The sequence below is a fragment of the Streptomyces sp. NPDC008313 genome (assembly GCF_042956125.1).
In the GTDB taxonomy this organism is placed as follows: domain Bacteria; phylum Actinomycetota; class Actinomycetes; order Streptomycetales; family Streptomycetaceae; genus Streptomyces.
Genome location: NZ_JBIBFR010000008.1, coordinates 115,343 through 173,013 on the forward strand (window position 1 = coordinate 115,343; position 57,671 = coordinate 173,013).

The 57,671-nt window shown below is 71.2% G+C and carries 39 protein-coding genes and 3 pseudogenes (1 of these 42 cut by a window edge); 16 read left to right on the forward strand and 26 right to left on the reverse strand.

Annotated features, from left to right (window positions below; all coding sequences use genetic code 11):
• From ACFY93_RS12910 to eccD, 7 genes and pseudogenes are all read right to left on the reverse strand, one after another.
• Window positions 1-276: the 5' portion of a YbaB/EbfC family nucleoid-associated protein gene (locus tag ACFY93_RS12910; protein WP_391357026.1), read on the reverse strand. Its footprint begins 180 nt before the window's first position; only the first 276 of its 456 coding nucleotides appear in the window; it begins with the start codon at window positions 274-276; its stop codon lies off the left edge, out of view.
• A 68-nt stretch (window positions 277-344) separates the two neighbouring features.
• Window positions 345-3,668 carry an AAWKG family protein gene (locus tag ACFY93_RS12915; protein WP_391357028.1) on the reverse strand — a complete coding sequence of 1,108 codons (3,324 nt, stop codon included), beginning with the start codon at window positions 3,666-3,668 and terminating at the stop codon, window positions 345-347.
• A gap of 194 nt (window positions 3,669-3,862) precedes the next feature.
• Window positions 3,863-4,312: pseudogene (locus ACFY93_RS12920) on the reverse strand (type VII secretion system-associated protein); the annotation flags it as partial.
• A gap of 95 nt (window positions 4,313-4,407) precedes the next feature.
• A complete protein-coding gene (locus ACFY93_RS12925) occupies window positions 4,408-4,716 on the reverse strand; it encodes a WXG100 family type VII secretion target (RefSeq protein ID WP_391357031.1) in 309 nt (102 codons plus the stop codon).
• Window positions 4,717-4,798: 82 nt separating this feature from the next.
• Window positions 4,799-5,134: a hypothetical protein gene (locus ACFY93_RS12930; RefSeq protein WP_391357034.1), complete on the reverse strand. Its 336-nt coding sequence runs from the start codon at window positions 5,132-5,134 to the stop codon at window positions 4,799-4,801.
• 351 nt (window positions 5,135-5,485) lie between these two features.
• Window positions 5,486-7,078 carry a type VII secretion protein EccB gene (gene eccB, locus ACFY93_RS12935; protein WP_391357037.1) on the reverse strand — a complete coding sequence of 531 codons (1,593 nt, stop codon included), beginning with the start codon at window positions 7,076-7,078 and terminating at the stop codon, window positions 5,486-5,488.
• 37 nt (window positions 7,079-7,115) lie between these two features.
• The gene (eccD, locus tag ACFY93_RS12940; protein WP_391357039.1) at window positions 7,116-8,522 is read right to left on the reverse strand and encodes a type VII secretion integral membrane protein EccD; all 1,407 of its coding nucleotides are present in this window, start codon (window positions 8,520-8,522) and stop codon (window positions 7,116-7,118) included.
• Between the two features lie 326 nt (window positions 8,523-8,848).
• On the opposite strand from eccD, the gene eccCa reads away from it, so the two are divergent.
• Entirely contained in the window at window positions 8,849-12,916 is a 4,068-nt protein-coding gene (gene eccCa / locus ACFY93_RS12945) for a type VII secretion protein EccCa (RefSeq protein ID WP_391357041.1), read from the forward strand.
• A gap of 41 nt (window positions 12,917-12,957) precedes the next feature.
• Here the strand turns inward: eccCa and ACFY93_RS12950 are convergent, their stop codons facing one another.
• The 9 genes from ACFY93_RS12950 to ACFY93_RS12990 all read right to left on the reverse strand — a co-directional run bounded on the left by ACFY93_RS12950 (window position 12,958) and on the right by ACFY93_RS12990 (window position 26,660).
• Entirely contained in the window at window positions 12,958-14,178 is a 1,221-nt protein-coding gene (locus ACFY93_RS12950) for a S8 family serine peptidase (RefSeq protein WP_391357365.1), read from the reverse strand.
• Between the two features lie 29 nt (window positions 14,179-14,207).
• Window positions 14,208-17,525, reverse strand: coding sequence for a right-handed parallel beta-helix repeat-containing protein (locus ACFY93_RS12955; RefSeq protein WP_391357044.1), 3,318 nt, complete (start codon window positions 17,523-17,525; stop codon window positions 14,208-14,210).
• Window positions 17,526-17,701: 176 nt separating this feature from the next.
• The gene (locus ACFY93_RS12960) at window positions 17,702-18,433 is read right to left on the reverse strand and encodes a type VII secretion system-associated protein (RefSeq protein ID WP_391357047.1); all 732 of its coding nucleotides are present in this window, start codon (window positions 18,431-18,433) and stop codon (window positions 17,702-17,704) included.
• A gap of 530 nt (window positions 18,434-18,963) precedes the next feature.
• Window positions 18,964-19,623, reverse strand: coding sequence for a GNAT family N-acetyltransferase (locus ACFY93_RS12965; protein ID WP_391357050.1), 660 nt, complete (start codon window positions 19,621-19,623; stop codon window positions 18,964-18,966).
• Window positions 19,624-19,898: 275 nt separating this feature from the next.
• The gene (locus tag ACFY93_RS12970; protein WP_391357053.1) at window positions 19,899-20,714 is read right to left on the reverse strand and encodes an SDR family NAD(P)-dependent oxidoreductase; all 816 of its coding nucleotides are present in this window, start codon (window positions 20,712-20,714) and stop codon (window positions 19,899-19,901) included.
• A 170-nt stretch (window positions 20,715-20,884) separates the two neighbouring features.
• Complete coding sequence (locus ACFY93_RS12975; RefSeq protein WP_391357056.1) at window positions 20,885-22,204, reverse strand: ricin-type beta-trefoil lectin domain protein; 1,320 nt, start codon at window positions 22,202-22,204, stop codon at window positions 20,885-20,887.
• Between the two features lie 58 nt (window positions 22,205-22,262).
• On the reverse strand, window positions 22,263-24,236 hold the full coding sequence (locus ACFY93_RS12980) for a BREX system ATP-binding domain-containing protein (RefSeq protein ID WP_391357058.1): 1,974 nt from the start codon (window positions 24,234-24,236) through the stop codon (window positions 22,263-22,265).
• 1,214 nt (window positions 24,237-25,450) lie between these two features.
• Entirely contained in the window at window positions 25,451-25,840 is a 390-nt protein-coding gene (locus tag ACFY93_RS12985) for an FAD-dependent monooxygenase (RefSeq protein WP_391357061.1), read from the reverse strand.
• A 46-nt stretch (window positions 25,841-25,886) separates the two neighbouring features.
• A complete protein-coding gene (locus tag ACFY93_RS12990) occupies window positions 25,887-26,660 on the reverse strand; it encodes a WHG domain-containing protein (protein ID WP_391357064.1) in 774 nt (257 codons plus the stop codon).
• 176 nt (window positions 26,661-26,836) lie between these two features.
• On the opposite strand from ACFY93_RS12990, the gene ACFY93_RS12995 reads away from it, so the two are divergent.
• Window positions 26,837-27,568, forward strand: a complete 732-nt coding sequence (locus tag ACFY93_RS12995; protein WP_391357066.1) for a DUF2306 domain-containing protein — start codon at window positions 26,837-26,839, stop codon at window positions 27,566-27,568.
• 117 nt (window positions 27,569-27,685) lie between these two features.
• Here the strand turns inward: ACFY93_RS12995 and ACFY93_RS13000 are convergent, their stop codons facing one another.
• Window positions 27,686-28,549, reverse strand: a complete 864-nt coding sequence (locus ACFY93_RS13000; RefSeq protein ID WP_391357068.1) for a hypothetical protein — start codon at window positions 28,547-28,549, stop codon at window positions 27,686-27,688.
• Between the two features lie 218 nt (window positions 28,550-28,767).
• Window positions 28,768-31,014 (reverse strand): MMPL family transporter, encoded by a 2,247-nt coding sequence (locus tag ACFY93_RS13005; protein WP_391357070.1) that lies wholly within the window; start codon window positions 31,012-31,014, stop codon window positions 28,768-28,770.
• 176 nt (window positions 31,015-31,190) lie between these two features.
• Between ACFY93_RS13005 and ACFY93_RS13010 the strand changes: the two genes are divergently transcribed.
• The gene (locus tag ACFY93_RS13010) at window positions 31,191-31,586 is read left to right on the forward strand and encodes a VOC family protein (protein ID WP_391357073.1); all 396 of its coding nucleotides are present in this window, start codon (window positions 31,191-31,193) and stop codon (window positions 31,584-31,586) included.
• A gap of 67 nt (window positions 31,587-31,653) precedes the next feature.
• On the opposite strand, the gene ACFY93_RS13015 is transcribed toward ACFY93_RS13010, so the two are convergent.
• The gene (locus ACFY93_RS13015; RefSeq protein WP_391357075.1) at window positions 31,654-32,331 is read right to left on the reverse strand and encodes a WHG domain-containing protein; all 678 of its coding nucleotides are present in this window, start codon (window positions 32,329-32,331) and stop codon (window positions 31,654-31,656) included.
• A gap of 84 nt (window positions 32,332-32,415) precedes the next feature.
• On the opposite strand from ACFY93_RS13015, the gene ACFY93_RS13020 reads away from it, so the two are divergent.
• The 7 genes and pseudogenes from ACFY93_RS13020 (at window position 32,416) to ACFY93_RS13050 (ending at window position 45,014) form a co-directional block, all read left to right on the forward strand.
• Complete coding sequence (locus ACFY93_RS13020; RefSeq protein ID WP_391357077.1) at window positions 32,416-32,613, forward strand: 4Fe-4S domain-containing protein; 198 nt, start codon at window positions 32,416-32,418, stop codon at window positions 32,611-32,613.
• Window positions 32,610-32,858: pseudogene (locus ACFY93_RS13025) on the forward strand (FAD-dependent oxidoreductase); the annotation flags it as partial. The gene ACFY93_RS13020 and the pseudogene ACFY93_RS13025, both read left to right, overlap by 4 nt.
• A gap of 172 nt (window positions 32,859-33,030) precedes the next feature.
• Window positions 33,031-34,428, forward strand: coding sequence for an MFS transporter (locus ACFY93_RS13030; protein WP_391357079.1), 1,398 nt, complete (start codon window positions 33,031-33,033; stop codon window positions 34,426-34,428).
• Entirely contained in the window at window positions 34,425-35,645 is a 1,221-nt protein-coding gene (locus ACFY93_RS13035) for an FAD-dependent oxidoreductase (RefSeq protein ID WP_391357082.1), read from the forward strand. The genes ACFY93_RS13030 and ACFY93_RS13035 overlap by 4 nt, the downstream gene beginning before the upstream one ends.
• Window positions 35,646-36,527: 882 nt before the next feature.
• Window positions 36,528-38,840: a GDSL-type esterase/lipase family protein gene (locus tag ACFY93_RS13040; RefSeq protein ID WP_391357368.1), complete on the forward strand. Its 2,313-nt coding sequence runs from the start codon at window positions 36,528-36,530 to the stop codon at window positions 38,838-38,840.
• Window positions 38,841-39,448: 608 nt separating this feature from the next.
• Complete coding sequence (locus ACFY93_RS13045) at window positions 39,449-42,205, forward strand: SpoIIE family protein phosphatase (protein WP_391357084.1); 2,757 nt, start codon at window positions 39,449-39,451, stop codon at window positions 42,203-42,205.
• A 280-nt stretch (window positions 42,206-42,485) separates the two neighbouring features.
• Window positions 42,486-45,014 carry a phosphocholine-specific phospholipase C gene (locus ACFY93_RS13050; RefSeq protein WP_391357087.1) on the forward strand — a complete coding sequence of 843 codons (2,529 nt, stop codon included), beginning with the start codon at window positions 42,486-42,488 and terminating at the stop codon, window positions 45,012-45,014.
• 67 nt (window positions 45,015-45,081) lie between these two features.
• Here ACFY93_RS13050 and ACFY93_RS13055 read toward each other — a convergent pair whose 3' ends face one another.
• From ACFY93_RS13055 to ACFY93_RS13080, 6 genes are all read right to left on the reverse strand, one after another.
• Window positions 45,082-46,005: an alpha/beta fold hydrolase gene (locus ACFY93_RS13055; RefSeq protein WP_391357090.1), complete on the reverse strand. Its 924-nt coding sequence runs from the start codon at window positions 46,003-46,005 to the stop codon at window positions 45,082-45,084.
• 38 nt (window positions 46,006-46,043) lie between these two features.
• A complete protein-coding gene (locus ACFY93_RS13060) occupies window positions 46,044-47,357 on the reverse strand; it encodes an alpha/beta hydrolase (protein WP_391357092.1) in 1,314 nt (437 codons plus the stop codon).
• A gap of 262 nt (window positions 47,358-47,619) precedes the next feature.
• Window positions 47,620-47,958 (reverse strand): hypothetical protein, encoded by a 339-nt coding sequence (locus ACFY93_RS13065; RefSeq protein WP_391357094.1) that lies wholly within the window; start codon window positions 47,956-47,958, stop codon window positions 47,620-47,622.
• Entirely contained in the window at window positions 47,955-48,581 is a 627-nt protein-coding gene (locus ACFY93_RS13070) for a SigE family RNA polymerase sigma factor (RefSeq protein WP_391357097.1), read from the reverse strand. Before ACFY93_RS13070 ends, ACFY93_RS13065 begins: the two co-directional genes overlap by 4 nt.
• Window positions 48,582-48,896: 315 nt before the next feature.
• Window positions 48,897-49,556, reverse strand: coding sequence for a response regulator (locus ACFY93_RS13075; RefSeq protein WP_391357099.1), 660 nt, complete (start codon window positions 49,554-49,556; stop codon window positions 48,897-48,899).
• Window positions 49,544-50,773, reverse strand: coding sequence for a sensor domain-containing protein (locus ACFY93_RS13080; RefSeq protein ID WP_391357101.1), 1,230 nt, complete (start codon window positions 50,771-50,773; stop codon window positions 49,544-49,546). The genes ACFY93_RS13075 and ACFY93_RS13080 overlap by 13 nt, the downstream gene beginning before the upstream one ends.
• Before the next feature lie 247 nt (window positions 50,774-51,020).
• Between ACFY93_RS13080 and ACFY93_RS13085 the strand changes: the two genes are divergently transcribed.
• The 4 genes and pseudogenes from ACFY93_RS13085 to ACFY93_RS13100 form a co-directional block, all read left to right on the forward strand.
• Window positions 51,021-51,260: a hypothetical protein gene (locus ACFY93_RS13085; RefSeq protein WP_391357103.1), complete on the forward strand. Its 240-nt coding sequence runs from the start codon at window positions 51,021-51,023 to the stop codon at window positions 51,258-51,260.
• Window positions 51,257-52,030: an ATP-binding cassette domain-containing protein gene (locus tag ACFY93_RS13090; protein WP_391357105.1), complete on the forward strand. Its 774-nt coding sequence runs from the start codon at window positions 51,257-51,259 to the stop codon at window positions 52,028-52,030. Before ACFY93_RS13085 ends, ACFY93_RS13090 begins: the two co-directional genes overlap by 4 nt.
• Before the next feature lie 3 nt (window positions 52,031-52,033).
• Window positions 52,034-54,604 carry an FtsX-like permease family protein gene (locus tag ACFY93_RS13095; RefSeq protein ID WP_391357107.1) on the forward strand — a complete coding sequence of 857 codons (2,571 nt, stop codon included), beginning with the start codon at window positions 52,034-52,036 and terminating at the stop codon, window positions 54,602-54,604.
• Between the two features lie 186 nt (window positions 54,605-54,790).
• A pseudogene (locus tag ACFY93_RS13100) lies at window positions 54,791-55,029 on the forward strand (glycosyltransferase); the annotation flags it as partial.
• Between the two features lie 353 nt (window positions 55,030-55,382).
• Here ACFY93_RS13100 and ACFY93_RS13105 read toward each other — a convergent pair.
• The gene (locus ACFY93_RS13105; RefSeq protein WP_391357109.1) at window positions 55,383-56,078 is read right to left on the reverse strand and encodes an FCD domain-containing protein; all 696 of its coding nucleotides are present in this window, start codon (window positions 56,076-56,078) and stop codon (window positions 55,383-55,385) included.
• 235 nt (window positions 56,079-56,313) lie between these two features.
• Here ACFY93_RS13105 and ACFY93_RS13110 point away from each other — a divergent pair, with 235 nt between their 5' ends.
• Complete coding sequence (locus ACFY93_RS13110; protein ID WP_391357111.1) at window positions 56,314-56,880, forward strand: sigma-70 family RNA polymerase sigma factor; 567 nt, start codon at window positions 56,314-56,316, stop codon at window positions 56,878-56,880.
• Complete coding sequence (locus tag ACFY93_RS13115) at window positions 56,877-57,566, forward strand: hypothetical protein (RefSeq protein ID WP_391357114.1); 690 nt, start codon at window positions 56,877-56,879, stop codon at window positions 57,564-57,566. Before ACFY93_RS13110 ends, ACFY93_RS13115 begins: the two co-directional genes overlap by 4 nt.
• Window positions 57,567-57,671 lie beyond the last annotated feature (105 nt).

Genomic DNA, 57,671 nt, shown 5'->3' on the forward strand with positions numbered 1-57,671 from the left:
CTTCATGACATGGCGGTTCATCTTCACACGCGCTGCCCCCGCCGCCTCCAGGACGCTGGCGGCCAGCTCCTGAGGGGACATGTCCCGGTACTTGTTCTCAAGGAACTCGACCTTGGTCAGCTCACCCTGAGGGCCCGCGGTCGCGCGTACCGCGCGGTCGGAGGAGAGCACCGAGAACGACGTCTCCCGCAGTTCGCGTTCGACGCGTGCGACGCCCTCCCTGACGGACTCGAGTTCGGCCATGGCCTGCTTGAGACGCGCTTCCATCGACTCCATCACGTCATCCGTCCTTCTGTACCGGTCCATGGTCCCGCCATGGTCGTTCTGCCGGATCCTGGTGGAACTCACCGCCCGATGACGGCCGGGGTGCCGCCCTCCTCGGTGCCCCAGACGTCCGCGTCCTCCTCGAGATAGTCGGCGGAGCTGGTGGAGGCGCGTTCGGGCTCCGTCCCTTGCACGGGGGAGTGACCGCCCGTTGTCGACACCCGGGAGGCCGGCGCCAGGAACGTGTCGTCGTCCTCCTGCCGGTTCCACGGACTGCGACGCCGGCGGTTGCGGCGTTCGCTCTCCTCGGCCGCGTCGACGAGAACGGCACGTACCCGCTCACCATTCCCCTTCTCACCACCCGCTCCCATGCCACCCATGCCGCCCATCGGCGATCCGGGGGTACCGGGAACGCCCGGGGCGCCGGGTGTGCCGGGTGCGGACGGAGCGAACGGCTGGAGGACGTCGTCGGGGGAGCCACCCGACCCGGGCGTACCGCCGGGAGCGCCGGAGAGATCCGGCGGGGAGTAGCTCGCCCGTGACAGGCTGCCGCCGCCTGCGGTGCCGATGCCGCCCCCGCCCCCGCCGCCGAGGTCGAGTTCGGGGAAGGTCAGGTTCCGTCCGCTGGCGTCGTCGCCGGTTCGGTCCGGGCCGTCGGGCAGACCGGGGCTGTCGAACCTGTCCGGCCTGCCGGTGTCCGGAAGCGTGTTGAGGTCGCCAAGGTTCACCTTCTCCGTCCTGCCTCGCGGGTCGGTGACCTCGACTGCGCCGGTGTCCGGGTCGATGACCTGTTTGGTGCCGTCGGGGAAGGTGGTGGTCAGTTTGCCGTTCTGGTCCAGGACGGTGGTGGAGCCGTCCGGGTTGGTGACCTTGCCGCCGTGGGTGAGGTCGGTGGTCGTGGTGGTGCCGTCCGGGCGGGTGGTGGTGAGCTGTCCGGTGTCGGGGTCGAAGCTGGTACGGCTCCCGTCCGGGTACGTGGTGGTGAAGTCGCCGCCGTCGAGCACGGTGTGACCGCCCGTCGGGGTCGCGAGGCCGGGCCGTTGGCCCAGGTCGCCGATGTCGCCCGGGCTTCCGGGACCGTTCCGGCCGTTGAGGTCGCCCAGGTCGCCGAGGTGCTGTGTGGTCGTGGTGCCGTCGGGGCGCGTGGTGACCGCCTGGCCGGTGTCCGGGTCGATGACCTGTTTGGTGCCGTCGGGGAAGGTGGTGGTCAGTTTGCCGTTCTGGTCCAGGACGGTGGTGGAGCCGTCCGGGTTGGTGACCTTGCCGCCGTGGGTGAGGTCGGTGGTCGTGGTGGTGCCGTCCGGGCGGGTGGTGGTGAGCTGTCCGGTGTCGGGGTCGAAGCTGGTACGGCTCCCATCCGGGAAGCCGGTGGTGAGCCTGCCGTCGCCGAGCTGAGTGCTGCCGCCGGTCGGAGTCCTCAGGGAGCCGCCGTTGAGGCCGCCGATGCTGCCCAGGCTCTGGGTGATCGGGGGCGGGGCGCCGGGACCTTGCGGATCACTGATGCCGGGCGCGTCCGGAGCCCTGACATGGAACGCGGACTGCGGGTCCGGCAGGCCGTTGGGCAGGCTGACCTTCCGCTGAACGGATTCGTCGCCGCCGGGGCTGCCGGGGTCGTTGAGGCCGGGGATGCCGTTGGGCCAGGTGACCCTCTGCTGACCGGGTTCGCCGCCGCCGGGGACGCCCGCTCCGCCGAGGTCGGACGTGCCTCCGGGGCCGTTCAGTCCGAGGAGACTTCCCCGGTCGAGCGTGCCCGAACCGCGCGGCACACCGCCGCCACCGGGAGCGTCGTCGGGGTCGTTGAGGCCGGGGACGCCGTTGGGCCAGGTGACCCTCTGCTGACCGGGTCGGCTGCTGTCGCCGGGGTTGCCGGGACCGTTGAGGTTGGGAATGTTGCCCAGGTTGTTCAGGTCGGGGCCGTTGCCCGGTCCGTTGAGGTTGGGAATGCTGCCCAGGTTGTTCAGGTCGGGGCCGTTGCCCGGTCCGTTGAGGTTCGGGATGTTGCCCAGATTGCTCAGGTCCGGCAGCTCGGGCCACTCGGGCGGGTCCGGCCACTCGGGCGGGTCGGGCCACGGAGGAGGCTGGTTGTCACCGCCGGGCCATCCGGTCTTCCACCACGGGTCCTGACCGGGCCCACCTGGGGGGTTCCCCAGCCCGTTTCCCGGGCCCCCGGTCGACTTGGGCTCGGGCAGGTTCTCCGAGAAGTCCTTGCTCAGGTCCAGGAAGTGGTTGTTCAGGTTGGACCGCACCGTGTTCGCCGGCGTGCCCAGATACGCGTCGATGCCCTGGTACCAGACCTTGACGGCCTTGTCGCCGACCTTCCCCCAGCTCGCCATGTCGCTGAGATCGCCGTACTCCGGATGCGCGTCCGTGAAGCCCGGCTGCGGCTCGTGGGAGACCGTGTTCGGACGATCCTTGCCACGGCCGGTTTCCACCACGATGTCGGTCCTGCGGACGTTGTTCTCGTCCACCCAGCGGGCGAGCTCGTCCAGGACGTAGCGCAGTACCTGATGAGGATCGTAGTACGGGGAGTTGGCCCAGGCCAGCCAAGCCTCCAGCAACTGCTTGGCAGAGTCCTCCAGGTACGTGCGGCCCAGCGACAGAGCCCGCGAGTACACCGTGTTGCCGGTGCCGGTCGCACCACCCCCGCCGACCTTGGTGTCGAACGTCTCCACGTAACCGTCGTAGTTCTGCCGGATCTTCTTCAGCAGGTCGCGGAAGACCTCTGCCGCCGCACCCTTCCAACTCGCGTCTTCCCGGCCGAACCGGTCCTCCCAGTCCTTGACCACCACCGCCTGGTCCCTGAAGAACTTCGCGGCGAAGTCGAAGGAGTCCCCGGTGGTGGTGAAGGAACCGAGGTCCACCACATCGGCGTCGGGCACACTCAGGTCGCCGAACCGGACGTCCTGCGTGCCTCCGGCCAACAGGGCGAGGAGCGCCGCCCGCGGCCCGTTCATGTACCGGGCGAGCGGGACGGTACTCATCTCGTCCTTGTTGTAGTCCCTGAATTCGTTGCCTTCCCGGACGTTGGCGTCGCGGACGTTGTCGGATCCCGGGTCGGCGAAGACGATGTTGTTGCCGTCCTTCACCCGGCCCTCGAAGACGATCCGGGCCTGCATGATCTTGTCCGACTTGCCGCTCTTGAAGAACCAGATGTCGTAGTCTTCGCCGTCGTTCGTCAGGAAGCCGGACTCCATGGCATCGCCGAGCTTCCGCTCCTGGATGTCCATCCGGAAGAGCTTGCCGCCCTTGCTGGACCGGAGCTTGTCGAAGACGATGTTGCGGTCAGGTACCGGGTAGCCGGTGAGGTGGATGACCAGGGTGGCCCAGGGATCGCTCGACGGATCGTCGGAGTCGTCGAACTTGCCGAGATTGGCGGCGGAGTCGGGATCGTAGCGATCGGCCACCGGGCACCCTTTCTGATCGGTCCTTCAACTGTCACGTCGTCCGCCGGCCGGGGCTCCTGGACTCCCGCCGGCCGGCCGTGCGCGGAGGGGACTCAGGAGCCGTTGTCGCCCTTGCCCGAGCCACCCTTGCCCGAGCCACCCTTGTCGTCGTCGCGGTCCTGTTCGCCGCCCCCGTCGGGGTCGTCCGTCCCCGGGCCACCGCCCCCGCCGGTGAGCGCGTACACCTCACCGAGGGTCTGCAGCAGCATCTGGGCGTCGATCGCGGCCAGGTTCTTGCCCTTGGTCTTGTTGGCCTCGTCGATGGTTTCGGTGAGCGCCTGCTTCAGCTCCTTGAACAGGTTGATCTGGTCATCGAGCAACTTGTCGATGGTCGTGGCCGCCTGCTTGACGCCCTCGAGCAACGTCGGCCCCGAGACCAGAGGCTCCTTGACCATCTTGCCGAGGCGCAGCAACTGCGTGTCCGGGTCGGGGTTCTCCGGGGTGGTGTGCCCGTCGACGAGATCGCCGAGCGGACGGATGTGGGCCCCGTCGCCCTCCTCGCGGTGCTTCTTCGCGGCGAGGTACACCGGATGCACCTCCTGGTCCCGGAAGTGCTCCATCTGCTTGAGGTCGAAATGCCTGACGTCGACCTTCTCACCGGCCATGGGACGCTCTCCTGCCGCCCGGGGGCGGATGACGGTGCGGATGACGGTACGGATGTGGCCGTGGCCCGCCCCCTCGGCGCGGGCCACGGCATTCCTCAGCGGGCGCGCACACCGCCCCAGTTGTCGGCACTCCTGTGCTCGTCACGGGAGTGGTTGTTGTGGATGGTGCCCACCAGTTCGCCACTGTCGCCGAGCAGCACGGCCATGTTCTTGGTCGCCTGGTCCCACTGCGCCTGGACCTCGCGGTACATCTGCTGGTCCGCACCCTCCCACGACATGACGAGCGGCTTCAGATCGTCCTCGAGGGTGTTGAGGGCCGTGATGATCTGCCGGGTCTGGTCCGTCAACTCCTCGACGGCGTGACGGACCATGGCGTACTGCACGTCGATGATGCCTTCGGCCACGACGTCTCCTCTCGGGTGACCGGGCGCACTGGCCCGGTGGTCTCACGGGTCGGCCCTGACGAGAAGGCCGGTGGCCGCCGGGTCAGAGCAGTGCTTCGAAGACGCCCCGGCTGGTCTTGCTGTTGAGAACCTCGGTCAGGTCCTGGTTCTCCTTCGCGAGGCGGTTGGCGGACGTCACGTTCTCCTGGAGCGCGTCGATCATCCGCGAGATCTGGATCACGACCTTCTGAGCCTCGGCGTTCCAGCTGCGGAACAGTTTCAGCAGGGCCTGTCCCTCGTCGCCGCCGACGCCCGAACGCGCGGCGATCTCGGCGACGTTGTTCTGAATGCGCTCGACCTGGCTCCGGGCGGACTCCAGGGAGGAAACACCCCCCAAGCCCTTGGCATAGTCCGCTTTCCTCGCGGCGCTGTCCGCCATGTCGCGTTCCCTTCGTTCGGGCGAGTCCGTTGGCATGGTGGCCCGCCGAGAACAGAGGAGAACCGCATTCCACGCGGTGCCGGATCCCCATCGGCTGACCATAACTCTTGTACCTCAGAGAGATTGTTCAAATGTTGCTGCAGGAAGAGAACCGGCCGCCGATCGGGGCGATACGGGGGAAAATTGGGCGTACAGGGGCGATCGAGGGACCTCGGATACGTGCGGCGGACAATGTTTGTGCATTCGACTGGTTCCGCGGAGCTCCGGAGCGATTGCGGGGGCGTCGTCGAGGGTGCCGCACTCGCCCCCTCGGCAGCCCCCGCGGTCATATGCCGTCGGCTTCGAATTCAGTCAGCGTTGTTCTGGCTGTCCGTCCGAATTGCCCGCGCTCTTCGCCTTCTTCCCGGCGCCGTGTCCTCCGCTCCGCTCCGCTCCGCCGGGGGCGTCGCACCGGGGAGCCGTGACCTTGGGCTCCGTGGCGCCCGACGCGGCCGCCGGGTCGAGATCCACGCCGGTCGGCAGAGCCGCGAGCAGCGGCGCCGGAACCGAGTCGACGTCCGCGCGCTCGTACCCCAGCGCCTCCAGCGCGTCCTTGCCGACGACGCGGTACTTCACGCCGTTCTCCGCCACCAGGTAGGTGGTCTCCGCATGGGCGGCCCCGCTCGCGTGCAGCGCCCGTACCAGAGCGCCGCGCCCCGGACGTACCACCGTGGCGCCGACAGGGACGCAGGCCGGCGTCAGAGGCCGACCGGTGCCTTGCGACACCGCGACGGGCGTCAGCTCGGACAGCTGGACGAGCACCGACCCGATCCGGGCACCGCCGTCGTCACCGTCCACCCGCGCGCACAGCGCGCTGCCGCGCGGCACGGACCGGGGGGAGGGCGGCGCGTCCGGCAGCTGTGCGGATTCCGGGGAGTCCCCCTTCTTCGCCCGGTGCTCGCGCAGCGCGTCCGAGCCCAGCACACGTACTTCGGGCGAGCTGCCCTGGTAGGCATCCTTCTGAGTGGCCGGGTCGCCCAGCACCAGGGCGGCGCCGAGCCGGGTCACCGGCACCAGGCCGTCCTCGCGCAGCAGATGGAAGGTGCTGTCGCCGCCGGGCACCTCGACCTTGAACAACTGGCCGATCCGGCTGGCCTCACCGCCGAGCCGGGGACCTTCCTCGCCGCGCCCGGACACCGCGGGCGGGCGCAGGAGGGGGCCGGGGGCCAGGGCGTCGAGGAACGCCGCCGAGACCGGGACCGGCCGCTGGGAGCTGTAACCGAGGGCGTTGCGGGCGGCGGAGGCACGGTCCAGGGGAAGTCTGCTGCCCCGCCACACCAGGTACTCGGTCTTGTCCGGCCCACGGACCAGCACCGCGTGGTCACCGTCGAGATCGCTGGACTTCACCGGCACCCCGGCCACCACGGTGGTGGTCCCCGGCTCGTCCACCTCGGTATCCCCCGCGGTGCCCGAGGTGTCGGGCAGGGCTCCGCCGGGTCCCGTGACGCACACGTGCCAGGGGGAGTCGTCGAGATCGCCGGGTCCGGGAATGGTGTCCGGGGCGCTGGGGACACCGACGGGGGCACCCACTGGAACGTCCCGCAGGGACGCGGTGCGCACGTCCGCGGTCGGCAGGTCGGAGCCTGCGATCAGCCGTGCCGAAGCGTAGTTCAGCACCGGGTGCAGCACATCGTCGGTGCCGGTCCACAGATACCTGGCGCCCGTGTCGCGGTTGACCACCAGGTGCTCACCGTCGCGCCAGCTGTCGTTCCCGCCGGGGCGCAGCAGCCCGTAGACGGTGGCGCCCGCGCCCACGAGAACCGTGATCAGTACGCCGAAGACCACGCCCCGGGTGGTGCGCCCCAGCGGGCTCTCCGGGGCGTCCGGGTCGGCCGTCAGCAGGCCCGAGCTGAGCCTGCCCATCATGAAACCGTGGGCGTGGACCTGATCGCGTTTGGACTGCACGTGCCTTCCTCAACTCGTTTTCCGGGTACCGGTGTGATCAGCCGAACAGACCGCGCAGCCAGCCGAAAAGCCCTGCTGCCCAGAGGGTGAGGGGCAGCAGTGCCACGGCGAACGCGGTGTGCCCCAGCTCCGCCGCGCGGCCCCAGTACGGCAGTACACGACGACCGGGCACCGTCCAGGAGGCGATCACCAGCGCGGCGGCAACGGCCAGCAGCACGGCGAACACCACCACGCGGCCGGTGCTGTCGAGGTCCGCCGCCCAGGCGCGGGCGAGCAGCAGCAGCCCCCAGACGCCGGGTACTGCCAGGGCCAGCCGCTGCCCGATGTGCCCCAGACCACGGCTGTGCAGGAGGAGCAGCAGGCTCAGCGCGAGAGCGGTCAGCACCTCGGGCAGGTTCGGCCGCTCGGCGAGGACCGCCAGGGTGGCGGCCGCGACGACGCCGACGGCGGTGAAGAGCGCGGTGACCCAGCGTCCGGCCAACTCGGTGCGCTCGGCGACCTCGTCGCCCGCATAGGGCTCGATGCCCTCCTGGAGCTGCGCGGCGGAGGACGGCAGAGCGGGTATTCGCATCCCGGCCAGCTTGAAGGCGAACGGTGCCACCGTGCCGGAGGCCAGCGCGACCACCGCGGCCACCAGCGCTGCCGAGGCCGGCACGGTCAGGTGGGTATACCCCATCAGGGCCCCGGTGACGGCGGCCGCCACCGAGACCACGGCCGTGGCCAGGAGCGCCGGGGCGCCGACCGCGGTGGCAGCCAGCGCGAGGACCGCGCCGCCCGCGCCCGCGGCGCCCGCCGCGAGCAGCCGCGCCCCAGCCGCCCGCGCGGCGTCCGGGCCGGTCAGGTCGCCGCCGACCAGCAGCCAGCCGGACAGCGCCAGGCAGGGCGCGACCAGCAGGGCGAGCGCGGTTGCCGACAGACGGTCGCCGACCGCGCGGCTCGCCGTGCCCGCACCCGCGAGCAGCAGCAGCCCGGCCACCGCCGCGCAGGCGGCCCGGGAGGAGCCGGAGCCGGTCACCCCCGGCCGGACCACCAGGACGAGAGCGGCCACCGCGGTCACCGCCGCGGCTCCCACCAGAAACCCGCGGGCCGCCGCCGGACGCCAGGTGTGCAGTCGTCGGCCCGCGGTGTCGGCTATCCCGTCCACCAGGTCGTCGAGCCTGGCCTCGGGCAGCGCCTCGGTGTGCGGGCGCAGGTGGAGCACGGCGCCGTCGAAGAGCCCGGCGCGGGCAAGGGTGGTCTCCTCGTCGAGCGGGGCGTCGCCCAGCCGCTGGAGCACCCAGCCGGCGTGGTCGAGTCCGGCCTCCTCGGCATCCTCACCGACGTAGCGCAGCAGCGTGGGCAGGAGATCGGCGACCGGCACGTCGGCGGGCACGGCCAGATCGACGGAGACGCTCGGCGCACGTACGGTCAGGCGGCACAGTCCGGCCACCGCGCTGTCGGTCATCAGCTGAACTCTCGTCTTCCGTGGAGACTTTGTCGGGGAGGATTTCCCGGAGAGGGAACGTGCGAAGAGTACGGAACGCCCGCGCGGCCGGACAGGGGCCGTGGGGTGAAATCATGTCCGCGGGCCCGGCGACAACCTCTGCCGCGTGGACAGTTCGCGTTTCGTGAATGCACACTACTGCCTGAGCCCGCCGGTTCGTGCCGCGGACCGGACTCTTGTCCGGGACGAAGCCGGCCGACAGGAAACCGACCGACAGGCATTTCCCCCACAGGTGCGCCGGTATTCGGCGCGGGCCGGAAAGCCAGTGAAACCGGAGGTTCTGTTCCGTGAGTGTCGTGCTGTTCCGCCGGCCGGCCCGCAGACGCGGACCGGAGATGCCCGACGGGCAATTGACCCTCCAGGAGCCGCCGGTCCTGGCCGAGACGGTGCCGGACACCACGGCGGTATGGACCTACCTGCCGATGGCACTGATGTCGGTGTCGATGATGCTGCTGTTCCTGCGCCCCGGCGGCGGCAACGGTGCGTTCCTGTACATCGCGATGGGTGTCATGGCCCTCTCCGTCGGTGCCATGCTGCTGGGACAGCTCATGCGCCGCTCCGGCGAGCGCAAGCAGCGTCTGAAGGGGGAGCGCCGTGACTACCTCCGCTATCTGGCGCAGATCCGTCATCGGGTCCGGGTCTCCATCGCCGAGCAGCAGCGGGCCCTCGCCTGGCGCCACCCGGAACCCGCGTCGCTGCGCTCGGTGGCCCGCACCTCGCGGCTGTGGGAACGCCGCCCGGCCGACGAGGACTTCGGCGAAGTCCGGCTCGCGGTCGGCGAGCAGCAGCTCGCACTGACCCTGACCCCGGTCTCCACCCGTCCGGTGGAGGACCTTGAACCACTCTGCGCGCACGCCCTGCGCCGCTTCGTCCGTGCCTACTCCACCATCCCCGAGCAACCGATCGCCCTCTACCTCCGCTCCTCGGCCCAGGTATTGCTGCGTCCCGAAGAGGCACCCGGTGACGTGCCGCGCGGGGAGAACGACCGAGGCGGCGACAACGTCGGGCACGGTGAGAATTCGGCAGAAGCCACCGACGCCGTACGTGCCCTGGTCCGAGCCGTGGTCGGCCAACTCGCGGTGTTCCACGCGCCCGAAGACCTGTGGCTCGCCCTCTGTGTGAGCGACGAGCGCCGGCCCGACTGGGAGTGGGCCAAGTGGCTGCCCCACACGCTGCACCCGTACGAGGAGGACGGCGCCGGGCAGGTCCGCCGGATCATCGCCGACCTCACCGAACTGGACGACCTGCTCGGCGTCGAGTTCGCCGAGCGCCCGGGCTTCGACCCGGACGCCCGGCCGGGCCGTGACGAGCCCTTCACCGTCGTCGTCCTGGACGGTGTCACCGTCCCCGAGGGCCACCGGTGGGCGGGACAGGGCTACCGCAACGCCCTGGTGCTCGACGTCTCGGGGGCGCTGCGCTGGCGGCCCGGCCGCAACACGCTGCGGCTGACCGTCGGCCCGGACGTGGTGAGCCTGGTGCGCACCGACCGCAGTCGCAAGGAGCGCTCCGTGCCGCTGGGCCGGCCCGACCGGCTCGGCCCGCCGGGCGCGGAGTCGCTGGCCCGGCTGCTCAGCCCGCGCAGGATCAGCCTGGGCACCGACATCGCGCAGCCGCTGGACGCCGACGTGGAACTGACCACCCTGCTCGGCGTCCCCGACCTGCACCGGCATGATCCGCACGCCCTCTTCGAGGCGCACATCGGCTCCGGGCGGCTGCGGGTGCCGATCGCGGTCGGTGTGGACGGGCGCCCGGTGGAACTCGACATCAAGGAGTCCGCGCAGGGCGGCATGGGCCCGCACGGCATGCTCATCGGCGCCACCGGCTCCGGCAAGAGCGAACTGCTGCGGACCCTGGTGCTCGGCCTGGCCCTGACCAACTCCTCCGAGACCCTCAACTTCGTCCTGGTCGACTTCAAGGGCGGCGCCACCTTCCTCGGCCTGGAGGAACTCCCGCACACCTCCGCCGTCATCACCAACCTCGCCGACGAGGTCGACCTGGTGGAACGCATGCAGGACGCCCTGCACGGCGAACTCATACGACGGCAGGAGCTGTTGCGCGCGGCAGGCAACTACACCTCGGCGCTGGAGTACGAGCGGGCACGTGCCGCCGGGGCCGGCCTCACCCCGCTGCCGAGCCTTTTCGTGGTGGTCGACGAGTTCAGTGAACTCCTGGCCGCGCACCGGGAGTTCATGGACCTGTTCGTGATGATCGGCCGTCTCGGCCGCTCCCTCGGGGTGCATCTGCTGCTTGCCTCGCAGCGCCTGGACGAGGGCCGCATGCACCAGTTGGAGAGCCACCTCTCGTACCGCATCGGCCTGCGCACCTTCTCGGCGATGGAGAGCCGCGGCGTACTCGGGGTGCCGGACGCCTACGAGCTGCCGGCCCAGCCCGGCAGCGGCTACCTGAAGTCCGGCGTGGAGTCCCTGACCCGGTTCCGCGCGGCCTACTCCTCCGGCACCTACCAGCGACGCAACGGCGCGGTGGCGCAGGCCAGGGTGGCCAGTCAGGTGGTGCCGTGGACCAGCGGCTGGGTGGTGCCCCGGACGCTGGACACCACCCCGGTGCCGGAGCCGGAGACCGAGGAGAGCGGCGACGAGGAGACCCTGCTCGACGTGGCCCTCGGCCGCCTGCGCGACTCCGGTCCCGCCGCCCACCAGGTGTGGCTGCCCCCGCTGGGAGAACCGGTGCCGCTCGACGCCCTGCTGCCCGGCCTCGCCCCCGACCCCGAGCGCGGCCTCACGGCCACAGGCTGGCCCGGAACGGGCAAGCTGCGCGTGCCGGTCGGCCTGGTGGACAAACCCTTCGAGCAGCGCCGCGACCCACTGGTCGTGGACCTCTCCGGAGCCGGCGGACACGTCGCCGTCGCGGGCGGCTCGCAGAGCGGCAAGTCCACTCTCGTCCGCACTCTCATCGCCGCCCTCGCCCTCACCCACACTCCGCAGGAGATCCAGTTCTACTGCCTCGACTTCGGAGGCGGCGGCCTCGCGCAGCTGGCCGGGCTGCCGCACGTCGGTGGCGTCGCGGCGCGGCTCAGCCCGGAGCGGGTGCACCGGGCCGTCGCCGAGGTGATGACCCTGCTCGCCCACCGCGAGCAGTTCTTCGTGGACCACACCCTCGACTCCATGCAGTCCTACCGCCGCCGTCGCGCCGCGGGGGAGTTCCCCGACGAGCCCTTCGGCGACGTCTTCCTGGTGGTCGACGGCTGGTCCACGGTCCGCCAGGACTACGACGACCTGATCCCCAAGTTCAACGAGATCGCCGCCCGCGGCCTCAACTACGGCATCCACCTCATCGTCGCCACCACCCGGTGGGTGGAGCTGTCCGCCCAGGTCCGTGACCAGGCCGCCACCCGGCTGGAACTGCGGATGGGCGACCCGATGGACTCCGAGACCGACACCCGCAAGGCACGCACGGTGCCGCGCAGCGGCGGTCGCGGCATCACGGCCGACAGCAAGATGCACTTTTTGGCCGCCTTGCCCCGACTGGACGGCAGCGGGTCCCTCGACGACCTCGGCGACGGTGTCGGCGACCTGGTCACCCGGGTCGCCCGGCACTGGTCCGGCCCGGTGGCCCCGCAGGTCCGGATGCTGCCGCACCGGCTCCCGCTCGCCGAACTTCCCGCGCCCCTGCCCACCGAGGGCGGCGGCATGCGTCTGCCGCTCGGCATCGACCAGGACGCCCTGGAACCGGTCTGGCACGACTTCAGCCGCACCCCGCACCTGATCGTGGTCGGCGACACGGAGAGCGGCAAGACCAACCTGCTGCGTCGCGTCACCGCGGGCATCACCGCCCGCTACACCCCGGACGAGGCGAAGATCATCGTGGTGGACTACCGCCGTACCCTGGTGGACAGCGTCCCCGAGCAGTACCGCATCGGCCACGTGATCTCCCTGGACAACCTCAAGGAAACCGTCGAGGGCGCGGCCCGCGCGCTCAGGACCCGGGTCCCGGGCGCGGACATCGCCCCGGCCCGCATGCGCCGGTGCGACTGGTGGACCGGCCCACGGCTGTTCGTCCTGGTCGACGACTACGACATGGTCGCCAACAACACGTTCGAGAGTCCTTTCGAGCCGCTCTTCGAGTATCTGACGCTCGGCTTCGAGACCGGCCTGCACATGGTCGTGGCCCGCGGCGCCATGGGCGCCGGCCGCAGCCTCGGCGACGCGCTCCTGCGCCGCCTGGACGAGGCGAACAATCCCGCCCTCCTGCTGTCCTGCCCGCCGTCGGAGGGCCGCCTCTTCGGCGATGCCAAGCCTCTCGCCCTTCCGCCCGGGCGAGCCCTTCACATCGCCCGCCGGCGGCAGCGGCTGGTACAGACGGCGCTCATGGAGGAGCTCCAGGGACAGCAGGACTGAGGGACGCGGGCGACCCGGGCCCCCGTCCCCGGACCGTGGACCTACGCTTCTGGCTGTTCCCGCTCCGGCCCGCCCGCTTCTGCCGGACGCCATCCCCGGGCGCGGGCCGTACGAAGGACGAAAGCGGCCCAGAGGACGACGAGAACGCCGGCGCCACCCAGGAGAACGAGGAGGGTGGCGCGTGCCACCGTGCGGTCGGCCGCGGAGGTCTCCGGGACGGCCACGGGATCCGCGGCGCGTTCGGCGTCGGCGGACGCACCCGGCATACCGAGGACCGTGGTGACGGCCGCGTAAGGGTCCAGCTGCGGAATGTCGGCAGGGTAGGCGGTGGCGGTCAGCCGGCGGGCGACGGCACCGGCGGAGTCGTCGGGGTGGGCGGCACGGACCGCCGCGGCGGCCCCGGCGGCGTACGCCGTGGCCACCGGGGCTCCGTCGCCCAGGTAGTGGCCGTTGCCGCGCGGGCCGCCGGAGACGACCCCGTACGCGGGGGCGACCAGGTCGATGCCGTCCGTGCGCGGGGCGTCGTCCGGACGGCTGCCGTCGGCGAGCATGCCGGCGACCGAGAGGACGCCTGGCTCGCCCGCGGGCCAGTAGGTGCGGAAGGGCGGCTCGCCGCTCCCCCCGCGGGGCGGGTCGGGCGCCGCGGCGGCGACCACCACAGCGCCCGCCCGGCGCGCCTCGGCGACCGCACGGGTCAGCTCCGCGTCACGGTCTGACAGCGCGACGGCGACCGCGATCACACCGGCCCGGGCGTCGGTCGCCTCGCGTACCGCCGCGGTGACCAGAGCGGGGTCGGGCTCACCGAACCGGCTTGTGCCGCGCAGGGCCAGGATCCGTGCCCCCGGGGCGACCCCGGCCAGGTGCGGATGGTCTCCACCGGTTCCGGCGATCAACCCGGCCAGGAAGGTGCCGTACCCGACGCAGTCCTCGGCGGCCGCCCCCCGGGAGGTGACCCGGTCGCCGAGCCCGACGGCGCCGGGGACGACCCCGGTGCCGATCAGGGCCACGGTGACGCCGGCGCCGGTGCTGTGCGCACGGGACCGGTCCAGGTCGAGGCGCTGGCGGGACCAGTCCGGCTGCTTCGCGCGCTCGGCGGAGGCGGGGGTGCAGGCCTCCGTGCCGTCCGGATCGAGCGCGGACGGCATGCGGGGCAGTTGCTGGCCCTTGTCGCCGTCGGCCGCCACCACGGGCGTCAGGGGCTCTGTCCAAGCAGGAACGGCCGCGGACAACAGCAGAGCGGCGGCGAGGCCGGCACCGGACATCAGACGGGCGGCCTTGCGGGTGTGCCGCGTCACCGCGCCACACCCCCCGACGCGGCGGCCGCGACATCCTCCGGCAGCAGCAGACGCAGCTCGTCCAGTGTGGGCACGGACACCGAGCTGAGCCGTCGCGCCTGCCGGGTCACCATCGACTCGACCACCTGGCGGGCCAGGCGCGCGTTGCCGAAGGAACGGTCCCGGGGCAGTGAGTCGAAGTACTCCATGAGCAGCGGGCCGGTGCCGGGCCCGCACTCGTAGCCCATGGCCGTGGCCCGGCCCCGCACGATGGTGACCAGTTCGTCGGAGGAGTAGTCGGCGAAGGCGATCCGCCGCGGGAAACGGGACGACAGGCCGGGGTTGGACGCGAGGAAGCGTTCCATCTCCTCGGTGTAACCGGCGACGATGACGACGACCTCGTCGCGGTGGTCCTCCATCAGCTTCAGCAGCGTGTCCACCGCCTCCTGTCCGAAATCGGCGCCGCCGCCGCGTGGGGTGAGGGTGTAGGCCTCGTCGATGAACAGCACGCCGCCGCGTGCGCGTTCGAAGACCTCGCGGGTGAGCTGGGCGGTGTGGCCGATGTAGCGGCCGACCAGGTCGGCGCGGGCCGCCTCGATCAGCTGGCCCTGCCGGAGGATACCGAGCCGGGTGAGGATCTCCCCGTAGAGGCGGGCGACGGTGGTCTTGCCGGTGCCGGGTGGACCGGTGAACACCAGATGGTGGCTGAGCGAGGGTACCGGCAGTCCTGCCGCGGCTCGATGGCGGGCCGTGGTGATGAGATTGACCAGATCCGAGACGTCGCGCTTCACCTCGGCCAGTCCGATCATGTCGCCGAGGCGGGTCAGCGGGTCGTCGTCCGGGTCCGCGGTCCCGGCGGCCCGCTCGGCGGCGGTGTCGGAGACGTCCTCCGGCAACAGCAGCCGCAGGTCCCCCTCACCGACCTGCCGCCGGGCCGCGAGCCGGACCGCCTGCCGGTCCACCATCTCCTCGAACACCCCTCGTGCGGCCCGGCCGTTGCCGAAACCGGCGTCCCGCGGCATCGCCTCGAAGTGCGCGGCCAGGGCCGCCGCGGTGCCCTCGCCCAACTCGTACTGGTGCCGGCCGCACATGTTCTCCATGATGGCGACCAGTTCGGGCACGGAGTAGTTCTCGAACTCGACCGTCCGGGAGAAGCGGGATGCCAGGCCCGGGTTGGAACCGAGGAAGGACCGCATCTGGTCGGTGTAGCCGGCCGCGACCACCACCACGTCGTCGCGGTGGTCCTCCATCAGTTTCAGCAGGGTGTCCACCGCCTCACGGCCGAAGTCGGCGCCGCCGTTGCCGCTGTCCGCCGTGAGGGTGTACGCCTCGTCGATGAACAGCACGCCGCCGAGCGCACGCTCGAAGGTCTCGGTGGTCTTGATCGCGGTGCCGCCGACGATCTGCGCGACGAGGTCGGCACGTGAGACCTCCACCAGATGACCGCTGCGCAACGAGCCGAGCTCGGCCAGGATCTCCCCGTAGAGGCGGGCGACGGTGGTCTTGCCGGTCCCGGGCGGACCGGCGAATATCAGGTGCCGGCTCATGGGCGGAGCGGACATGCCGAGTTGTTCACGGCGCCGGGCGAGCTGGGTGAGGTTCACCAGGGTGCTGACCTGCTGCTTGACGTTCTCCAGGCCGATCAGCGCGTTGAGGGCACCGAGCGGCCCGTCCGCGCGGTCCGGTGCCGGTGAGTCCGCGGCGCCGGCGCCGGCCGGGTCGGTGTTCTCGGCACTGCCGGTGCCCCAGGCGTCCCGCTTGCCGTTGCCGGTGCTGGTCCAACCCTCCACGGCGAGCCGTTCGCCGGGCGCGGTCTGCACCAGTCCTCCGCCGCCGTTCTCCCGGGCGAGGCAGTTCACGAGGGAGACCGGCGCCGTGGACTCCACCCGGAAGCCGTCCCGGGCCCCGCCGCTGACCTCGCAGCCGCTGAGAGAGGCGAGTGCTCCCTCCTGCAGCAGGACGCCGTGGCCCTTGGCGGCGTGCACGGTGGCGCGGTTGGCGGTCAGTTCGCCGCCCGCGGTGACCAGCACGCCCTCCTCGCCGCACATCTCGACGCGGAAGTCGCGCACGGTGACGCTGCCCCCCTCCTCCACCACCAGGCCGTTGGCCGCGGTGTCGGAAACCCCGCCGCCGGCCAGGTAGAGCGTGCTGTCCGAGCCGACCCGCACCCCCGCGTCCTTCGGCCGGACGATCTCGCAGTCCTCGACGCGTCCGCGGGCCCCCTGGGTGGCCGTGATGCCGTCGCCCGAGGGCTCCACCAGCCGGGCCCGGCGCAGCAGCGGGTTGGCGCCGTCGTGTACGGCGATCGCGGGCGAGCCGCCGTTCACCTCCAGGTGGTCCAGTTCCGCCGCGGAGTCCTCCTCCAGAAGCAGCCCGGCTCCCTCGCAGCCGCGCACCGACAGACCGGTCAGTGCCGGGGAAGCGGCCCCCGCGACGCGCAGGGCCGCGCCCTGCGCGCCGTCCACCCAGCAGTCCTCGAACGTGCCGCGCGCCCGGTCGGTGACCAGCACGCCGTGACCACGGGTGCGCGAGACACGGCAGCGGCGCAGCACCGGGTCGGTGCCCTGGGCCAGAGTGATCCCGTTCACCGAGGCCCCGCTGACGCGGACATCCTCCAGCGTCGTACGGCCCGCGCTGCTCAGGTGCACACCGGTGCTGGTGTCGTGCACCACGGTGCGTGACACCGTCAGGGCGCTGTTCTGTTCCAGGGCGAGAGAGGGTTTGTCCGTGGAGGAGATGTCGCAGTCCTCGACGGTGCCGCGCGCCTCGCCGTTGGCGAGCACACCGTTGCCACGGGCGTCGCGCACCGTGCAGTCGCGGACGCGGGCCTCGCCCTGTTCCGCGAGGACCAGGGCGCTGGTGCCCAGGTGCTCGAGTGTGCAGGACTCCACGGTGGTGGGCGTGGTGGAGGTGACCACGATGCCCGCCCCCTGGGGGTTGCTGACCCGGCAGTTCCGCAGTGCGAGCGAACCGGTGCCCCCGGCCAGCAGCGCCGTCCACGCGGCGCCCACGACCTCGCAGCCGTCGAGCGCGGCCTGTCCGCGCCGCACGTCCACGGCCGGCTCCTCGGCGTCGTTGCCGCGCAGGGTCAGCTCGGACAGCATCACGGCGTCGGCGCGCAGCGTGAGCACGCTGCCCGAGCGCGGTCGTATCTCGACCGTGCCCGGCCCTTCGGCGGCGGTGAGGGTGACGCGGGTGTGGATCACCATGTTCTCCGTGTACGTCCCGGGCCGGACGCTGATGAGCGCGCCGGTACGGGCAGCCGCGAGTGCCTCACCGATCGTTCTGTAGCGGTCGCGGTCCCCCGGACCGACCGTCAGTACCTGGCGCGACACGCGCCGACCTCCTTGCCACATAGGAGACATGCGGGACGCCCTGCTCGGTCGAGGGCGGGTGTCGGTGAGCCGACGACGCCATCATGCCCTGAGGACGACGCGGCCGCCGCACCCGCCACCGCCGGACCCCCCGGACGGGGACCGGCGGCGCGAACGACCGGCTCGCGAAAGCCGGTTCAACCGTCACTCCCGTCGCCGTGCGCGCCCGTTCCTCCGGGCTGTGGCATCGACGCATCGGGCGGCGGCTCGGGCGAGAGGCCGGGAAGACCGTCCGCCGGCAGCACCAGGGGAGCCACGGCCCCGGCGTTGACCATCATCAGGGTGTCCGAACCGCTCAGTGAGCGGGCCAGCACCCGTGCCGACAGTCTGTCGTGCTGAACCGTCGGGGACATGAACTCATGTTCCGGCGAGGTGAACAGCAGCACGACGGGCGCTCCGTCCGGGCCGGCGGCCGTGAGCGGTTCGCCGTCGGGCCCGCGAACCACCGTGACGTCCGCCTCCACGAGCGCCTCGAGCACCTCGTCCACCGATCCGTATCCCGTGGCGGCCCGCTGCGCCGCTGCGTCCACCGGGTCGGTGGGTTCCGGCCAGCCGAGCACGCGGGCCGAGGGCCGGTACTCCGGGTTGGCGCGAAAGTCCCCCGCATCGCCCTCGTCGTCCGACTGCCATTCCCCCAGTACGGCCCACTGCGGCGGTGTCCCCTCCTCGGTCCACTCCGGGTCCACCACCGCGATCCAGTGCCCCGGTGCCTCACGGGCGACGGTCCGTACGGCCTCGGGTACCTGCGGGACGCCGGCGGGCCGAGTGCCGACGGGTGGTGCCAGGGCGAGGGCCGGGCCGGCGCCCCCGGGTGTCCCCGGCAGGGCGCCGGCCCCGCCTGCCTGCCGGTCACCGGGTCGTGTGTCCATCTGATCCCTTCGGTCGGTACACCATCCTGGGTGCCGGACGACCTGTCCGCGGCACCCGCGCCCATGCCCGCCACCGGTCGGGCACGTCTGTCCCGGGCCGGGCATCCCGGTTGAGCCGACAAGCCCGCCGTACGCGGATGTCCGGCGGGGGAGCGGGATCCGCGTGCCGGCCGAGCGGGCGGCCCGCGTTGACGACGTCGCCGGCCGTGCGCGGCATCCGGCGGTGCCCCGCGGGCCGTGACCGTGACGGGAAGTCACAGGGTCGGTTCACCTCCACCCGGCATCGCCCCGGACCGTTCGTGCGTCGGACCGACGAGTTGGTCACGGGGTCTACGCAGCGCCCGCCGGTCGTGTTGAAGGGCGGGAGAAGAATGTCTGCCGTTCGCGCCGGCTTTCGTGTCCGCCCGCTGCACCTTGACGCCTCCCCGCCCGGCGCGCTCCCGGACGGACACGTCCCGGCACCACCGGTCTCCCAGCTGTGCTGCATGTCCGACGCCGTCACCGCGCACCGCTCCTGAGGAGCACGCGCGTCACGTCCGCAGGCGCCGGACGGCTTCATGCAGCCCTGCGGGGAAGAGGACGTCACGGAGCCGGAGTCGGACCGGCGGGGAAGAACCGCGTGAGCCGTCCACGAGGTGCTCCAGGCGATCGGCGAGGCGTGCCGTCGCCGCGTCGGGAAGCCGGAGAACGTTGGCGGTCGCGAAGCCGGCGCTGTCGCGGCGGAGGTGTCCCGGCGCGTCGTCGGGGCCGAGCCGGATCGTCCGATCGGTGACGGCGAATCCGAGGCGATGGACGAGCAGTCCCATCCCCGCGGAATTGTCCTGATGCACGTAGCCCATGACCGGCTTGCGGTCGGAGTGGGTGACGGAGGCGATCGCGACGGTGCTCAGCAGTGTCCCGAGGCCCCGGCCGCGCAGGGCTGGGGAGAGGTGGAGGCCGCCGAACTCCCACCGGGGGACGGTGTCGAGTTCCTTGCCGTCCGGTTTGACGTAGCAGAGTCCCGCGATCTCTCCGTGACGTTCGACGGCGAGCATCTGATCTTTCTCGACGATTCGCCGGAACGCCGTCGGCGCGAGGGGCAGCATGAACTCACCGAGGTGGGCATGGTGAAACCCGAACGCGGCGTCCAGGTTGGTGCCGGTGACCGTGCCGATGATCAGATCTTCCGATGTATGTGTGGTTGGTTCCACAGACCCTTCTTCCCTACGCAGTGGATGAGTGCAGCCGCAGTCGGATCGCGGTCACCGTGGGCCGCGCACGCGGCGGCCTTTCCGGCCCGGGGATGGCGGTTCTGATCAGGGTGTCCGGAAGACGGCCGTATCGTCCGACGCGGCCGACGGCATCCCACCGCCGGCCGGCTCCTCCACGGGTTCGTGCTCGATCGTCGTCTCGGAAACAGTCCGCCGCGGGCACGCGGTCCCGAGCCACCACCCCCGGCCGGCGTGACCGGCGGCGTGCGCGGACGCTACTGATCGAGGTCCAGCAACTTCACGCTGGCTTCCCAGAGTTCGGTGGCGATGGGCTGGGTCTTGACGGCCCGCATCCTGCGCTTCTCGTAGTATGCGCCGGAGGCCCAGCTCCGGCCCGGCTCGGACGTGGCCAGCCACAGCAGCTGGCCGGCACCCTTGTCGGGCGACTGGAAGAAGAGGCGTGGCACGGGCGACCGGAACAGCGTGCCCACCGGGCTGCGGCTGTTCCTGGCGAAACCCGAGGCCACGCCCCCGGGGTGGAAGGCGACCGCCGACAGCCCGCGGGAGTGGTACCTGCGGTGAAGTTCCTGAGTGAAGAGGATGAGCTCCATCTTGGCGTTGCCGTAGGCGCGCACCGGTGAGTACCGGCGGGAGTTGTTCAGGTCGTCCAGCTCCACCCGCGAGGAGAGCCGGGCGGCGTTGCTGGATGTCTGGACGACCGAGGCGCCGCCGGCGAGCAGGGCGTCGATGAGCAGGTTGGTCAGCAGGAAGTGTGCGAGATAGTTGACCTGGAACGACTCCTCGAACCCGTCGGCCGTGACGGTGCGCTCACCGAGAATCGCTCCCGCGTTGTTCACCAGTACGTCGATCCGGGGATGGCGGACGTTGAGTTCCGAGGCGAGCGCGCGCACGTCGTCCAGCCTGGCGAAGTCGGCGGTGAGGTACTCGGTTCCCAGCTCGTCCGCCACCGTACGGATCTTGTCCGGCGACCGGCCGACCATGACCACGTGGTGCCCGTCGCGTACCAGTTGACGAGCGGCCGAGAGACCGATTCCGTCGCTCGCACCGGTGATGACGATGGTCTTGGGCACGTTCCTGTCCTTCGGTCGGTTGTCGGTTGTCGGTTGTCGGTTTTGGCCCGGGTGTGGTGTGTCGAGGCCGATGCCCGCGGCGCACCGGGAATTCACCCCGCCCGGCGGTGTCCGGGGTGGCCCCGTGCATCCCGTGAGGCCACCCCGGACGACGGGAGCGGTTCAGCCGCTCAGTGCGGCGTGGTGAACCATTCGTGATTGTTCTCGCTCTCCGGGGCACAGGGCCAGACGATCAGATTGCGTGTGGTGCCGTTGGCGGAGTAGGAGTCCAGGCACTGGTTGTCGCTGGCGAGGTTGCGGATCCAGTACTTGCCGTCAGGCTGCTGATCCAGCCACCACAGCTGGTTGTCGGCCATCGAGTTGGTGCAGGGGTACTCCGTCACCCTCGTCCCACCGCCGACCCCGGTGTAGCCGGGCAGGTTGAGGCACATCCGGTCCTTGATGTTGCGTATCAGGAACAACGGCGCGCCGCCCGGGCCCGCATCGCGGTACTGCTGTTCCAGATTCCAGAGCTGGTTGTCGTCCGCGTTGCTGTTGCACGTCGACTGGACGACCTGGCCCTCGGATTTGCCGTTCGAGAAGCCCGGGAGGTCCACGCAGGTGGCATTCGTGTTGTTCTTGATGAGCACCCTGGTCAGTGCGGAGGGCAGGTTGCTCTGCGACCTACGCGCGACCTTTTCCTGTGTGGTCTTCTTCTCCGGGGTCGTCTTGGTCGGGGAGTTGTGGGGCGAGGGGGCGTGCGCGCCGGGCGCGCCGTTCCGCACCGGCGTTTCCTTCTTCGCTCCGGTCCTCTTCTCGGGTTCCTTCCCTGTCTTCTTCGAGGACGGGGATTCCGCGACGAAGGCCCCGGGAGGCGCGTCGCCGCTGTCGAGCAGGGTGTCGGACGAACCAGCGCCGGCGACCTTGTCGCCGTGCTTGTCCTTGTCGTTGGTGGTCACCGTGATCAGCAGCGGTACGGCGATGAGGATCGCGCCCACCATGGCGGCACCGGCGAGCACGGGCTTCTTCGGACGGCCCGGGGCGTCCGTGCCGGAGTCCGGGGGACCGCTGTCGGCACCCGCCGCCGCTGTCGCCGTGGCCCCCTCCGGCCGTCCGTCGCCGGAACCGCTCGCCAGGGTGAGCGCGCGCCAACGTCCCCTGCGCGCGGAACCGGAGGTGGTGCCGGTGTCCGTGTCGGCCCCGGCCGCTGCGGACGCCGGGGCCGGGGCCGCCGTACCGGATGCCGTGCCGCGCGGTATGTCGCCGGCGGTGTCCGGTCCGGAGGACGACGCCACGACGGTGGCGCCTGGCCGGGGCCGCGCCGCTGCTCCACCGGCTGATGTCTCCGTGTCCGCGGTCGGCGCCGCGATCCCCGCAGCGCCGTCATCGCCGGCCCGGACGCTTCCACGGCCGACGACCGGGGTCTCGCGGGCCGGGGTTCCGGGGGCGGCGACCTGTGCCTCGCACTGGGCGGAACTCGCGCCCGCCGCTGCCTCGTGCTGTTCGGGCATGTGTTTCCTCCTCTGGCTCCGGAGCCGCTGTCCGGGATGGATGGATGGTGCGGAAGCGTCAGTGTTCGTGGTCCGGCAGCGATCGCCCCGGCTGGCTGCAGGTCGCGGCCGGGGCCATGGGGCCGGCCGCGCGCAGATGGTCGTCCAGGCGTCCTGGTTCGGCGTCGCTCCGGCCGGTGAGGGCACGGGCGATCTCGGAATGCAGCAACTGCCTGGACGAGGTGGTCAGCGCGCCCAGCAGCACGTCGTGAACCAGGTCGGGCAGACGGTAGTGGCCGCCGGCACGTACTTCCGGGTCCGCGTGCCAGACGACGAGTCGTCGGGCGACCGAGTCGTCGACCAGCCGCAGCAGTCGCCGGTGTGTCAGGCCCTGGACGTCCGCCAGAAGGCCGATGTCCAGCCGCCCCCCGTCGGCCGCGGCATACGTCAGCATCGTCCTGGCCGGTGCGGGCAGTTGGGCGAGCCGTGCCTGGACGATCCTGCGGACCGCGTCCGGTACCCGCGCGCACGGTCCGGTGCGCTGCCGGGGCGGCAGCTTCAGCAGCTCGTTCAAGACGAACGGATTGCCCTCGCTCCGCCGGTACAGTGCCTGGCTCTCGGCGGGAGAAGCGCCCTCCCCGCGTGCCGCGAGAATCTCGGCCACGTCACCGGACGTCAGGGCTTCTAACCGGAGCCAGCACGTGTCCAGCCGGGCCAGTTCCGCGAGCAGGCCGCTGACCGGGGTGGACTCCGTGTCCCGCAGGGCACACACCACGACGACAGGAACGTCCCGCAGCAGTCTCGCGAGCCGGCGCAACTGGGCGTGCACCTCGGGTGCCGCCCAGTCGAGATTGTCGACCACACACAGTGTGGGCACTCGCGTGACCTCCTGGACGAGCGCGGTGAGTACCTCATCGCCGGGAGGCCTGTCCTGCGTGGCTGTGCCGGGGGCGGGCCGGCGCAGGCCGTCGGCGAGCTGGGTGATCGGACAGCGCAGGGCCACATTGCTGCTGCCGCTCAGCGCGTACCCCCCGCTGGCCCGGGCGACGGCGAACCCGGCCTCGTCGGCCTGCGCGGCGAACTCGTCCAGCAGCCGGGTCTTGCCCGATCCCGGCTCACCCGAGACCACGGCCCACCGGGCGTGGCCGTCGGCCGCGTCGCGCAGCAGGGCATCGAGTTGTGCCGTCTGCTCCGCGCGACCCACGAAGGGTGCCCTGACCACCGGGGGGACGCCGGGCAGTGTCGTGGACGGCCGCGGTGGCCGGGGGATCCCGAGGGAGGCGGTGTCGTGTCGCAGGATCGCGAGGTGCAGGTCGCGCAGGCCGGGGCTCGGGTCGAGGCCCAGGTCCCGGCCCAGCATGGTGCGAAATCGGTCGTACTGACGCAGTGCCTCCACCGGCCGACCAGCGGCGTAGAGGGCACGCATGAGCAGGGACCAGGAGACCTCGCGCAGCGGAGCACTGACAGTGAGCTGCTCGGCGACGTTCACGGCGGGCACGAGGTCACCCTGCCTGATGAGGATCGTCGTCAGGAGCTCTCTGGCGTCCTGGCGGGCCGCGTTGAGGCGTGCGCTCTCCCGCATGGCGAAGGGGTACTCGGCGGCCTCGCCGAGAGCAGGACCCCGCCACAGGCCGAGGGCCGTGTCGATCTCGGTCCGGGCAAGCGGCAGTTGTTCCCGTGCGAGCGCGTCTCGTGCCCGGACCACGTGTGTCTCGAAGGCAGTGGTGTCCCGTGCTTCCCGGGGCACGCACAACGCATAGCCGGCAGCTTCACTGGCCAGTACGGACGATCTGCCCTTGCGGTCCGGGTCCAGAACCGAACGCAGTCGGCTGATGTGGGCGCGGATGGACGACACGGCGGCTGCGGGCTGGTCGTCTTCCCAGAGAGAGTGGCGGAGCTCGGTGAGGGAGACGGGCCGGCCGTCCTCGATGAGGAGTCGGATGAGCAGCAGGCGGCGCTGTCGCGGGCCCAGGTCGAGTGAGTCCTGGCCGTTCTGGACCACGACGGGCCCGAGCATGCCGTACCACATCGTGTGGTCGTGTCCTGGGTTCACTGGGTCAGCTCGTTTCCTGCTGACACCGCGCGCAGGCGTGGTCCTTGATGCGCTGTGGTCGTCAAGGGGATACGCAGGTTCCGGTAGCGACGTTGCGGGTCTCGGTCATGATGCCTCCCGGACCTTGCTCGCAGGTTGTTCCGTTCCTGGGGGACGCGCCCTTCGCAGGGGCGTCCGGTCCCGGAAGGCGGACGGGGCTGGGCCTCAGGACGTAGGCCCGGGACCGGGCGCGCCGGCTGGGCGTCGCGTGCGGGTTCTGGCTCCCGGGACGACAAGTGGTGTGTCATCGAAATCCCTTAGCGACTGTGGGAAGGCCGAAGTGATAAGGAGAGCGGCGCCATCCGTATGCCGAGTCCTCGAGGTTGGACAACGATGTCTCGCACCTGCGGCACGGAGTACCGCTGATGGGCCGGCACTCCGGGCGGCGTCGGCGCCTTGGACGGAGAGGTGCTCACGCAAGGTCTACGCAACACTGCGGGTATATGTTGAACGGGGATCCGTCGGGTGGTGGGAACGCACAGGTGTCCGCGGTCGGCGGCGCGGGGCCACCTTGGACCGTGTTCACGAGATGCCCTGACCGGGACTCCGCAGTGACCGCCATGGCCTGAGGTCCTCCTTCGACGTGGCGGATGCCACCGAGTCGATCGGCATGACCACAAACCTAGGAACGCGGTCCGCCTGCCGCCATGAAGCGGTCGGGTCACTCTGCGGTACAGCCTGCGCTACCACCCTCCGGTCCCGGCTCCAGGCGGCGATCACTCCGTTCCACTGAACGCTCCCTCAAGAGGGCACCTGGAGCGGCGGCTCACATCACCGCCCCCTGCCCCCAGCAGTCGCCCGCCGGCGTCATCCGCCGGCAGGCGCCGAGAGGGTGGTTCTCCAGGTGGTCCGTGTGAGCTGTCTGCCGGCCGACGGTGAGCTGGCGGATGTCGACGGCACGAAACGACGGCTTGCGGTGCGTTGCGGGAACTCCGACAGGCGGTCGTCGACGCCGTCGCCTTCGCGGAGGAGTGCCTTCCCGCCGCCCGCGTGTTGCCATACGCCGCTGACGACCTCACCCGGTCGCGGCCGCCCGGCCCCCTCCGACTGCGCCCTCCGCGCAAGGGTTTGAGAGGGCACAGCCGGATCGCCGGTCCACGACGGGGGGGACACAGACCGGCTGTTCTGACGATCGGCGTGCCCATGCCCACGGGTCGGCCGAGCCGTCCTGATGATCATATGGGGGGCGGGGTTGCTGCTTGCTTGTCGTCGGTGGACCCGAGCGTGTCCGAACGCGGGCTCTCGGGACGGCCGGGGCAGCGGAGTCGTCTGATGGCCACGCAGCGCGCACCGGCCGGTTGACCTCGGGCATGCCGAGGAGGTCGTCGAAGAGGAACCGCAGGGTGCCGTCGCGGGGTGCTTGTACCGCGGTACCAGGGTGAGTGCGAGGAGCAGGGTCGGGAATAGCCGGTGCTCTCCGTGACCGCCCGGCCGACGGGGCGGAGCTCGGTGTCGTAGAGGTCCAGCAGGCCGGGAGGTGCCCGGCCGTCGATCGTGGCGGCCGGCTTCCAGCCGAGGTTCAGGACGTGTCGTTCTGGTGGCGCGCGACCGCGGGCAGTCGGCACGCCCTTTCCTTGAGGACGACGTCCGTGGGGTACGGCGGTCGGTCTCTCACTTCGCGGGCTCGCCGGCCGGAATCCGTCGGCGGACGTCCTGGAGCATGGTCCGCATCGACAGGTGGAACATCTCGGCTTGGTGCGCGCCGACGAACGAGGTGTGCCCGAACACCTCCAGGACGACCAGGCCGTGCATCTGCCCCCACGCGCTGATCAGGATGGGCACCGCCGGAGACGGCATCCCGCCGAGAGCGTCCGGTGACAGGAACTCCTCCAGGTGGCGTCTCAGCGCGGGTGAGAGGGCGGGAGTGTCGGCGGCGGCGAGTTGCTCCGAGGTGAAGCCTCTGAAGAGTTCGTTCATGAAGATCCCGCTCATCCGGCGGACCGCCCGGGTGCTGGAGCCCTCCGTGGGCGCCGAGTAGTGCCGCAGCGGTGCTCCATAGATGAGCTGGAACCGCTCCGGATGGTCGACCGCCCACTGCCGGTAGCTCTCGGCCGCGATCACCATCCGGGGCACGTCGGAGTCCTCGGAGCCCTCCGGGTGACCGGGCTCCTCCGGCGCCGTGTCGACCGCGTGCTGAACCGCGTCGGCCAGGTCCTCGTACGCCTTGGTGATGAGCGCGGTGACGAGCTCGTCCCGGCTCGGGAAGTAGTGGTAGAGGGCTTGCACGGTCATCCCGAGACTGCGGGCGACCGCCCTGAGCGACAGAGCGGCCGGCCCGTTCTCGGCGATCTGGCTCTCGGCGGCGGCCAGGATCTCCTTGACGGCGGCGGCCCAACGCCGTTCACGCAGGGTGAGTGGGGCGCCGGCCGGCGCGTCTCCGTTCATGCACCTCACCGTACGACGGTTCCCTTACGGCGACAAGGATGATGTAAATAGGTCAAATTTACCTGACACTGTTAAATAAAATTACCTCTGCCAAACCAACTGCACCCCCGTCTAGCGTGAGTCCCGCGAACAGCGGTTTCGTCACTCCCCCCGCAGGCACGATTCAGGAGTCCCCCATGTCAACAACAGCCAGCATCACGTCGACCCGCCGATCGCCGCAGTACGGCTGGTGGCTGCTCGCCGTACTCGCGATCGGCACCGCCGGGTACAGCGTTCCGGCTTACCTGACCGGCAACGAGTCGCAGAGCAAGATCCCGCTCAATCCGGATCTGGCGCTGCACTACCTGATTCTCGGTATCCACGCCCTGCCCGCGGGTCTGCTGCTGGCGATCGGCCCGGTCCAGTTCGTCCCGGCGTGGCGGAACAAGTACCGCAAGATGCACCGCGTCCTCGGCCGTGTGTACATGGTCAGCATCCTGATCGCGTCCGTGGCTGCCCTCTTCGCCGCGACGTTCTCCGTCGACGGATTCCCCGCGCAGGTCGCCTTCTACGTGCTCACGGCCGCCTGGCTGTACTCCCTGTACCAGGCCTACCGGACGATCAGGAACGGCCAGGTCCAGCTCCACCGCATCTGGATGATCCGGAACTACGCGCTCTCCTTCGCCGCGGTGGTGCTCCGCGTGTTCCTGCTGATCGGACTCGCGCTCCGGTCGCAGCTGGACTGGCTGTCCTTCGAGGACGTCTACACCACGTCCGTGTGGGGCTCGATCCTCATCAGCGCCGGCGTCGCCGAATGGTTCATCGTCCAGCGCACCCTCAAGCCCCTCGCCCGCAGCCGCCGGCGTCCCACGGGCGCGCAGGAGCGTACAGCCGGGACGAGCGAGAAGACGGAGCCCGCGACGGTGTGACGGGCCTTCGGGGTACGGGGCTTGAGGGCCTGTGGGGCCCGGAGGACAGCAGGCGGTGCCGGCGGCGATGTCGCCGGCACCGCCTGTCGGCCGTGCCGGGGGCCGGGCGGCCGGTTCTCAGCCCCTGCCGAAGTGTTCCGCGGGGAACGCGCCCGCCGCCCTGAGGGTCCTGGTGAAGCCTGCGGCCAGTTCGGTGAGGCGGGTGACCCCGGCCGCGCCGAGATACGCGTAGGGCGCGGTGTCGAGACGGTCCGTCAGCGCCTCCGCCTCACCGCGCAGGGCGGTTCCGGACTCCGTGAGATCCCCCGTCTCGTCCAGCAGGCCGCGCTCGCGCAGCCGGTCCCGTGCACCGGCCCACTGCTGTGCCGACCAGCCGCGGGTCCGCATGAACAGCGCCGATGTCGGCGCGGTGCCCGTGGCGTTGTGCAGAACCAGCGCCTCGATCCCGGTCAGGCCCGCGACCGCCAGCGCGGCCAGGTGACCGTCACCCCGGTATTCGCGCAGCAGTGTCGCGGCGTGCCACAGCGCCAGGTGCGGCTTCTCGGGCACGGGGAGATCGGCGTTCGCGGTGTACAGCGGCCGCGCCTCCCGGTGGCACCCCTCGGCGGCGTGCAACGCCAGCCGGGCGGCCTCGGCCATGTCCTCGGAGGCCACGGCCTCCTCCCCGAGAAGCCGCCGCAGCGCCTTGTCGGCGCCGCGCAACCGGGCGGCGAGCACCGCCTCCGGTGTGGCCAGGGCCCAGGCGGCGGGGACGTACCGCCGCACGTGCTCGTGGTTGAAGTTGTAGAACGTGGCCGTCACAGCGCCCGCGCCCACCGCGCCGAGAGGGGCCGCGCGGCCCGCGTAGTAGGCCATGGGCCCGGGCTCCAGGCCGAGCGCCGCGAGTTCGTCCTGCCGTTCCGGTGCGAAGTACACACATGAGTGCAGGGGGGCGACGGCGTCGTGGCAGCGGCGGTTCGTGCTCGTCCGGGCTGAGGTCATGGCATGGCTCCGTAGGTGGGTCGAGTGCGCCTCGTCCGCCGAGGCCGACGCGGGGCATCAGGTGAGCATCCCACTCATCATAGATTATAAATTAGGTAATCGATTATTTCTCGGATGGTCGACTCGTTGCCGGAAGCGCCGAGCGCACGGACGAACGGGCGGGCTCGACGGTGGATAGGTGCCGTCGAGCCCGCCCGCAGGCTGGGGGACCGGGTTGGTCAGACCTCCGGTGAAGCCTTCGTGTACGTGGGCTCCGTCGCGGCCGCGGACGTGTACGCGGGCTCAGGCCCGGGCTGGGGGCCGCCCTCGCTCAGGCCGAACCGTCCGTGCAGCTTCTTCAGGAAGGGCGGCGCGTACCAGGCCGAGCCGCCGAGCAGGCGCATCGCGGCGGGGACGAGCACACCGCGGACGGCGATGGCGTCGATGAGGATGGCCAGTCCGCTGCCGAGGCCGAACATCTGCATAAAGGTGATCTTGGCCGTGCCGAAGGCGAAGAAGCTCACGGCCAGCAGGAGAGCCGCCGCCGAGACGATGCGCCCGGTGTGACCGAGGCCGTCGGCCACGGCGGACTCGTTGTCCTCGCCCTGGCCGTGGAGCTCCTTGATCCGGCTGGTGACGAACACCTCGTAGTCCATCGAGAGACCGAAGGCGATGCAGAACATCAGTACCGTCATCGACACCTCCATGGGCTGGGCGGTGAAGCCGAGCAGGGAGGAGAGGTTGCCGTCCTGGAAGATCCAGGTCATGACGCCGAGGGTGGCGCCCAGGCTGACCGCGTTGAGGGCCAGCGCACGCAGCGGCTGCACGATGCTGCCGGTGAACAGGAAGAGCAGGACGAAGGTGGTGAGGACGACCAGGGCGATCGCGATCGGCAGCTGGCCGCTGATGGACTCCTTCGCGTCCACCAGCTCGGCGTCGGTGCCACCCACCAGGGGCTCTGTCCCTTCGGGTGCCGCCACTGCCCGCACGTCCCCGACCAGTGCCTCGGCCTCGTCCGACTTCGGGGTCAGGTCGCTCACCACGTTGATCCGCTGAGCGTCGGGACGGCCGAGCGCGGGGTTGCCGGGACCGGCCGGCGAGCCTTCAGCGGTATGGGTTCCCGCGCTCGTCTCGACCCGGATGACGCCGTCGAGGGCGGCCAGTTCGCTCGCGTACGAGGTGAGCCCGTCCTTGGCCACTGCCTTGTCGATGGCGATGTGGAGGGCCGCCGCGTCGTTGCCGTTGAAGTTCTCGCCGAGCATCGCGGTGACCTGGCGGCTTTCGGCGTTCTCCGGCAGCACCCGCTCGTCGGGCGTACCGAAGGTGATGCCGATCAGCGGGGCGGCGGCCACCAGCAGGACCGCGAGCACGGGCAACGCGGTGAGCGCGGGGCGCCGCATCACCGTACGGGCCGTGCGACCCCACACGGACCCCTGGACGCTGGGCTGCTGCCGCTTGGCCCACGGCATCCGGCCCTTGTTGACACGGTGTCCCAGGACGACGAACAGGGCGGGCATCACGAACAGGGTGCTGATGGCCGCGATGGCGACGACTCCGACGCCCGCGTAGCCGAAGGAGCGCAGGAAGTACTGGGGGAAGACCAGCAGCGAGGCGAGCGCGGCCGCCACCGTAGCGGCGGAGAACGCGACCGTGCGGCCCGCGGTGCTCACCGTCCGGCGGACGGCGTCGTCCACGGAAGCCCCGGACGCGAGCTGTTCACGGAACCGGCTGGTCATCAACAGGGCGTAGTCGATGCCCAGTCCGAGACCCAGGGCGGTGACCAGGTTGGTCGCGGTGTTGGAGACCTCGGTGATGCCGCCGAGGAGGGACAGCTGGGCGAAGGCACCGGCGATGGCGATGACCGCGATGGCCAGCGGCAGCAGGGCGGAGACCACACTGCCGAAGACGAACAGCAGCAGTATCAGGGTCAGGGGAACGGCGATGGACTCCGCCAGCACCAGGTCCGAGACCACCTGCGTCGATATGTCGGCACTCACGGCGGTGCCGCCGCCGGCCTCGACCTCGAACGTGTCCTCGTAGGTCCCGGAGTAGGTGTCGATGACGCTCTGGGCGTTGTCCTGCAACTCCGCTTCCTCGCCCTTCACATGGGCGAGGACCAGGGCCTGCTTCCCGTCCTCGGAGCGGAGGTCGGGGAGGTTCGTGTCCCAGTAGGAGTACACGTTCGCCAGGTTCTTGTCGTCCTTGAGGTCGGCGACCAGGGCCTGTCCGCTCCGCTTGGCGGCCGGGGTGTCGACACGGCCGTCGGGGGAGCTGACCAGCAGGACCAGGTTGGTCTCCCCGCCGAACTTCTCGTCGATGACCTCGACGGCCCGGCTGGACTGGGAGCCGGGGTCGTCGAAGCCGCCGGGCAGAAGCTTGGTGAACGCGCCGCCGCCCACGAATCCCATGAGGGCCACAGCCGCGACGGCGACGACGAGTACCAGCCGGGACCGGCGGATCGCCAGCTCGGCCACGCGTTCGAACACGAGATCTCCTTCGCTTGCACCTGGTCAGAACGACATGAGGGCGCTGTCGCACTCCTCATGGCCGTGAGCGACGGTAGTCAAGGAGAGGAAGATTTAGCAGTATTCATTTTACTTAACACTGTCAGGATTTTTTGGCAGTCTTACTCAGTGTTTCGTGTGGACGTTAAAGTGCGCTCATGAAACTCGCCCAGGTCCGCCTTCTCGTCGCGGACTTCCCCCGCTGCTACCGCTTCTACCGGGACGTTCTGGCGCTGAAGCCGCAGTTCGAGGCAGAGGACGGCCCGTACGCGAAGTTCACCGCCGCCGACGACGGTGCCGCGGGCATCGCCCTCCAGGACCGGACCCAGATGAGTCAGGTGCTGGGCGAACTCGCTGCCGAGCCGACCGGATACCGGTCCCTTGTCGTCCTGCGGATCGACGAACTGGACCGCTACTGTGAGGAGATCACCGGGCGGGGAGCCGTACTCGTCCATGGTCCGGCTCCCATGACGGACCACATGCGCGTCGCCCACCTCAAGGACCCGGCGGGCAACCTCGTCGAACTCCAGGAGTGGCTGGTCCAGTCCGGGTGACGGCGGGAGGCAGGTTCAGCCGCCGGCGCCGGGAGCGGAAGGACGAAGCCCGGCACCACGGTCCGGGTCAGCAGCGGCCGAACAGGGAGACGAGCAGCGCGTTCTGCAGTTGGACCAGGCGCTGCTGACCCGGCTCGTCGCGGGTGGTGATCCACCAGATGCCGAACTGGCCGTGCAGGCCACTCCACAGCAGCCGCGTGATGTCTTCCGCGGGCAGTGACGAGGCACCCGCGTTGCCGCCGGAGCCGACGGCCGGGGCGTTCAGGTATCCCTGGACGACCTCGCGCCAGACCTTCATCACATGCGTTCCGGGGTGGCCCGCGGACGACTGCGGCTCGGCCAGTGTCGGCCCGATGTGGAACATGAGCTGGTAGCGCTGCCGCTGCTGGGTGGCGAATCGGCAGTACGTGTCGACGGCGGCCCGCAGAGCCGCCCATGGATCGGAGTCCGGCGCCGACTGTGCCGCCTGACGCATGTTCTCGGCCAACGCACGGCAGATGTCGTCGAGTACGGCGAGCAGAAGCTCGGACTTGTCCCTGAAGTGCTTGTAGATCGACGGAGCGGTGACGCCGACTTCCCTCGCGATGCCGCGCAGTGACACGTCCTCGGGCCGGCTCGCCTCCTTGAGCAGGCGGCCGGCCGCGTCCAGGACCTCCTGACGCAGCCGTTGGCCCTCTCCCCACCGGTTGGGAACACGAGCTCGCCCGCCGGACTTGTCCGGTGTTCCGGTGTGGCCTGTACCCATCGCTCCTCCTTTGCCTCTCCCACGGCACTCAGTTTACGGTGTTCATCGAATTAGTAAACAGTGATAGCCGATTGGGGTGGACCCGTGAAGGTGGCCATAGAACAGGAGAAGTGCGTGGGTGCGGGACAGTGCGTGCTGCTCGCTCCCGAGGTCTTCGACCAGCGCGACGAGGACGGCATCGTCGAGCTGTTGGACACGCTTCCCGCACCCGAAGCACGGGAGGGTGTCCGCGAGGCGGCCGCGGTCTGCCCAGCGGCCGCCATCCGTCTGGTGGAGGGGTGAGCGACGGCCGGGTGGTCGTGGTCGGCGCCTCCGCGGGCGGACTGGCGACCGTCGCGGCGCTGCGCCGGCTGGGGCACGGAGGTCACGTCGTTCTGGTGGGCGAGGAGACCCACCTTCCCTACGACCGACCGCCGTTGTCGAAGCAGATCCTCAGCGGCGCATGGAACCCGAGCCGGCTCGCCCTGCGTACCCCCGCCGAGATTCAGGCCCTCGACCTCGATCTGCGGCTGGGCACCGCCGCGACCGCTTAGTAGTCGTCGACCGTCCGGAGCGAGCGCCGACAAGAGACCGTCCCGAGGGGCGAACCCGGGACGGGCGAACCCGTGCCCGCTCGGCGGCACACACCGTCGATCCCGTGGTCTTCCGCCCCCGCGCCCCACTGCCCCCACTCGTCCCGCCACGGCGGAAAGGACGCGCATGACCATGACTCTGGCTTCGCCGGTCCGCATCGGAAAGCCCGCTGTCGCCGCTCTCGGCGTACTGGCACTTGCCACCGGCGCTCTGGAGTCGGTGGTGACGCCGACGCTCCCACTTCTGCAACGCGAGCTGGACATGAGTCCGGCCGAAGGCGCGTTATTGAGCATCATGCTCCTCATCACCGGCGCGCTCATCACGCCGGTCGCGGGCAAGTTCGGTGACCGTTACGGCGGGAAACGGGTTTTGATCCGCCTGATGGCAGTGGTTTGTGTCGGTGGCCTGGTGTCGTCCCTGGCACCGAACCTGCCCGTACTGCTGCTGGGCCAGGTTCTTCAAGGAGCCATGGTGGGCGCGCTGCCCCTGTCGTTCATCCTGGTGCGCAAGCTGCTCCCCGCGGGGGAGTCGAAGGTGGCCATCGGGTGGGTCAGCGGACTGTTCGTGGGCGGCGGGATGGCGGGAACACTGTCGGCCGGTCCCGTGGCGGAAGGACTGTCCCGGCACTGGATGTTCGCACTGCCGACGTTCGCGGTCATCGTGGCCACTGTGCTGGTGAACCGGCTGATGCCCGCCGACGCCCCGGGCCGCCCGGACGACGCCGGGGTCGACTGGCCCGGCCTGGCTCTGCTGAGCGGGACACTGATCACGCTCATGCTCGGGCTGGCGCTGGCACCCGATCTCGGCTCGCGGCCGCTCGTACTCGTGGCCGTCGTCGTGCTGCTGGCCGCCTTCGGCACCGGATGGGTAGCTGTCGAGCACCGTGCGGTGTCACCGATGGTCGACCTGCGCATGCTGGCACGGCCCGCGATGTGGAAGTCGTGCGCGCTGACGTTCGTGATCTGCGTCGGCACATCGGTGGCGGTCTATCTCGTACCGCAGTTGTTCGCGGTGTCCGAGGACGCGTACGGATTCGGTGCGAGCGCCACCGAGACGGGGTTCTTCCTCCTGCCCGGAGCGCTGGCCGCGTCACTGGCCGGGCCGCTCAGCGGGATCGGCGCGCGGCGGTTCGGCTCGCGTTCCGTGGTCACCGCCGGGATCGTCATGATGGCCGCCGCGCTGGTCGCCCTCGCACTCGTACACACCGAGATCTGGCATCTCGTCATCGGCAAGATGCTGATAGCGCTCGCCAACGGCCTGTGCGTCACGGCGATGGTGAGCAGCACCGCCACCTCCGTCGACCAGAGCGACACCGGCATCGCCACCAGCCTGATCCTGGTGACCCGCGTGATCGGCTATGCCGTGGGTGTACAGGTCAGCGGCGCGATCCTCACCGCTGGGACTCCTGCCGGGTCGGATGTCCCGGCCGAATCGTCCTTCGCCATCGGCTTCGTCATGGCCGGTGTGGTGACGGCGCTCTCCCTGCCTGTCGTGCGCACCATGAGCAAAGGAGAAAAGGAATGACTTCCGACGGTCTGATGACGGACTTTCGAACCACGCCGAGGCGGAAGGTCCTGATATCCGGGGCCGGCATCGCGGGGCTCGCCCTCGCGTACTGGCTGAACCGCCACGGATTCGAGGTCACGGTGGTGGAGAAGGGGGACACCTTGCGTGGCGGCGGCTACCCCGTCGATGTGCGGGGCACAGCACTGGAGGTGGTCCGCAGGATGGGGGTCCTGCCGCGACTGCGGGACGCGCACATCGACCTGCGCCGGATGACCTTCCTCGACGGTGACGGCAGCGAGATCGCCTCACTGCCGCCACATGTCGTCACCGGCGGTGTCGAGGGACAGGACCTGGAGGTGCGGCGCGGGGATCTGACCCACGCGCTCTACTCAGCGGTCCGTGACGACGTGGAGTTCGTGTTCGACGACTTCGTCCACACTCTCGGCCAGACCGCCCACGGGGTCGACGTCACCTTCAGCGGGGGCGGCAGCCGTACGTTCGACATGGTGTTCGGTGCGGACGGCATGCACTCGCGTACCCGGGAATCGCTGTTCGGTCCCGAGGAACGGTTCCGCCGGCACCTCGGCTACTGCTTCGCGGGATTCACCATGCGCAACACCTTCGGCCTCTCTCGCGAAGCCCTGATGTGGAGCACTGCGGGCAGGGCCGCGACGCTCTACGCGACGGGATACGGGGACGAGGCGCATGCCTTGCTGGTCTTCGCCCAACCGGAGCCGCCGTCCCACGTGTTGCGGAACCCGAAAGCCCAACGGGACCTGGTCGCCGAGACCTTCGCCGGTGCGGGATGGGAGGTGCCGCGCCTGGTCGCCGGCCTGCACGACGCGGACGACCTGTTCTTCGACGCGGTCAGCCAGATCCGTATGCACCGCTGGTCCAGCGGTCGGGTCGCCCTGCTGGGTGACGCCGCCTACGCGCCCTCGTTCCTCACCGGGCAGGGATCCAGCCTGGCCCTCGTCGGCGCGTACATGCTCGCCGACGCGCTGGCCGACCGGGGCCACACCGCGGGTTTCGCCGCCTACGAACACAACACCCGCGAGTTCGTGACTCTGAACCAGGACGTGGTGCGTGAGGGTGACGCCAGACTCTTCCCCACCACCGCCCGGGGCCTTGCGGAGCGTGACGACATGCTGCGCCGACTCGGCACACAGCCCGCCTCAGGGGAACGCCCCGTCCACTCGGTCCTCACCCTGCCCGAATGCCTGCCCGTGACGTGACCTCGGGCCGCCGTCCGGGCCGGAAAGGCATCTCCGAAGCGGGCATGACCCGGACACGCCCGAGGGAGCCGGCGGTGCACTGCCGGTGCGGCGCTGACGCGCAGGGTGTGACCCTGGCCGCGTCGTACGGGCACGCCTTGGTCAAGCGCGGCCCGCCCGATGTCGTCCAGCTCGCCGACACGGAGGAAGCCGGCGAGCTTGCCCGGCATGTCGAGGACAGACGGCAGTTCGAGGCCGCCGGGCGACTGGGTCGGCGGCAGTGTGCTCGGGCCGGAGGTTGGCGACGGCAGTGCGGACGGCGCCGCGGCTCACGCCGTGATCGCGGGCGGGCGCGGCAACGGAGCGGCCCTCCAGGTGCGCCGCGCGCACGGTGTCGGTCTTCCTGGCGGGGACGCTGGGGCGACGTCCGCCCTTGTTGCCCTTCGCCTCGGCGGCACACAGCCCGTCGTAGGTGAGTTCGGGCTGGAGGTCGCTTGGAAAATCCGGGCTCATGAGACGTCCGACGCGCCTGTCTTCATTCCATCGTCTGCCGGCAACCTGGCTGGTTGTGATCGATAAGGCGGGGGGCGTGTGAACCTGCGCTCGTGGTAGCCCGTAGTACCAGGTAGACCGACTGTGCCTGCTACCGACCGACGGCCGACCTATCCCAGGGGAAATGCGAGGCCAAAAGCCGTGCAGCGTCAAGAGGGGCACCGCCGTTGTGAGGACTGCCGCGAGGAGGATGCGTCAGCCGACGCTGGGTGCCAACCCCTGGTGAGCTTCGAGGTCTTGCCCGAGAAGGCCTCGAAGCCGCTCCGAGATGACGCCCGAGCGAGACGCGGGACGATCCCATATCGGTTGGTGTCAACAACCCCGAAAAAAGGACCATTACGCATGCGGAACATGATCGAGCCAGCGCACCGAAGACTGCCACTACTCTCAGGCGTCGTCTTTGCCTCCGTCCTGGCCTGCGCATCTCTCCAGCTGGCCGCCCCACCGCGGGCAGCCGCCATCGAAGGGGGGGTCCCTGCCTACGCAGCTGCTGACACCGTCCAGATCTGGAAAAAGGGCAGCCCTGGGGACCCGGACAGGTACATCTGCGCCGGTACTATCACCGCCGCGTACAAAATCGTCACAGCGACGCACTGCTTCATAAACGCCCCCGTCGACGGCAGCGGCCGGTACTACGCGCGAGCGGGCGATGTTGTCCTCGGCGGGGGTGAGAAATACATCTTCGAGAAGATGGCATCCAGGGGCGATCTGGCGGTCGTCACCACGAGTCTCCACGGCTCTCCGCTCCCCACCAGAAGAGTGGCCAAGCTCGGGCCGAACAAAAGGGTGCCTCGGAAAAAGATCCTCTACAGTTTCGGGTGGGGCCTCACCAGTGCATCATCAACCGTTCCTTCCCGGCTCCTCAAGCGCGCCCTGACTTCGGTCAACGATAACGAAGAGGGGTTGAGGGACGGGGCCAAGCCTGGTGGTGGCGCGTACCAGGTCCGGGCCATTGGTGCCAAGCTCCGTTCAGGAGACTCTGGTGGGCCCTCCGGCTACTACGTCGGCGGGAACCACTACCTCACCGGTGTGACTTCGACGTCGGATGTCACAAACGGCAACGCCAAGATGTCCGCGACCTACGACATGCCGGGATGCAACACGCCGGGCGCCGTGCCGTGCGTGTACGACTGGCTGAAGATCGAGGCCGATATGCAGGTCGCCAACGGCCATGACGAGCTGCGTCGGCGCAGCATCAGTGTGATGCCGTTGGGCGACTCGATCACAGATGGCTTCAAGAGCACCAATGGGGCGGGGTACCGCTCGCGCCTGTACGGCAGGCTGAACGAGTCGACACGAGATGTGGACTTCGTCGGTACGCAGCACAGCGGCCGCACGGTCGACCCGGACCACGAGGGCTACAGCGGGATGGAGATCGACTACGTGGCCGGCCGGGCCAAGTCCGCTGTCCCGCTCTCCCACCCCTCGGTGGTCACCCTGCACCTCGGCACCAATGACGTCGACCGGGGGACGGCCCTGCCCTCCGCACCGGACAGGCTGGGAGGGCTCGTCGACCAGATCCTGAAGGACTCCCCAAACAGCACCGTACTCGTGGCAACCCTGGTGCCCTCGAAGGACGCGAACGTCCAGGCTCGCATCGACACCTACAACGACGGCGTGGCCGAGGAGGTCATGGAACGTGCCGAGGCCGGCAAACACGTCAGTCTGGTGGACATGAACGAGGTGACGACGACCGACCTCGCGGACACGCTCCACCCCAACGACGGCGGCTACGACAAGATGGCCGACGCATGGTTCGACGCCATCGCGGGCGTCGCGGAGTCGGGTTGGCTCGAGGACACCGGGAGCGGGGACACGTGCAGCGACCAGCGGGGCGGATGGATCCCCCAGGGGCAGATCGCCTCCGGAGTCGGAGTCGACCGCCCCAACGTACGGTTCGCCGACATCGACGGTGACGGCCGCGACGACTACCTCGCGGTCGACCCCGGCACCGGCGCCGTGCGGGCCTGGATGAACACCGGCGGCGACGCCAACGGCAAGCCCGGCTGGAACCCCCGGGGGCAGATCGCCTCCGGCACCAACCCCGGCGAGCTTGAGTACGTCGACTTCGCCGACATCAACGGCGACGGCCGCGACGACTACCTGCTGCGCCGCAACGACGGCGCGATCCGAGCCTGGATCAACGCCGGTGGTGACGTCGACGGCAAACCCGGTTGGATCCCCCGGGGCCAGATCGCCGCCGGTGTCGGCAACGTCACGGACGGGCGCCGGCTCGCCGATATCGACGGGGACAAGGACGCCGACTACCTGATCGTCGAAGGCAACGGCGCGATACACGCCTGGATCAACGTCGGCGGTGACCGGGACGGCCAGCCCGGATGGATCGACGGGGGCAAGATCGCCTCCGGTATCCCCAACCCCTCGCGCATCTTGTTCGCGAACATCAACTGCGACAAGCGGGCCGACTACCTCAACCTGAGTTCCGTCGACGGATCGGTGGATGCCTGGGTCAACACAGGCGGTGACAGCGACGGCAAGCCGGGCTGGATCGCTCAGGGCCAGATCGCCTCCGGCAACGTCGGGGACCCGGACGGAGTCCAGTTCGCCGACATCGACGGCGATGGGCGTGACGACTACCTGGTCGTCACCGCCGAAACCGGCGTGGTCCACGCCTGGATCAACAAGGGCGGCGACCCGGCCTAGGTCCTGTGCGGCGGATCAAGTCGCAGGAGGCCGACGGTGGCTGGTCGACGCCGGTGAGCGGGGTGTGATGCGTGCGGCTGCAAGACGGAGGAGGGCGTCGACGCGGAGCGTCGGCAACCGACGACAACCGCCGCAGAGGTGCGTGCCACACCCCGCGTCTGCGGCATGATCCGCCGGACAGGACCTCAAGTCCGTACGGACGGGCACACATGATGTGACCCGCCTGGACCTTCCCGAGCCCCATGCCCGGGAAGGTCCAGGAGCCGCCCCATTCCGAGCCGGGCGAACGAGTTGCTCGGGATTCTGTGATCGACGGCGTTGCTTGCCGCTTCGGTCTTCCAGCCCCCAGCCCCCAGCCCGCAGCGGGGCGTCCGAGACGTAGTGGCGTATCCGGGTCATGCCCCTCCAGGGCCGGGCGCGGCCGTGGTCCTGGTGTCGGCGCATTCGAATGACAGCAACCCAAAAGGAGGCCCTGAAAGCGCGCATAATCCGCTGAAACAGTAGAATGCGCTGAAAAGCCTCTGGTGTACGACCTGAAGCCGACGCTGACGCACTGGAGGAGCGTGCGGGAGGCACTTCTCGGTGAGTGAGCCGCTCAAGGGATGATCATGAAGGCACACCCCCGTTCCGGTACGGGACTGCGCACCCTGCTGAGTCTGCGCACCGCCGCCGGGCAGGTGTTCGTCCTCCAGATCGTGATCGTGGTGCTGTTGGTCGTGGCCGGTGTGACGGCACTGATCCTGCAGGCCCGACGGGACAGCACGAGGGAGGCCAGACGGCAGTCGGTGACGGCGGCGGAGGCGTTCGCCCACGCTCCGGGCATGGAGGAGGCGCTGCAGTCCCCGGACCCGACGGCGGTACTGCAACCGAGGGCCGAAGCGGTCAGGAAGAGGGGCGGTGTCGACTTCATCACCGTCATGGACACGCATGGCATCCGTTACACCAACCCGATCCCCGACCGGATCGGCAAGAAGTTCGTCGGAACCATCGAACCGTCGTTGCGCGGCCATGTCCTCGTCGAGGAACTCGACACTCCCTCGGGCCGTGTCGTCCAGGCGGTGGTACCGGTGACCGGACCCGACGGCTCGGTGATCGGCCTGGTGTCCTCCGGGCTCAAGGTCCGCAACGTGGCCGGTATGGCCGCGAACCAGTTGCCGATCATCCTCGGCACCGGCGCCGTCGCGTTCTCGGTGTCCACGGCCGGGACGGCCTTCGTGGCGCGCCGGCTGCGCCGCCAGACGCACGGCCTGGGACCGGTGGAGCTGGCGCGGATGTACGACCACCACGACGCGGTGCTGCACGCGGTGCGGGAAGGCGTGCTCATCGCCGGACCCGACGGGCGGCTGCTGCTCGCCAACGACGAGGCCCGGCGGCTGCTGGAGCTGCCGGCGGACGTGGAGGGCCGTCCGATCGGGTCGCTCGGACTCGACGAGGGCATGGAACGACTGCTGGTGTCGGACGCGCCGGTCACGGACGAGGTGCGTCTGGCCGGTGACCGGCTGCTGGCGGTGAACAAGCGGATCACCGCCCCCCACGGCGGGCAGCCCAGCAGCGTGGCGACACTCCGGGACACCACCGAGCTGGCAGCGGTCTCGGGCCGGGCCGAGGTCGCCCGGGCACGGCTGACGTTGCTGTACGACGCCGGCGTGCGGATCGGGACGACGCTGGACGTGACGCGCACGGCGGAGGAACTGTCCCAGGTGGCGGTGCCGCGGTTCGCCGACATCGCGGCCGTGGACCTGCTGGAGGAGGTCTCGAGGGGACGGGAGCCGACGCCCGACGCATGGGGACGGATGCGTCGTACGGCGGTCTGCGGCGGAGCGGAGACATCGGCGATCCCCCCGGTGGGAAAGCTGATCACGATGGCACCCACGACGTCACCGGGCCGAGCGCTGGCGTCGGGGCGGGCTGTGGTGGAGACGGCCTCACGCGACACGGCAGGCCTGCCGCCGGAGGAGCAGGGACGGGACCAGGACCAGGTGCGGGCGATGCCGGAGTACGGTCTGCGGTCGCTGGTGACGGTGCCCCTGCGGGCGCGGGGCGCGGTGCTGGGAATGGTGCACTTCTGGCGCACCGGGAATGCGCCGGCCTTCGAGGAGGACGACCTGTCCTTCGCCGAGGAACTGGCGGCGCGTGCGGCGGTGGCCCTCGACAACGCCCGCCGGTTCACGCGGGAGCACGCGATGGCCGTCACTCTGCAGCGCAGCCTGCTGCCGAGGGGAGTCCCGGAACAGAACGCGCTGGGGGTGGCCTGGCGATACCTCCCCGCGGAGGCGGGGGTGGGCGGGGACTGGTTCGACGTCATCCCGCTGCCCGGCAGCCGGGTGGCCCTGGTGGTCGGCGATGTCGTCGGCCATGGTCTGCACGCGGCGGCGACGATGGGCCGGCTGCGCACCGCCGTGCACAACCTCTCCGCGCTCGACCTGCCGCCGGACGAACTGCTGGCCTACCTGGACGACCTCGTGATCCGGATCGACGCCGACGAGAGGACCGACGAGGAGCCGGAGGACGGTGAGGGCGCCGGGGTGACGGGGGCGACGTGTCTGTACGCGGTCTACGACTCGGTGACCGGGACCTGCACGGTGGCGCGGGCCGGGCACCCGGCTCCGGTGGTGGTGCGTCCGGACGGCTCCGTCGACAGTCCGGAGGTGCCGGTCTCCCCTCCACTGGGCCTCAACGGCATTCCCTTCGAGACGGCGGAGCTGCGCCTGGCCGAGGGATCGAAACTGGTGCTGTACACCGATGGGCTGATCGAGGACAGGAAACGGGACATCGACACCGGCATCGCGTTGCTGCACGGGGCGTTGCGCGGTGCGGCGGACCGTACTGCGGAGGAGACGTGTCAGACGGTGCTCGACACGATGCTGCCGGAGCACCCGTCCGACGACATCGCACTGTTGGTGGCGGACACCCGACTGCTCGCGCCCTCGAGGACGGCGCGGTGGGACGTGCCGTCGGACCCGCGGGCGGTGGCGGGTGTGCGCGGCGAGTGCGCGCGACGACTCCGGGCGTGGGGCCTGGAGGAGACGGGCTTCACCCTGGAGCTGGTCCTCAGCGAGCTGCTCACGAACGCGATCCGCTACGGAACCGAGCCGATCGGAGTACGCCTGCTGTACGACGAGACCCTGACCTGCGAGGTGTCCGACGCCGGCAGTACGTCCCCGCATGTACGCAGAGCGGCGATCACCGACGAGGGAGGACGGGGACTGTTCCTGGTGTCGCAGTACGCACAACGGTGGGGCACGCGCTACACGCCGGTCGGCAAGGTCATCTGGGCCGAGCTGGCGCTGCACGACGGCATGGCCGACGCCCCGGCCGACGCCACGGCCGACACCCTCCTCGCCCAGTTCGACGACTCGCTGTGAGGGCGAGAAGCGGGCCCGCGCCTTCCCGGTGTGCCGGGAGCGCTCTGGGGTGGGACATGGTACCGATGTGGTTCCGTCGACACCGCTCGCGGGCCGGCGCCGGTGCCAGGGCTCGCGCCGTCCCCCGCCCCCGCCCCGCTCCCGCGCCCGGCTGAGCGGGCGGGCGGCGTACGGGCCGCGGAACAAGCGGGGGAACAGGCGACGTCACGCGGTGAACGGCCGGAGAAGAACCGTTGCCCGGGGTTATGCCGTGCGGTCGACGCGCCCTAACGTCCCCGGCATGTCTGACGTTTCCCGCCGGAAGGTCCTCGGCACCCTCGCCGGCGGAGCCGCGCTCTCCTTCCTGCCGCCGTCGTTGCACGAGGTGATGGCCGCACCGATGCCACGCGGCGGCCTGCGTGCCGTCGAGCACGTGATCGTCCTGATGCAGGAGAACCGTTCCTTCGACAACTACTTCGGCACCCTCAAGGGGGTGCGCGGCTTCGGTGACCGCACGCCGCTGCGCCTGCCCTCGGGCGCCGACGTCTTCCGGCAGCCGCGACCCGGCGGCGGCGAGGTCCTGCCCTTCTCGGCCCGCCGGGCAGCCCTCGACGCCGGGCGCCCGGAGAGCGACATCCAGTACCTGGGTTCCCTTCCGCACGGCTTCCCCGACGCCGTCCAGGCCCGGGCCGACGGCTGGTGGAACGACTGGGCCGCCGCCAAGACGCAGAGCACCATGGCCTTCTACGACCGGCGCGACATCCCGCTCCAGTACGAACTGGCCGACCGCTTCACCATCTGCGACTCCTACTTCTGCTCGGTCTACGGCTCGACCAACCCCAACCGCAACTACCTGTGGACCGGCACCACCGGCTACGAACCGGACGGCGCGGGCCGGGCCGTCACCAACGCCGCCTACGACCACGGCCACGCCGGCTACACCTGGACGACGTACCCGGAGCGCCTGGAGGCCGCCGGTGTCTCCTGGCAGATCTACCAGGAGTGGGACAACTTCACCGACAACGCGGTGGAGTACTTCAGGCCCTGGAAGGAGATCGGCCGGAAGATCCTCTCCAGGGTCGGCGGCCGGTACAGCACCACCGAGCAGTTCTACGACAGCCTGTGGAGCCGTACCCCCGAGCAGCGCGCGGCCGCGCTGGCCGAGTTCCAGCGCGGCGTGGACGCGCTGACCGAGGCCGAGCGCGGGCTGTTCCTCCGGGGCGCCTACCGCTCCGAGCCGGACACCCTCATCCGGCGGATCCGGTCCGACATCGGCAACGGCACGCTCCCCGCGGTCAGTTGGATCGTCCCGACGGCGGCACTGTCCGAGCACCCCAGCAGCTCCACTCCGGTCGGCAGCGCCAACCTGGTCCACGACCTCCTCGACGCCGTCGCGAGCGACCCCGAGACCTGGTCGAAGACGGTGCTGCTGATCAACTTCGACGAGAACGACGGCTACTTCGACCACGTACCCGCCCCGGTCGCGCCGCGCCCGGCCTCCGGCAACGACGACGACTGGGTCGACGGCAAGCCCCTCGGGCCCGGCCCGCGCGTACCGATGACCATCGTGTCGCCGTGGACCGTGGGCGGCTTCGTCAGCTCCGAGGCGTTCGACCACACCTCGGTCCTCCGGTTCCTGGAGAAGTGGACCGGCGTGCGCGAGCCCAACATCAGCGCCTGGCGCCGCGGTGTGTTCGGCGACCTGACCTCCGCCTTCGACTTCCACCGCGCCCACCGGCAGCCCGAGGTCGAGCAGCCCGGCCCCGTGCCGGACGCGGTCGGCCGCTGGAACCCCGTACCGCCGAAGGAACAGTCGCTCCCCGCGCAGGAGACCGGCACGCGCCGGACCCGTCCCCTGCCGTACCGGCCGTCCCTGAGCGCGAGAGTCAGCCGTACCGGCGTCCGCCTCCGGCTCGGCAACGCGGGTTCCACCGCGGCCTGGTTCACCGTCTACCCCGGCGACGGCACCGCCCCGAGCACCCGGACGGTCCCCGGCCGCGCGAGCGCCGACCACACGGTCGCCTGCGACGCCGACGGCTACGACCTCCAGGTGCACGGCCCCGGCTGGTCCGCGTGGGAGCTGCGGGGCACGGGCGTCGGCGCCGAGGCGCACCTCACCGGCCACCAGGGCGCCGGCCATGTGCGGATCGTGTGCTCCAACCCCTCCTCCCGCACCCGCAGGCTCCTCGTCGGCGAGTCGGTCCATCCCCGAGGCCACGGCCGCGGCGGCCGGGTGCGCACCGTCAGTCTGCGGCCCGGCGCCTCCCGTACGGTGCTCATGGGCGTCCCGGACCACGGCTGGTACGACGTCGTGGTCGTCGACCGCGACGACCCGGCGTTCCTGCGCCGCATGACCGGCCGCCTCGCCCACGACGGACCGGGTGTCACCGACCCGGCGACCGGCACGCCCCCGGAACTGACCGCGGCGATCCGCCTGCCCGAGCCCCCGCCGTCCCTGGACACCCCGTTCGCACAGGGCACCCCGACCGAAGTCGTCGTCACGGTACGCAACCACGGCGACGACCGGCTCGACGGCCTCTCCACCGCCCTGACCGTCCCCTCCGGCTGGACCGTCGAACGCGGCGGCACCGCGCCCCGCAGCCTCGCGGCCGGCGGATCCGCCGACGTGCGGTTCACGGTCACGCCCGCCCGGGACGCCACGGCCGGCCGGCTGCTCGCCATCGCGCACGCCCGCCTCGACGGGCTGCTTCCGCTCGCCGAGGCACGCCTGCGGGCCGAAGTCGCCCCCGTCCTGAGCGTCGTGCTGTCCGGCCCGGCGAGCTCGCCCGGTACCGACGGCGCCGTCGAATGGTCCGCTCAGCCCAAGTAACAAGGTAGGAACGCCTGACCGCGCCGCACGGGGAGGCGAAGCGCGGCGCCGCGCCCGGGGCGGCGGGTCAGCCCCGGGCGTGCTTCTCGACGAACTCCGTCACCATGGCCACCATTCGGTCACGATGCCGGCCTCGGCGCAGCATGTCCGTGCCGTGGAACCCGTCGTCGTCGACGACGAGCCGCTTGTCCCTGGCGCCGGAGTTCTCGTACAGGGTGCGCACCTCACGCTCGACGGCTCCCTCCATGTCGCCCGACCCGACGACGAAGAGCGAGGGAGCCGTGATCCGGCGCACGGACGGCACCGCGTCGACGGAATGGCACACTGCGGGCGAGGACATGATCAGCAGTCCGGTCACGGGGAGGGGCTGGGCCTCGCCCGCCACGATCGCGGTCGTACCGCCGCAGGACGCCCCGGCGAGGAACACCCGCTCGGCCCCGACCCGCTTCAGCTCCGCGAGGGCCGCCTCGGCGTCCAGGTCGATGCGCCCGTTCTCCTCGTCCTTCTCGGACGCCCCATGGCTGCGGTACTCCGGCAGCAGCACCCGGAAGCCCTTCGCGGCGAGTCGCTGCCCCGTCTCGAGCCAGGAGCAGATGCTGTAGCCCTGTTCGTGGTCGAGCAGGACGCCGTCGGGGCCGTCGCCGAGGACCAGGGCGGACAGGTGGTAGCCGTCGCCGGTCGTCAACGTGGTCGCCTTGTCCCGCAGGTCCTCGGGCACACAGGTGTCGACCTGGTACCCGGCCTTCGTACGGACCGTGCGGTCGGGCCACGACGGGGTGTACTTCGCCGGCGGATTCGCCGGTACCCGAGGTTCACCGGTCCGTTTTCCGCCCGCACCCCCGTCCTTCTCCGCGGCGGGCCCGGACGCCACGCGGTCCGTAGTCGCGTGCGTGCCCCCGGTGGGAGCACCCTGGCCCGGTGTCGAGCAGGCCGCGAGCAGAAGCCCGGCCGCCGCTACGAGGCCGGCCACGCCCGGCCGTATCCGCCTCATGCCTCGTCCTTCCTGTTCCGCACTCGCCGCACGCCCGTTCATCGCCTCGGGCCCGTGCCGGGCACGTGGTCGACGGACACGCGCTGCGGTTCGCTCTCTCCGGGGAACGGGCGGGCTCCCGTGAGGTAGGGCGTGAGGTCGTCCCTGCCGCGCAGGAACCGCTGGAAGAAGGCCGACACCCGGTTGGCCGTCACCAGCCGCTGGTGCGCCGCCGTCATACGGGGCTGGTCGACCTGCGGCCGGGAGCTCCCCTCGTACTGCGACCGGCAGGTGCCCGGAGCGCTGCCGGGCACGGCGTCGTCCCGGGAGGCCACCTGGCCGCTGTCGGGTGACCACTGCCGGTTGTAGAAGGCGTGGTTGCCGCCGGTCAGGGTGTACTTGAACGCCGGGAACCGGGTGGTGGCGCGGTTGTTCTCGAAGTACGACCCGGTGTTCACGGCGTCGCAGGTGCCCCACATGACGGCGAAGGGGACCCTTGTCACCGGCTCGGAGTCCCAGGTGGCCGTGGGGGCCAGCGTGAAGGCGGCGCCGATGCGCACGCCGGCCGGCAGGGTGCGCGGGCTGTCGTCGGACACCTCCTGCATGACGCCGCCGCCTCCCATCGAGTGTCCCAGCAGCCCGACGTGCTCGAGGTCCAGGTGTCCCCGGAAGTCCACCGGGTCCGGCCGGCCGGTGGCCGTGTCGGTCAACGCGTGCGCCAGCGGCCCTTCCCCGCGCGTCGCCAGGCGCTGCCACAGCCGCAGATGGTGCTCGATGAGCAGGGCGCGGGCCCGGTAGGCCGTGGGCGCCTGACCGCCCTCCGTCGAGTTGAGGCCGTTGACGCCGACGGACACCACGACGAACCCCTGCGCCGCCAGCGTGCGTCCCAGGTAGTCGTAGCCCGTGCTGCTGGGGATCTGCCGGATGCCCGTGGCACACGGCCACGCCCAGAGCTTGGCGGCCGCGCGCTCGACGAGGGCGTTCTGCCGTTCGGCCTCCGCCTCGTCCCCGGCCTCCTCGGCCCGGTCGCGGGCCCGGGTGGCCCGCTCAAGGTCCGCTTCGGCCACCGCGTCCGCGCAGGTCTCCCACGAACCGTGCTGCATGACGACCAGAGGGAGACGGCGGTTGCCGAGGTCGGCCGGACGGTACACCGTCGCGGCCACCTCGGCGCGGCCCTCGTACCCCAACTCGGGCGGCGGGGCGAAGGCCTGGTCGCCCAGGTCGTAGCGGGACTCCCGGACCGCGGCGCCGTCCCGCGCCGCCGCGGCCGTGACGTACGGACCCTGCTGCTGGGCCGGGCGCGGTCCGGCGGACGCCGTTTGGGCGAGCGGGAGTACGCCGAGCACGGTGGAGGCGGCCAGCAGCGGCAGCATCCCGCGGCGGCCCCCCGTCCTCGCCGGACGGCGGGCCGGTCGCGGATTCCTCCGGGTGATCTTCCCAGCTGGCACAGTGCTTCTCCTGGTCGGGTCGCGGACGGTGCGATGAGGCCGTCCCCGTGCCGCACGAGCCGGGCAGGCCACACCCTCACAGACGTGCCGGACGCCCGCGGGTTGCGGGTCGCGGGGTGCGGATACGACGGCACGGCTGTCGTGTCCGACGGTGTGCGCGGCACGCGGCCGGCCGGTCCGAAGCCCTTCAGCCCGCGTCCTGCTCGGGCCGCTCGGGCCTCGGCACGTCCGGTGACGGAGTGGGGGCGCTCGTCGTGGGTGTGGCCGAGGGCCGGTCCGGGGGCAGCGTCCGGGAAGGGGCGGGCACCTGGGCGGGAGAGTGCTCGGGGGCGTCGGACAGCGTCAGCACGACTGCCGCCAGCGCCGCCGCCAGGGCGAGCAGACCCGCCACCTTCACGCCCCTGTGCAACGCCCTGGTGAACGGCCCGCCGCCCGACGGCGGCAGCGGAGGACGCAGACCCCTGTACGTCACCGAGGCGGCCCTGGCCTCCAGCGCCTCGCGCAGCCGCTGCTCCGGGTCGGTCATGGCGCTTCCTCCAGCCGCCGGGCCAGGGCGGCGAGTCCTCTGCTCGCGGTGGACTTCACCGTGCCGCGGGACAGGCCGAGGGTGTCCGCGATCTCCTCCTCGGACAGGTTCGACCAGTACCGGAGAACGATCACCTGGCGCTGACGGACCGTGAGCCGGCGCAGCGCGACCAGTACCTCCCGGTGCTCCTCCCGCAGCAGCACCTCCTCCTCCGGCGGCGGCGCGGGCGGCGTCCGGGGAGGCACGTACGACCGTACGGTCCGCCGGCGGCGCAGTACCGAACGGGCCGCGTTGACCACACAGCGGCGCACGTACGCCTCGGGGTCGTCCAGACCCGCGAGCCGGGGCCCGTGCCGCCGGTACACGGCGGTGAAGGCGTCCTGCACCACGTCCTCGGCGGTGGGCACGTCGTCCACCAGGAGGACGGCGAGCCGGACGAGTTCGAGCCGCCGGTGGTGGTACAGCGAGTCGATGTCCTCGGTGCGGGCGCCGACGCCGACACCGAGGACGGAGGGCGCGGGTGGGGGTGCGGCGCCCGCCCGGCCGTCGGCGACCCGCCGCAGCAGCCTCCGTATCCCTCGGGCAGGGCGTACCGCCGGAACGAGGAGAGGTGTCGCGGACACTCAGCGGCCCGCAGGGCTCGGGGCGGGGTGGAGTGCCGCCGGGTGCTGGGACGCGGCGGCCTCGGCCATGTGCGAGTCGGCGGAGGTCCCGGGTGGCACGACCCGGCGCGTTCGGTCGGACAACGTCATCCTCGAATCTGTCGGCGAAGACGATCCCGAAGGCTGAGCCTCGGGCCCTTCGCCATGACAGACGTCCGTCAGCCGCCGGGGTTGCGGGCGCGGAACGATTTCCGGTCCGGGCTTCCTGCCCAGGGCTCGGTGCCGAGCGGGTCCGTCCCGTGGCCGGCGGTGTCACCGGCGGTGTCACCGGCGGCGTCAGGGGCGGCGGCGGGCGTCCTCCAGGTAGTGCAGGACGGCGGCGACCCGTCGGTCGACCTGCTGGGTCGGTGCCAGGTCCAGCTTGGCGAAGATGCTTCGGATGTGTTTGTGCACGGCGCCTTCGGTGACGACGAGCCGGGCGGCGATGGCGTTGTTGCCCAGACCTTCCGCCATGAGGGCGAGAACGTCCCGCTCGCGGGGGCTGAGGCGTTCCAGCCGGGTGTCCTCGCGTGAGCGCGTGAAGAGCTGCGCGACGACCTCCGGGTCGATGGCGGTGCCGCCGTCCGCCACCCGTCGCAGTGCGCCGAGGAACTGCTCGACCCGTCCGACGCGCTCCTTGAGGAGGTAGCCGATGCCGCCGACGCCGCCGGTGAGCAGGTCGGTGGCGAAGCTCTGCTCGACGTACGCCGACAGGACGAGGACGGCGAGCCGGGGGTGGCGGCGCCGGGCCTCGACGGCGGCACGGATGCCTTCGTCGGTGTGTGTGGGCGGCATCCGCACGTCGAGGATGGCGACGTCGGGGAGGTGCGTGTCGATGGCGTCGAGTACCTCGTCGGCCGTGCCCACCTTGGCGACCACGTCGAGCCCCTCCGCGCGCAGCAGCAGGGCGAGCCCCTCGCGCAGCAGGGGGTCGTCCTCGGCCATTACGATCCGCATGGTAGATCCACCTCGAGAATGGTCGGTCCGCCGTGCGGACTGGTCAGGCGCAGCACACCGTCGTGTGCCGCGATGCGGCGTCGGATGCCGCTCAGGCCGGAGCCGCCGTCCTCGTCGGCGCCGCCCCGGCCGTCGTCCTCGACGCGCAGCAGGAGCCGGCCGCCGCGGCTGCGGACGGTGACGGTGGCGCGGGTGGCGCCGCTGTGCTTGGCGATGTTGGTGAGAGCCTCGGCCGCCACGAAGTAGGCGCTCGCCTCGACGGATGCCGCGCACCGCTCCGGCAGGTCGACGTCGGTCCGGCAGGGCACCGCGCTGTTCGCGGCCAGCCCCGAGAGCGCTCCGGCCAGTCCCCGGTCGGCGAGGACGGGCGGCAGGATGCCGCGGGCGACGGTGCGCAGTTCGGCCAGTGCCTGCTCGGCGGCCGACTGGGCGCGTTCGAGGAGTTCGTCGGCGCCGGCGGGGTCGCGGGCCACCATGCGGCGGACGGCGCCGAGCAGCACGGTGACGGTGACGAGGCGGTTCTGGGCGCCGTCGTGCAGGGAGCGCTCGATGCGGCGCAGTTCGACGGCGTGGGCGTCCAGCGCGGCGGCCCGTGTCGCGGTCAGCTCGGCGACGCGCAGGGAGAGGTCGGTGTCCGGTCCGGCCGAGAGGAGGGTCAGGCCCGGGCGGGACTGCAGCCGGGCCAGGGCGGGGCCCAGGCCGAGGATGATGGCGATCCAGCCCAGGCCGAGCAGGGACACCACGCAGGCCTGCGCCCAGGAGTCCGCGGTCCCGATCCCGAGTGATGTGCTGGTGGCGCCCTTCGGGGCGAACGGCCACAGCAGGGGGAAGGCGGTGTCGCGGACGGCGGCGAGGGGCAGCAGCACGCCGAGCAGACCGAGCACCAAACCGAACGTGGCGTGCACGGACACCCAGCACATCTCACGGCCGGTGGTGGCATCGGCGAGGGCCGCCCGCAGTCGTGTGGGCGGTGGTTGTGGGGGGACGACGTCGAGACCGTGGCGGCCGAGCCGGGCGCGTTCCCGCCCGGCGAGGGCGTGCAGGACGCGCAGCGCGGCCGGTGCGACGAGCAGACCGATGCCCACCAGACAGGCCGCGGCCGTCGCCACGAGCAGGACGATGACCGCCAGGGCGAGCAGAGCCGTGCCGAAACCGCCCACGAGCTGCCTCAGCGCGGCCCGCGCGGCGCGGACGGCATCGACACCGGCATCCCTCAAGGAGTCCGTTCCCCCGGGCCTTCCCCGGTGGCGGGGGTCTGCGTTCTGCCGGCCTGGCACCTCTTCCGCCTTTCGCCGAGCGCGCCGATACGCCCGTCACCCTATGCCCTCCCGCGGTGAGGGCGGGCGGCTGGTCGGGCTGCTGGTACAGCGTGCTGTACCACCGGTCCGGCGGCCCATGGGATCGGCGGGGAGGCCGCCGGTCCGTAGCGTCGATGTCGTCGCACACGCCGTTGAAGGAGCTCACATGACGTACACGGATCCCTACCGTCTCACCCCGGCCGCCGGCCGGGAGGAGACGCCGGACCGGTCCAGCAACGTGGGCGCGGTCCGCACTCTGCTCTGGGTGGTTCTCGTGGTCAGCGTGCTCGGCAACACGGTGGCCTCGTCCGCCGGGTCCGGTATCGGGGTGCACCTGGCCGCCGGCGGGGTCACCGCGCTGTGCGCCACCGTGCTGGTCGTGCTCCGGATGCGGAGCAGCCGATGAGCGCCTGGGGCCTGGGCCGTCACGCCGCCGTCCGCGCGCAGCCCGCCCAGACAGGTCCGGCCGTCGCGCTGACGCAGGTCAGCAAGGTGTACGAGGGCGGAGTGCGGGCTCTGGACGACGTGTCGCTGACGGTGTGGCCGGGCACGTTCGTCGCCGTGATGGGCCCGTCGGGCTCCGGCAAGAGCACCCTGATGCACTGTGCGGCCGGCCTGGACTCGCCCACGTCGGGCAGCGTCCGCGTCGACGGCCACGAGATCGCCGGCCTGGACGAGACGCGCCGCACCGAACTGCGGCGCGACCGCGTCGGGTTCGTGTTCCAGGCGTACAACCTGATTCCGTCGCTGACCATCGAGGACAACATCACGCTGCCGCTGCGACTCGCGGGCCGAAGCCCGGACCGGGAGTGGGTGCACGCCCTGGTCGAGCGGGTCGGGATCGCCGGCTGCCTGGGCCGCCGGCCGGCCGAGCTCTCCGGTGGCCAGCAGCAACGAGCCGCCGTCGTGCGGGCGTTGGCGGCCAAACCCGCGGTGGTGTTCGCGGACGAGCCGACCGGGGCGCTGGATCTGCACAGCGCCCACCAGGTTCTGCGACTGCTGAGGGGTCTCGTCGACGAGTTCCACCAGACCGTGGTGATGGTCACCCACGATCCGGCGGCCGCGGCCTGGGCCCACCAGGCCGTGGTGATGGCGGACGGCCGGGTGGTCGAGTCCCTCGAGGCCCCGACCGCCGCCTGGCTCGCCGACCGCCTCATCACACTCGGGGAGCGCTGACCCATGCTGCACCTTGCTCTGCGGATGGCCGCGCACAGATTCACCGCGCTGCTCGCCGTGGCGTGCGCGGTACTCGGCGGTGCCGCCCTGCTCACCGGGACGGGCGTACTGGCCGAGTCGGGCCTGCGGTCCCAGGTGCCGTCCGGCCGGCTCGGCGGCGCGGATGTGGTCGTCGCGGCAGACCAGGAGTTCCATCCGAGCGGGGACCTGCCGATCGCGCTCCCGGAGCGAGCCACGGTCCCGGCGGGCCTCGTCGGCCGGCTGGCCGAGATCAAGGGGGTCACCGCGGCGGTCGGCGACATCGAATTCCCCGTCGCGCTCGTCGATGCCCGCGGTCGGGTGCTGCCGGCCGGGGACCCCCGGACGGCCGGTCACGGCTGGTCGTCGACCAGGTTGCTGCCGAAGCCGCACATCGAGGGCCACCGGCCGTTCGGGCCCAGTGAGATCGCGGTGCCTTCCTCGGCCGGGGTACGGGTGGGGGACCGGATCCGGGTGGTCACCGGCGACAGCCTCCCGGCCGCCTCCGGCACCCGGAAGTCACCCTCCTACCTGGTGTCCGCGGTGGTGGACGCGCCGGGCGCTGGCGTCTACTTCGCGGACGGCACCGTGCGGCGGCTGTCCGGCCGCGCGGGCATCTCCGACGGTGGCCGTGAAGGCGGGCCCCGGGCCGGAACGGTCGACCTGATCGGTCTGCGTGCCGCCCCCGGCACGGGGGAGGCGGTGGCGGCCGCGGTGCGCGAGAAGGTGGCGGGCAAGGGGCTGAAGGTGCTCACCGGCGCGGACCGCGGTACGGCCGTGGCCCCCGGAGTGAGTGCGGCGCGCTCTCTGCTGATCCTGCTGGCGGGTTCGCTCGCCGGGATCCTGCTGATGGTCATCGGATTCGTCACGGCGGGCGCGCTGGGCGTGTCGATCGCCGGGCAGCGCCGGGACCTGGCGCTGATGCGCGCGGTCGGTGCGACGCCGCGGCAGATCCGCCGCCTCGCCGCCCTCCAGGCCACCCTGGTCGCGGTCGTGTCCGCCGTCCCCGGCATCGCCCTCGGCTACCTGCTGGCAGGGCAGTTCGCGCAGGTGCTCGTCGACCAGGAGGTCCTGCCGCCCGAACTGCCTCTCACCTTCAGCCCGTTGCCCGCGCTCGCCACCCTCGTACTGATGCTGGCCGCCGTGCAGGTGTCGGCCCGCGGCGCCGCCTGGCGCACCTCCAAGCTGCCGGCCACCGAGGCGGTCGCCGAGTCGCGCAGCGAGCCCCGCACTCCGTCCCGTACCCGGACGCTGATCGGTCTGCTGCTGATCGCGGCCGCGACCGCGTCGGCGGTCACCCCGCTGTTCGTCCGGACCGCGCTGGGTGCCACGTCCACGTCCGTCGCGGGCATCATGGCCGCGATCGGTCTGGCGCTGTCCGGCCCGGCGCTGGTCAAGAGTGCGGGCGGGGCGGCGCTGCGGCGCATGCGGCCCGGTGCTTCCGCCCCGGGCTGGCTGGCGGTGGCCGGCATACGCGCCTACGCTCTCCGGTTCGCCGGGGTCATCAGCCCGCTGGCCATGGGGGTCGTCTTCGTCCTGACGTACACGCTGACGCAGACGACGGTGCTCGCCGCGACCCAGCAGGACATCCGGGCCGGCACCCGCGCCCAGTACACACTGAGCGCGCCGCAGCTCGGCGGACTGCCGGCGGACACACTGCCTGCCGTGCGGCGGCTGCCGGGGGTGAAGGCCGCGGAACCCGTCACCACCACCACCGCGGTGTGGCAGTACAAGGAGTTCGACGAGGTGACGAGCGAGTCGGCATCCGCCATGATCCTTCCTCCGGGTGCGGCCGGAGTGTACGACCTCGGCGTGCGGGACGGGGACCTGGCGCGTCTGAAGGGCGCCACGGTCGCCGTGAGCGGTGAGGTCGCCGGTTCACGCGATGCCGGGCTGGGACGACGGGTGGAGCTGATCCTCGGGGACGGCGCGCGGGTGAAGGCCCGGGTCGTCGCCGTCTACGACCGGGGCCTCGGCTTCGGCCCGGTGGTCCTGTCGCAGGATCTGGCGGCGGGACACACCACGGTGGCCGCGCCGCAGAGCGTCCTCGTCCGGACCGACGGCAGCGCCGCCGCCGGGAAACGGCTCACCGTGCTGGCCGGCGAGCACCCCGGGCTGGTCCTGTCGGACACGGACCCGTCCGGCACCGGGCAGGACACCCCGCCCGAGGTGTGGATCAACCTGGCGGTCATCGTCGTCCTGCTCGCCTACCTGCTGCTCAGCATCGCCAACAAGCTGGTCGCGTCCACCGTCCAGCGGCGTACCGAGATCGCCGCGCTCCGTCTGGCGGGTACGACGCCCGGTCAGGTCCGCGCGATGATGCGCCGGGAGGCGGCCGTGATCGCCGTCACGTCGTGCGGAGCGGGGCTGGTGCTGTCGGCCGTGCCGCTGGCGCTGCTCGGTCAGGGGTTCCTCGGCCGCCCCTGGCCGGCGGGCCCCGTCTGGCTGCTGCCGGTCACCGTCCTCGTCCTCACCGTGACGGCCTTCCTGACCATCGAACTCCCCACCCGGCAGGCCCTTCGCACTCCACCGGCCGAGGCCCTGCGCACACCGTGACGACGCCGGCCGCGGTGCCGGGCCGGTGGCCACCGCACGGGATCCCGTTCGCAGCATGCGGGCGGGATCCCGGGGCGGCTCCGACACCGCTGAACGCCGCCTCCCGCGTGCGCGTGGGAGGCGGCTTTGCGGGAGAACGCCAGGCGGCACAGAGGTGTATCCCGTGACAACCAGGAGCGAAATGCCATAGGGCGCATGGTCGATCTGTACGAGCAGGGGCACGACCAGGTGATGGCCCGTCGCACCCGGACGGCGACCGGGTCATCCGTACCCTGGCAGCCCGCCTCTACTACCGCCTCGTCGACCGCATGGTCGACGTCGAGATCGTCGACGGCGTGGGCGACTTCAGGCTGCTGTCCCGGCGGGCCGTCGACGCACTGCTCCACCTGACCGAATACCACCGCTTCTCCAAGGGCCTGTTCGCCACCTCAGTCCCTCGGCGCCGGTGCACCAGGTCGTTCGGCGAGCTCTCGGTGAGCCGTCGACGAGATGCCGGAACAGGGTGAGGCACCTGCGGACGACAAGTAACCGACAAGGTCGCCTCATTATGATCATGGCAGTTCAGCGCCTCAGCGGACGTGAGGCGCTGATCCGGATCCGCCGGTCGGTAGCTCCCCCGTCACAGGCCGGTGGACCAGCCGCGCCCTCTGTCGTTCCCGCCGGACGGAGGGCGTGGCTGGAGGGGTGCCCGGACCAGACGATCAAGGGCCGGCACCCGCACGGCTACTTGGCGACGCCGTGACGGCGGAGGCCGGGCGGCCATCGTGAACGTTCCTCGCTACCCCGGTTCGTGGCGGGCGGAGCCGGTCAGTACGGCCGCGGTCAGGGTGAGGTGCCGGGCCAGTACCTCAGCCGCCGTGTCGGCGTCGCGGGCCAGCGCGGCCTCCTCGAGCCGGCGGTGTTCGTCGGCGCCGTCCCGGCCTGGATTGCGGTGCGCCGACCAGCGGCGGGCCAGCTCGCTCGCGGTCCACAGCCGGTCGAAGGTCTCCAGCAGGACGGGGTTGCCGCAGCCCTCCAGCAGGATGCGGTGGAAGGCCCGGTGGGCCTCGGACCAGGCTCCGCTGTAGTGCTTGCTCTCTTCCGGTGTGTACACCGGAGTGCGGGCCAGACGGTGGTGTGCGGCTCGTACGCGGGCCTCCCAGTCGATGTCGCCGCGCTCGATCGACATGCGCAGCATGACCGGTTCGACGGTGCGGCGGGCCTCGGCGATCTCCTGCCAGCGCCGGTCGGAGAAGGCCGGGACGGCGAAGCCGCGGTTGGGGAGCCGGTCGGCGAGGCCGTCGCCGACCAGCCGTACGAGTGCCTCGCGCACGACGGCCAGGCTCACGCCCTGTTGCCTGGCGAGGTCCTGCGGCTTGAGGGCCTCGCCGGGGGAGCGGTCGCCGCGCATGATCGCGTCCCGCAGGTGTGTGTAGACCTGCTCGGAAAGCATCTGTTTTCCCGTCGAGGCGGCGGAGGCGGCCGTCTGTGTCATGCGGCCAGCATAGACGGCGGGATGAATAATCGATTATGGAATGCTCGACGACAACCGGTCGGTTCGTGGAAGGAGACGGGGTCGCGCGGGGGCGGCAATTCTTTCTCGCTCTCTTCAACACACGTGGCGGGGTCTGCGTATCCCCTGGTGAACACGTCGTCTCCGGGAATGGAAAGCACCATGACAGCGTGCGGGGAATGGGATGCGGGCGGCCGTGTCGGTGAGCGGTAGCCCTGTGAAGTGGTTGCGTGGACGGTTCGGGTCGAGGGACGCGGAGCCGGCCGCACTGCGCACCGACCGTGAGGTGCAGGCCGCCTACGAGCTCTACGGCGGTGAACTTCTCGGGTTCGCGTTCAAGGCGCTGGATGACCGGCAGCTCGCCGAGGACGTCGTCCAGGAGACTTTCGTCCGGGCCTGGAAGTCGCCCCGCGGTTACGACCCGGGTCAGGGGTCCATGCGGACCTGGCTGTTCGCCATCGCCCGGAACGCGGTGGTGGACGCCATGCGGCGGCGCAAGGTCCGTGAGGGGACCGGCTTCTCCTCGTGGGACGCCGTGTCCGAGTCGTCCTCGGCGTTCGACCCCGTTGATCAGCTTCTCGAGCGGATCCAGCTCGGGGAGGCACTGGAACGTCTGAGCCCGCAGCACAGGGAGGCGGTGGTGGAGGTGTACTTCGGCGGCCGTACCTGCGCCGAACTGGGCGAGGAACTGGGTGTTCCGGCGTCCACCATGCGCAGCCGCCTGTACTACGGCGTGCGTTCCCTGCGGCTCATCCTCGAAGAGAACGGGTGGCTCACGTCATGAACAAGGTATGCGCACCCTTCCGCCCGCTGCTGACCGAACACCTGCTGCTCGGAACACCCCTGCCGGAGGAACTGTCCCGGCATCTCGAAGAATGCCCGGACTGCGCCCGCGAGGCCGCCGAGACCGACGACGTGGTGCGGACACTGCGACGGGTCGACCCGCTCGCCGGCTGGATCGACACGCGCCTGCTCGGCACGCCCGAGCGTCCCTCGAAGGACCTGGGCGACCGCATCCGCCGTGAAGTGGCCGGAGCGCGGGCCGACGACCGGCCCCGCCCCCGGCCGCGGCCCCGGTACGGCAGGCGGATCGCCCTGGGCGTGGCGGCCGGCTTCGCCACGGCGGCCGCGGTCGCCGTCCCGCTCACGCTGGACCAGACCCAGCCACCTCCCGCCACGACGGCGGCGGTGGTCCTGGTCCGTGACGGAAGCATGGTCGAACGCCCCGGGGGCACCGAGGTTCCTGTCGCCCTGTCGGGGCTGGAGGCGGGGAAGACCTATCGCATGATGACCGTCAACGCCGAGGGCACGCGCCTCGCCGGCGGCACCGTACGGGCCGTGGACGACGGACCGGTCGACACCCGCATGGTCACCGCCATGCGCAAGGACACCATCACCGCCCTCATCGTCGAGGACGAGGACGGACGAGTCGTGACCCGGGTTCCCGTGGCGCCGTCCACCTCCGGCTGACAGCCGCAACACCGACCCCCGACCTGGCCCACTCGCCGGACCACCGGCTGCCGGCCGTCGTGAGCGTCACGAGCAACACCGTCCACATGGTCGACACCAGGACCG

What these genes read in the sequence shown, in the direction of transcription:
- ACFY93_RS13090 (WP_391357105.1), top strand. Translation starts at nt 51,257, where the DNA reads ATGAGCGCCTGGGGCCTGGGCCGTCACGCCGCCGTCCGCGCGCAGCCC.
- ACFY93_RS13050 (WP_391357087.1), top strand. Translation starts at nt 42,486, where the DNA reads ATGTCTGACGTTTCCCGCCGGAAGGTCCTCGGCACCCTCGCCGGCGGA.
- ACFY93_RS13040 (WP_391357368.1), top strand. Translation starts at nt 36,528, where the DNA reads ATGATCGAGCCAGCGCACCGAAGACTGCCACTACTCTCAGGCGTCGTC.
- ACFY93_RS13105 (WP_391357109.1), bottom strand. Translation starts at nt 56,078, where the DNA reads ATGACACAGACGGCCGCCTCCGCCGCCTCGACGGGAAAACAGATGCTT.
- ACFY93_RS13075 (WP_391357099.1), bottom strand. Translation starts at nt 49,556, where the DNA reads ATGCGGATCGTAATGGCCGAGGACGACCCCCTGCTGCGCGAGGGGCTC.
- ACFY93_RS13035 (WP_391357082.1), top strand. Translation starts at nt 34,425, where the DNA reads ATGACTTCCGACGGTCTGATGACGGACTTTCGAACCACGCCGAGGCGG.
- ACFY93_RS13015 (WP_391357075.1), bottom strand. Translation starts at nt 32,331, where the DNA reads ATGGGTACAGGCCACACCGGAACACCGGACAAGTCCGGCGGGCGAGCT.
- ACFY93_RS13030 (WP_391357079.1), top strand. Translation starts at nt 33,031, where the DNA reads ATGACCATGACTCTGGCTTCGCCGGTCCGCATCGGAAAGCCCGCTGTC.
- ACFY93_RS12990 (WP_391357064.1), bottom strand. Translation starts at nt 26,660, where the DNA reads ATGAACGGAGACGCGCCGGCCGGCGCCCCACTCACCCTGCGTGAACGG.
- ACFY93_RS12960 (WP_391357047.1), bottom strand. Translation starts at nt 18,433, where the DNA reads ATGGACACACGACCCGGTGACCGGCAGGCAGGCGGGGCCGGCGCCCTG.
- ACFY93_RS13010 (WP_391357073.1), top strand. Translation starts at nt 31,191, where the DNA reads ATGAAACTCGCCCAGGTCCGCCTTCTCGTCGCGGACTTCCCCCGCTGC.
- ACFY93_RS13115 (WP_391357114.1), top strand. Translation starts at nt 56,877, where the DNA reads ATGAACAAGGTATGCGCACCCTTCCGCCCGCTGCTGACCGAACACCTG.
- ACFY93_RS13065 (WP_391357094.1), bottom strand. Translation starts at nt 47,958, where the DNA reads ATGACCGACCCGGAGCAGCGGCTGCGCGAGGCGCTGGAGGCCAGGGCC.
- ACFY93_RS13060 (WP_391357092.1), bottom strand. Translation starts at nt 47,357, where the DNA reads ATGCTGCCGCTGCTGGCCGCCTCCACCGTGCTCGGCGTACTCCCGCTC.
- ACFY93_RS13000 (WP_391357068.1), bottom strand. Translation starts at nt 28,549, where the DNA reads ATGACCTCAGCCCGGACGAGCACGAACCGCCGCTGCCACGACGCCGTC.
- ACFY93_RS12930 (WP_391357034.1), bottom strand. Translation starts at nt 5,134, where the DNA reads ATGGCGGACAGCGCCGCGAGGAAAGCGGACTATGCCAAGGGCTTGGGG.
- ACFY93_RS12950 (WP_391357365.1), bottom strand. Translation starts at nt 14,178, where the DNA reads ATGTCCGGTGCCGGCCTCGCCGCCGCTCTGCTGTTGTCCGCGGCCGTT.
- ACFY93_RS13045 (WP_391357084.1), top strand. Translation starts at nt 39,449, where the DNA reads ATGAAGGCACACCCCCGTTCCGGTACGGGACTGCGCACCCTGCTGAGT.
- ACFY93_RS12995 (WP_391357066.1), top strand. Translation starts at nt 26,837, where the DNA reads ATGTCAACAACAGCCAGCATCACGTCGACCCGCCGATCGCCGCAGTAC.
- ACFY93_RS12975 (WP_391357056.1), bottom strand. Translation starts at nt 22,204, where the DNA reads ATGCCCGAACAGCACGAGGCAGCGGCGGGCGCGAGTTCCGCCCAGTGC.
- ACFY93_RS13085 (WP_391357103.1), top strand. Translation starts at nt 51,021, where the DNA reads ATGACGTACACGGATCCCTACCGTCTCACCCCGGCCGCCGGCCGGGAG.
- ACFY93_RS13055 (WP_391357090.1), bottom strand. Translation starts at nt 46,005, where the DNA reads ATGAGGCGGATACGGCCGGGCGTGGCCGGCCTCGTAGCGGCGGCCGGG.
- ACFY93_RS13095 (WP_391357107.1), top strand. Translation starts at nt 52,034, where the DNA reads ATGCTGCACCTTGCTCTGCGGATGGCCGCGCACAGATTCACCGCGCTG.
- eccD (WP_391357039.1), bottom strand. Translation starts at nt 8,522, where the DNA reads ATGACCGACAGCGCGGTGGCCGGACTGTGCCGCCTGACCGTACGTGCG.